Origin of the sequence: Nocardia amikacinitolerans NBRC 108937, assembly GCF_001612615.1 — a bacterium.
Lineage (GTDB): Bacteria > Actinomycetota > Actinomycetes > Mycobacteriales > Mycobacteriaceae > Nocardia > Nocardia amikacinitolerans.
In genome coordinates, this window is record NZ_BDAU01000013.1 from 169609 (window position 1) to 225798 (window position 56190).

A 56190-nucleotide genomic window follows, 5' to 3' on the forward strand; every position below is an offset into this window, starting at 1 on the left:
ACGGCACCGGGGCCGGTCGCCGCCAGCGCGCGAACGGCCGCGGTCTCCACGACGTGTCTGGCGTGCGCGACATGCGCGGCTTCGTCGGGCGGGATCGGTACCACCAGCGCGCCGCGCTTGGGGTAGAGCCGCATCCACCCTTCGGTCTCCAGCCGGAGAAACGCCTCGCGTACCGGCGTGCGCGAGGTGCCGAGCGCGGCGGCGATCTCGCCCTCGCTGATCAGCTCGCCACCGGGCAGCGCACCCGACAGGATGCGCTCTTTCACCTCGCGATAGGCGTGCTCGGCCGATGAATACGTCTTAGACACAAGTTGTATCTTAGGCAGGCACGCGGCGCGCCTGATCGGCCGGCCCAGCTCAGATCAGCGACACGATTATCGCGATAGCGACCACGGCGAAGACGGCCACCAGGGCGATCGTGACCGCCATCGCGGCCACACCCGTTCCGGGGAACCGGTGCCTGGTGCGCGGTTCCGGTGCGGAGAGGCCGGACGTCTGTGCCGTTTCCGGTGGGGTCGAGCCGGGTGCGACGCCGCCGCCGGGTTCCAGATCGGGGGTGCGCGCGGGATCGGGGTCCATTGCCGACATGGGAATCACTTCCCGTCGTTGCCGGGTGTTTCCGGCGACTCGGGTTGCCGTCCGGACATCTTGCGATAAAGGACCACCGCGCCGACGAGCACGGCGATCCCGATGATCACCAGTAGCTCCATGTCCGCCGGTTACCCGCGATCGGGTCCGCCAATCACGTTGTGGGATCTCCAAGGCGGCGCGCGCCGCACTGGTGATTTCCCCAGCGATCGCCGAACGCGTTGCCGGTGCCCGACTCGCGCAAGGAACATCGAAAGGGATCGCGGTGTGGCGGGACGATGTCGCCGCCTCGCGATCGATTCCACAAGCCTGCCGACCCGTGGAAGGTGGATGGCGACGATGACATTGCGGCAGACCTTCGTGACCTATCGGGAGATGTACCGATTCCCCGTCGCGATCATGGGCACCCAGGTGGTCCTTCGGGTGGGCGTTGTGGGGGTCGTGGCGATGCCCGAGCCGCTAGGCGCGCGCCTGCAGACCTTGCTACAGCCCGCGCAGCACGCCGGGCCCGTATTCGTCGACCCGGACACCGGCCGGTGGGTCTTCCTCACGGCGGGCATCCCCGCCGGCGAGCCGTCGCACCGGCCCCTGTTCTCCGAGGCCGACGTGCGGATCGCGGAGTGGGGTGAACAGGTCGCGCTGCCGTTGCTCAGCGAATCGAGCCGGCCCACCTCGGACGAGCGCCGCTGGCTGTGGCCGCCGGGTTACGAGCTGCCGCAGCCTGCGCCGTTCGTCAACGAATTGGTCGGCGCTGTACCGAGATTCGGCCACCACGGGGATATGCGGGGTCGCGCGTTAGCCGGTTGAGTTGTCGCGCGGGCAGTTTCGGCGGGACAGGGCTGGGCACCCAGCTGGCGACACTACCGATCCGCTGAACGAGGTGGTCGCATCATGGCATCCGACGGAGCGTGGGAGATTCCCCCGCTCGACGACGCACCGGATATCGCCCGCACGGCCGAACCGCAACCCGGGGAGACGATAGGCGACGCCAGGAACTGGGCAGGCTTCGTGCTGGTCGGGATCGGGTTGTCCGCCGTGGTCCTCACCATCGCCATCGCGGCGCTCGGCGCGGACGGAGGGGCGTTGTTCGCGGCCGTCGTCGCGAGCGCCGCGTTGCTGACGGGTACGGGGTTGCTGTTGTTCGAGCGGCGGAATCGGCGTGCGCGACAGCAAGATTCGAGCAACGAGCAGCAGCCCGCGGCGTGGTGAGGGGCCGTTCCGCTCGCTCGAGCCGCTTTGGCTAGGCGCCGAGATCCCGCCGTCGCGGACATACACCCTCTCCGGAACGGATCGGTCGGCCCGAGGGAGTGGTTCGGCTCGACGGATCAGTGGGCTCGGCAGACCTCGCGCGCGGCGTTCTTGGTCTCGTTGAACTGGTCGATGGCGTCGTTGAGCGTGTCGACGTCGACGCGGCGTTCGAGCAGATCGGCGAGGTTGTTGGTGTCGTCGCGGTAGGAGCGCAGGCTGCTCGCGACGTCCGGGGGAACATCCCTGGTCAGCTTCTGGTCAACGTTGCGCGCGTTGGTGCGCAACGTGTTCACGGCGTCGCTGGCCTTGGCGTCGGCGTCGGGCGCGTTGTTGTTGCTCGCGTCGATGTAGGCGTTGAACGAGTCCACCGAGCTCTCGTTCGCTGCGGCGAAGGCGTCGCACGCCGCCCCTGCCGCGCGGGCGACGGCGGCGGCCCGCGACGAGGACGCCGCGGCCGAGGAGGCGGCGACTTCGGAGGTGTACGCGGCCAACTCGGTCTGGTTGACCTGGGGGTTGCCGGTGACCTGCGTGGAGCAGGCGCCGATGAAGATGATGCCCGTCGCGGTCGCCGCCGCCGCGGCGGCCAGGCCCCCGCGTTCCAGTCGTCGCATGTCCGTTCGCCTTTCCCCTCGGTGCGTCCAGCCGCGGACGAGACCGGACCCTACGACGTTACTGTGCGCGACCGGTCCAATCGCTCGGCGGGCCGATATCGATGGCCAACCGATATCGCGGGGCCTGGACCGGCCCGACCGGTCCGGATCGAACGCCGGTCGACGGGTCCGCATCAGCAAACGTGCTGGTCGGTCGGCATGGACGCATAGGCCGTCTTCGCGGAGCTGCTCGGTGTGGACCAGCTGGTGGGCGCGATCGAAGGGTATCTGCTGCAAGGCGCTGACCCGGTCGGTTCGCGGGCACCGGTCCGCATCGCAGTCTGATGCGATGCGGACCGGTCGCGCGGTCAGTTCTGGCCGAGCATGCCGCGCATGGTGGTGATCTCCGCTTCCTGCGCGGCGATCACCGCGCGGGCCAGCGCCTGCGCGTCGGGATTGACGCCGTCGGCCAGTTCGGTCTTCGCCATATCGATGGCGCCGGTGTGGTGTTCGATCATCATCTCCAGCCACATCTCGTCGAACGCGGGTCCGGAAGCGGCCTGTAGCGCGGTCATCTGCTCGGCCGACATCATGCCCGGCATGCCGTGACCCTCATGGCCGCCGCCCGCGGTCGGCGCGGGCTTGCCGAAGCTCTGCAGCAGGGTGCTGATCTGCTCCATCTCCGGCGCCTGCGCCTTCTCGACCTCCGCGGCCAAGGCGCGCAGCTGCGGGTTCTCGGTGTGGCTCGGCACCAGCTTCGCCATCTCGACCGCCTGCGCGTGATGCGGGTACATCATCTGCAGGAACGTCACGTCGGCGTTGTTGAAATCGGTCCGCGCGGCGGAGGTGGCCGCCGCGGTGGTGCTCGACGACGCGCCGTGGTCCATGCCGGACATCGAATCGGAATCGTCGCCACATCCGGCGGCGAACAGCAGGGCGCCCGACGCGAGTGCGGCGATCGTGAGGCGGGTACGGGTGATGAACATGGTTGAACTCCTTGGGAATTGCGAAAAGCACGGTTGATGAGGGCAGGACGGAACCACGCCGTGATCGAGCACGGACGCGGTCGACCTGTCAGATCCGCAGAATCGACAATTCGGCCAGGGACAACACGGTCCAAGGCGGTGGACGTTCACGTCTGGGCCGCCGGTGCCGCAGCTTCGGACCACCGCCGAGGTGGTCGCCCGCGATCCGGTACAGCAGAACGAGCAGGACCGCCATGGCGAGCGCGGTCAGGATGAAGACGCAGGCATGCAGACCGGCGTGGCCGTCGCTGCAGTCGGCGCACCCGTGCTGAGCAGAGGTGCCCGCCGAGGATTCGCGGTGCGCGACCGCGCGGTCGACCCGATCGTCGAACCCGTGACGGTGGCCGCTGTCGGATATACGTGCGGCGTCTTCGGTCGGCGACGCGCTGCCCGAGCTCATCGCCAGGTCGGTGGATGAATGGTCCGCGGTGGTGGCGGTCGCGTGGTGAGCGGCCGTCGCGGGGATGGTGAAGATGCCGACGTGCATGGCCGCGATTCCGGCGATCAGGGCGACCATGCCCAGCAGCCGGGTGAACCCGGATGCATGCTGCGAGGCGGTCGGCGCGGTCACGTCAACCAGGGTATCGGGTCCGCGTATAAGTACCCGTACCCCCTGTATGTATCGGTGTTGCGCAGCTGCCCACCCTCTGTGTTGCCTACTCGACGGTGCTGCCGACTCGGCGGTGCTGCCGACTCGGCGGTGCTGCCGACTCGGCGGTGCTGCCGACTCGGCGGTGCTGCCCACTCGGCGGTGCTGCCTACCCGGCGGTGCTGCCCACTCGGCGGTGCTGTCTACTCGACGGTGCTGCCCACTCGGCGGTGTTGCCCACCCCACTGTGCTGCCCACTCGACGGTGCTGCCTACCCGACGGTGCTGCCTACCCGGCGGTGCTGCCCACTCGGCGGTGCTGCCTACCCGGCGGTGCTGCCCACTCGGCGGTGCTGCCTACCCGGCGGTGCTGCCCACTCGGCGGTGCTGCCCACCCACGGCGCTGCCCACACCCACGGTTCTGCCCACCCCCAGCGTGTGCCCCGGCGGATGGCTTCCCACACACTTTGCATACGCCTCACATAGGCACCGGCTGTGTGAGGCGTATACGAAGTGTGTGGGACCGGCGGGCATCCGCTTCCGCTTCGCTCGGGGTGCGCTGGTTGGCGGCTTCGCGCGGCCGCTTTGTGAGGGTGTACCTGCGCAGCGCGCGGATGGTACTGCGGAGGTTGTGCACGCCTCGCTGAGGTCTCGTACCACTCGCTGACGCTGTCTTCGCGCTGCGATGCGTGCGGAAGATCCGCGTCAGGACGTGGCGATGTCGATCACCAGGCGGGTCGGGTTGGACAGCGTGGTGACCGAGAAGGCGGGGCGGTCGGCGTTGACGCCGATGAAGGACTGGGTGGTGCCCTCGAAGACGGTGGTGCGGTAGACGCCCGCGATGCCGGGGGCGCTCGGGTCGGTGGCTGGATCGGGGCCGGAGTAGGGGGTGACGCCGCTGTCGAAGGGGTAGGCCGAGCCGGTGATCTGGACTTCGAGCACGGACTGTCCGGCCACCTCGATGACATTGCCGCTGCCGTCCTGGACCGCCCGATCGGTGTACTGCACGATCCACCCGGGTGTTCCGGTGCCGCCGAGGTCGTAGACGACGCGATCGAAGCCGGAATGGTGGCCGATGCGCAGATCGGTGACGGTGAGCGCGGCGTCGCTGGACGGGGTGCCGCGCTTGGGCCCCGCGTCGCCCGGCGGCTGGACGGGCGCCTCGACGAGCGAGCCCGTCGTCGTCGGCGGAGCCGAGGTGGCCGAGACCGATTCGCCGTCGTCACAGCCCGCGATCAGAGCCGCCGCGACCGCCACCGCCAACACCATCCTGTTGCGCATGGGGCTGATGGTACTCAGCGGCTGCACGTCAGCGGGCGACAATGACGGACCCGGCGTGTGCCGTCGGCGTGCCGCACGAATCGCGTCGCCACCACGGCCGATCGACGGCCGGTAGCCAAGTGTTTCGGCAGACGCTCGATGATCGCGGCCCGGGCGCCCGGTGGCGGTCCCGTCGCAGAACCCGAGGCTGCCTCGGTATCCGATTGCCGTGCGGTCCGCTGGGACGCCCACTCGCGGCGGACTCGTCGTTGCCCGCTCGTCGACGTAGCGGGTTCGATGGACGTCGACGACCTCGATCAGCACCACCCATGCCGGATTGCCCGCCGCCTCCAAGTCGAGCAGCCCGAACGACACCAGGCACGCGACGTCGCCTGCGCGGCTGCGGCCAGCGAGAAGGCGGCCCCGTAGCCGCCGCAAGTACTCTCGGCGCGTCCCTAGGCTGGCGACGCCCACGCGTGGCGGGCCGGTTCGCTACGGCCACGCTCGGTGGCCGGTCGGGAGAGTCGCCGGGAAGGTTCAGCGGGTGTCGCAGCCACATGGCAAGTGATCGGTTGCTGGGCAGTAGTTTTGAAGCGCTGATCTGGCTCGACATCGAACCTCCTGGTACGCACCCGGTAAAGCCCCCTTTCTGAAGTAGCGGCCTTCCCATTCGGGTTCGCCCCGAAAGACCGAGAGGTCCGTCGCGCTGTCCTGACCGTCGTCGGAATCCGAGATGCCCTACGCCCGAAACTCAATCGGCGCCCGACCCTGCCCCGGCCCACGGAAGGGGCGCGGCGCCGACACGCAGCCGAGACCCGAGTCGCACTGCCGAGCCCGCGCGAGTTCCCTTGTGACAGTGAGCTTCACGCCGACCTGCTAGCCACGATGGCCGACCGGAACCCCCATTTGCCGGGCCGGGCGCGACTATTCGGCAACGATCTAGCACACTTGACGTGTGGACGATGTCGAGGACGTGTTTAGCCGACTGCGGCGGTATCCGGATGTGGAGGCGCTGAACCTCTATGCCGTCGATGCCGCCGATCGGCTGATCCTCGACGCGGCCGCCGACGCGATCGAGAAAGCCGGTAGCGGGAAGATTGCCGTTATCGGTGACAACTACGGCGCGCTGACGCTCGGCGCGATCGTCCGGCACGACCTGCGCGAGGTCCGTGTGCACCAGGATCTGCTCACCGGCGAGCTGGCGCTGGCCAACAACGCCCGCACGCTCGGCCTGGCCGACCGCTACACCGCGCACGCGCTCACCGAGGAACTGCTGAGCGGCGTCGAAGTGGTGTTGCTCCGGCTGTCCCGCGTCCTGGCGGGTCTCGCGGAAGTGGCCGACGCGATCGCGCGGTACGCCGACCCCGGGGTCAGCGTGATCGCGGGCGGGCGCGACAAGTATCTGACGAAGTCGATGAACGACGTACTCGCCGAGTCGTTTTCGACGGTTCTCGCGAGCCGGGGCAGGCAGAAGTCGCGCACGCTCTTCGTCGAGGGCCCGAAACCCGTTGGCGACCCGCGGTTTCCGGTGCGCGAATGTCTCGACGAGGTCGGCATCGAAGTCGTCGCCCACGGGGCGGCGTTCTCGGGTCCGCGCCTCGACATCGGAACCAGATTCCTGCTCCAGCATCTGAAGTGGATGAAGCCGGACGCTCGCGACGCCATCGACCTCGGCTGTGGCACCGGCATCCTGGCGGTGGCGCTGGCCAAGGCGCGCCCGGCGCTGCGGGTGGTCGGCACGGATCAATCGGCCGCCGCGGTGGCCTCGGCGCGGGCGACGGCCTCGGCCAACGATGTCGCCGATCGGGTGACGGTGGTGCGCGACGACGCGATGTCCTCGGCCGCCGACAACAGCGCCGACCTCGTGCTGTGCAACCCGCCGTTCCACGTCGGCGCCGCGGTGCACACCGGCTCGGCCATCAAGATGTTCGCCGAAACCGGTCGCGTGCTGCGCCCCGGCGGTGAACTGTGGACGGTGTACAACACCCATCTCAACTATCGCGGTGTGGTCGAGCGGATGGTCGGGCACACCGAGGTGATCGGCCGCAACCGGAAGTTCACGGTGACACGGTCGGTGCGTGGCCTGCACGACGTCCGGCAACGGTAGAGTCCGAATTGTCCGCCTCGGCGAACGTCTCGGGAACTCGACGCGAGTGCCGAACGTTGGACCAGGCAGTTGGATATCGAGCGAACAGCTCGGCAGACAGCGGCAACGACTCCCAGAAAGGCACTCACGGTGCGCACCACAAGCAATCCGGTCTTCAAAAATTTGCCCAAGCAAGAGGGCGGCGGCTACGCCAACTTCGGTTCGGGTGTAGCGGGTGCCGGGCAGTTCGGACAGCAGTTCGGTAACCAGTACCCCAACCAGTACCAGCAGCAGCCTTATCAGCAGGCCCCGCCCACCCACCGGGCGATGACCATCGATGACGTGGTGACCAAGACCGGCATCACGCTGGGTGTGCTCGCCCTTTCGGCGATCATCGCCTACGGCCTCACCTCGGCCAACACCGGCCTCGCGCCGCTGTTCGTCATCGTCGGCGGCCTGACCGGCCTGGTCCTGGTGCTGATCGCCAGCTTCGCCAACAAGATGGACAACCCGGCGATCGTGCTCAGCTACGCGGTCGCGGAGGGCCTGTTCCTCGGCGCACTGTCGTTCATGTTCACCGACATCACCTTCGGTGGCGCCGGCGGTAGCGCGCTGATCGCGCAGGCGGTGCTCGGCACCTTCGGTGTGTTCGCGGGCATGTTGGTCGTCTACAAGACGGGCGCCATCCGCGTGACGCCGCGGTTCACCCGCATGATCGTCGGCGCGCTCATCGGCGTCGTCGTGCTGATGCTCGGCAACCTGATCGCGAGCTTCTTCATCGACGGCGGCCTCGGCCTGCGCGACGGTGGCCCGCTCGCCATCGTGTTCAGCCTGGTCTGCATCGCGATCGCCGCGTTCAGCTTCCTGCTCGACTTCGACGCCGCCGATCAGCTGATCCGCGCGCAGGCGCCGGAGAAGGCGGCCTGGGGCGTGGCGCTCGGCCTGACCGTCACCCTGGTCTGGCTCTACGTCGAGATCCTGCGACTGCTGAGCTACTTCCAGAACGACTAGCGACCGGTCGGCGGGCGATCGACTGAACGAAGTCCCGCCTGACAGCCGCGGTCGAAAAGCGGACAAAGGGCGGCCACCAGGAAACCTGGTGGCCGCCCTTGTTGTCGGCGCCCTTATCGTCGGCGTCCCGCAACCTGTCGGACCGCGCAGGACGGCGCGTCGCTGGTGTGCGCAGCGGTCGAAACCGCCCCGAACGACGGAGCAGCCCCCGATCCGGTGAGGATCGAGGGCTGCTCGGCGAAACGAACTATCAGCTCAGCCGCTCGATGACCATCGCCATGCCCTGGCCGCCACCGACGCACATGGTCTCCACACCGAACTGCTTGTCGTAGGTCTGGAGGTTGTTGATGAGCGTGGTGGTGATGCGGGCGCCGGTCATGCCGAACGGGTGGCCGAGGGCGATGGCGCCGCCGGAGACGTTCAGCTTGTCCTCGTCGATCTTCAGCTCACGAGCCGAGCCGAGCACCTGCACGGCGAAGGCCTCGTTGATCTCGAACAGGTCGATGTCGTCGACGGTCTTGCCCGCCAGCGCCAGCGCGCGCTTGACGGCCTCGATCGGGCCGAGACCCATGATCTCCGGCGACAGGCCCGAGACGCCGGTGGACACGATGCGCGCCAGCGGGGTCAGGCCCAGTTCCTTGGCCTTGGTGTCGCTCATGATGACCAGCGCGGCGGCGCCGTCGTTGAGCGGGCAGCAGTTGCCGGCGGTGATGGTGCCGTCGGGACGGAAGACCGGCTTCAGCTGGGAGACGGCCTCGTAGGTGACGCCGGCGCGCGGGCCGTCGTCGGTGGAGACCACGGTGCCGTCCGGCAGGGTGATCGGAGTGATCTCGCGCTCGAAGAAGCCGTTCTTGATGGCCTCCTCCGCGCGGTTCTGCGAGCGCACGCCCCAGCGGTCCTGGTCCTCACGGGTGATGCCGGTGGAGCTGGCGACGTTCTCGGCGGTCTGGCCCATCGCGATGTAGGCGTCCGGGATCAGGCCGTCCTCGCGCGGGTCGTGCCACACGCCCGCGCCGCCCTGGGCGGTCTTCGCGGTCCGCGCCTGGGCCTCGTCGAACAGCGGGTTCTGGGTGTTCGGCCAGCTGTCGGCCGAGCCGCTGACGTAGCGCGAGACGGTCTCGACGCCCGCGGAGATGAACACGTCGCCCTCGCCCGCCTTGATGGCGTGGAAGGCCATCCGGGTCGACTGCAGCGAAGACGCGCAGTAGCGGTGCACGGTGGTGCCGGGGAGGGTGTCGAATCCCAGCTGCACCGCGACGATGCGAGCGATGTTGAAGCCCTGCTCACCGCCCGGGGAGCCGCAGCCCAGGATCAGGTCGTCGATCTGGGTCGGGTCGAGCGCAGGAACCTTGTCGAGCGCCGCGCGCACGATCTGGGTGGTCAGGTCGTCGGGCCGCATGTCGACCAGCGAACCCTTGCGGGCCCGGCCGATGGGGGAGCGGGCGGTCGAAACGATAACTGCCTCTGGCATGAGGGCTCCTTCGTACTTGCTGCTCAGTTTTGTACTGGCACCTCTATGTGTACCGAACCTGTCGAGCGCCGGGAACGTCGCCCCGGCCATTGCGCGCTTCGGCGTCGTCCGCTGCGACCGCGCCGGATTTCTGAGCAACCAGCCCGCGCAGCCGGGCCGCGAGTCCGCGGCGCAGGCCGTGCGCGCCGCGGTCGGTGTTCAGTCCCCGCTGCTCCAGGGCCGCGAGCAGCGCGGGAAGCACCCGCGCCGCGGCGAGTTCGTAACCCGCCGCCGAGGGATGGAAGCCATCGGCGGAGAACATCTGCTCGGGTGCGGTGCGGAATTCCCGGCCGAGTTCGCCGAGCGCTACCGGGTGTCCGCCCGCGGCGGCGGTGACCGCGAACTGCGCCCTGGCCAGTCGCACGCTCCAGTTCCGCACGATGGTGCGCAGCGGCTGCGGAATCGCGGACACCGTCCCCAGATCGGGGCAGGTGCCGACAACGACGACGCTGCCCGACAGGTGCAGCCGGGCCACCGCGGCGCCGAGCCTGCGCGCCGAGGCGCCGATGGAGTGCTTCTTGGTGATGTCGTTGGCGCCGATGAAGATCACCGCGGCGTCCGGCGGCGGTCCCGCGACGAACATGGCGTCCACCTGACCGGCCAGACCCTTGGAGGTGGCGCCGGAGATCGCCTTGGTGCTCAACCGGATTCGCTTCCCGCTGGCCTCGGCGAGTGCGCGGGCGATGCGCACGCCGGGCACACCGTCGGCGGTCAGACAGCCGACACCGGCCGCGGTGGAGTCGCCGAAGATCATCAAATGCAGGTCGGCGTGCTTGCCGGTGCGCCACGGCTCGGGCGCGACGCAGCCCGCGGTGTAGATGCCGTCCGCCTCCGGCGGCTTCGAGGTGTCGCGGCCGATCACGCCGCGCGCGACACCGGCCTGCGCCATGAGCAGGCGATACGCGGCCCACGATGCGGTGCCCGCACCGGAACCCGCGAGCAACGTCGCAGCACCGGTGACGGCGGCCGTTCGCCGGCTGATCCGAGGTGCTCCCACGCTCCGAAATTTTACGGGCTCGGGCCGACCGCCTCAGAAGACGTCGAACGTGCCGCGCGCCGGAATGCTCAGCGCGTCGGTGGTGACGGTGACCTCGATGCGGCCAGGCCCGGTGTCCTGGAACAGCGCGTACTGGATGCTGCCGTAGATGCCGGTGACCACCGTGTTCTCGTAGGCGCCTGTCGCGCCGGTGTTCAGGTTCCGCCACGCCACGGTGGTGCGCACCTCGCACAGCGGCGCGAGCGGGTACTGGCCGGGACCGATGCCCGCCACCGGCAGCGCGCGGACGTTCAGAATCGCCCGGCCCGGATACTCGGGGCTGGTGTCCGCCCAGGTCTGAATGGCGGTCCAGCAGAGTCCGCCGTGCGCCATGGTCGGCACGGTGGGGAACGACACCGTGCCTGCGTTCGCCTGCGCACCGGTCCCGATCAGCGCGGCCGTCGCCGTCGCGGCGAGGACGGTTGCGGCGCGAGCGATAGTGGGCTGCCTCATGTTTCCCGATCTTAAGGGCGCTCGGCCGACCGTGTGGCGTGTCGCCGAGGGGGCGCTCCGAGCCGTGGTGGGCGAACTCACAGTGTTCGGCTCCGTCGCATTCCCCGGCCCCCGCGCTGTCACGTGGCGCGACCGCCCTCCGGGACCGTCGCACATGCCGTGACGGGCCTTCTGCAACGATAGGGCTATGCGCATCGCGGATCACGTCGTGGACCTCATCGGCAACACGCCCCTGGTCCGGTTGAACAATGTCGTCGGCCCGACCGACGGGCTCGTCGCGGCCAAGATCGAATACCTGAACCCGGGCGGCAGCGCCAAGGACCGCATCGCGGTGAAGATGATCGACGCCGCCGAGCAGGCCGGGCTGCTGAAGCCGGGCGGCACCATTGTCGAGCCAACCTCCGGCAACACCGGCGTCGGTCTGGCGCTCGTCGCGCAGCAGCGCGGCTACAAGTGCGTGTTCGTCTGCCCGGACAAGGTCTCCGAGGACAAGCGCAACGTGCTGCGTGCCTACGGCGCCGAGGTCGTTGTCTGCCCGACCGCCGTGCCGCCGGACCACCCGGACAGCTACTACAGCGTCTCCGACCGTCTGGTCCGCGAGATCGACGGCGCGTGGAAGCCGGATCAGTACTCCAACCCCGGCGGGCCCGCGAGCCACTACGAGACCACCGGTCCGGAGATCTGGCGCGACACCGAAGGCAAGGTCACCCACTTCGTCGCTGGCGTCGGCACCGGCGGCACCATCACCGGCGCAGGCCGCTACCTCAAGGAGGTGTCGGGCGGCAAGGTCAAGGTCATCGGCGCCGACCCGGAGGGTTCGGTCTACTCCGGCGGCACCGGCCGTCCGTATCTGGTGGAGGGCGTCGGCGAGGACTTCTGGCCGTCCGCGTACGACCCCGCCGTGCCGGACGAGATCATCGCGGTCTCCGACGCCGATTCCTTCGACATGACCCGCAGGCTGGCCCGCGAGGAGGGCCTGCTGGTCGGCGGTTCCTGCGGCATGGCCGTCGTCGCCGCCATCGAGGTGGCGCGGCGCGACCCGGACGCGGTCGTCGTCGTGCTGCTGCCGGACGGCGGTCGCGGCTACCTCTCCAAGATCTTCAACGACCGCTGGATGAGCTCCTACGGCTTCCTGCGCACCCGCCTCGACGGCAGCCCCGAGCCGCTGGTCGGCGACGTGCTGCGCGGCAAGTCCGGCGAGCTGCCCGACCTGGTGCACACCCACCCCTCGGAGACGGTGCGCGACGCCATCGAGATCCTGCGCGAGTACGGCGTCTCCCAGATGCCGGTCGTCGGCGCCGAGCCGCCGGTGATGGCCGGTGAGGTCGCGGGCAGCGTCACCGAACGCGACCTGCTCTCCGCGGTCTTCGAAGGACGCGCGCAGCTCACCGATTCGGTGGCCGAGCACATGAGCCCGTCCTTCCCGCTGATCGGTTCCGGCGAGCTCATCTCCGCCGCGACCAAGGCGCTGTCGGACACCGACGCGCTGATGGTGGTCGAGGACGGCAAGCCGGTCGGCGTCATCACTCGCCACGACCTGCTCGGCTTCCTGAGCACCGGCCGCATCGGCCACTGAGCCGCACCGCGTCCGCCCAGCCGGGGGCTCCACCGCGCGTGGGCGGGCCGCTCGGTTGCGTCCGAGTCGGTGCCGTGGCTGCGGCCGCGGCAGTCCTCAACGGCGCGGCGGGTCGGCCCGCCGACACGCGAGACAGCTTGCAGGACAGCCCATTCCGTGCCGTCGGTGCGCTGTCGAGTCGTCGGCGGCGAATTCTGCCGCGGCGTCAGCGAGGTGGAGGTCCTGCCGCGGCGGCCTCGAGGCGGGGGTCCTGGGTGGCGGCCTCGAGGCGGGGGCCCTGCCGCGGCGTCCTCGGGGCGGGGGTCCTGGGTGGCGGCCGCATAACCGCGGGGTGATCCATCAACTGTCGCCTGCTGTCGCCGCCCGGGTGCTGGTCGACGAGTCCGCCGACGCTCGCCCTTCGGCTCCCGACGCCGACGCGGTCGGTGACTCCGACGTCCGCGAGGCGATCCAGCGACATCCGCGGCACCCACTCGGCAGCGGGCCCAGTGCCCTGCCCCAAAGGTTGGACAAGCACGGCCGACCGAAGGTCACCATTGATCGTCCCACCATGCTGAAGGCCACCCTCGGTCGGTTCACCGGCGCACGCAGGTCGGGTGAATGAAGGTGACGTCCAGTCGGTCTGGCGGGGTGGCGGTGGCCTTCGGTCGGGTACCGCGCCGACCATTCCGGACGCGGCGCCAGCTCGGTGGGACGGCTCGGAGTCGGCGGCGTCCGCTGAAGGCGGGAAACCTCTTCGGCCCCGCCGATTCTCGGCCCACCGGGGGCGCTCACGGGGAGCTTCGGACTGTGTCCGCCGACGAATTCGACCGGGCGTGTCGATAGGGGCAAATTCTTCGCAAATTGGGGATTTCGGTGGATTCCCGGGGGTATAACCGGCCTGGGAAGTCGCCTCGGCAATCGCCCTGGCGTAATCGGATAGCGAAGGGAAGGGCGCGGTGTACACCTCCAGTTTGGCTATCGATTTCCAGCAAGGGTTTTCGGACGCGTGGAGTTCTATCGCGACGTTCGTGCCCAAGCTCGCCGGCTTCCTCGTCATCCTGCTGATCGGCTGGATCGTCGCGAAGGCGGTGGCGACGATCGTCGACAAAGTGCTCGAGCGGGTCGGCTTCGATCGACTCGTCGAGCGCGGCGGGGTCAAGAGGATGCTCGAACGCAGTAAATACGACGCGTCGGACCTGCTCGCCAAGCTGGCCTACTACGCGATCCTGCTGATCGCGCTGCAACTCGGCTTCGGCGTGTTCGGGCCGAACCCGGTCAGCGACCTGCTCGACGGCATCGTGTCCTGGCTGCCGAAGGCCGCGGTCGCGATCGTCATCATCGTCGTCGCGGGTGCCATCGCGCACGCGGTTCGCGAACTGGTCACCAACGCCCTCGGCGGCCTGTCCTACGGCCGCATGCTCGGCACGTTGGCCTCGGTGTTCGTCTGGGGTGTCGGCATCATCGCGGCGCTGAACCAGATCGGCGTCGCCACCACGGTCACCACCCCCATCCTCATCGCGGTGCTCGCCACCATCGGCGGCATCCTGGTGGTCGGCGTCGGTGGCGGTCTCGTCCGGCCGATGCAGCGGCGCTGGGACAGCTGGCTGCGCAACCTCGAGCAGGAAGTGCCCGCGATGCGCGGCCATGCGGAGGCGTATCAGCGTGGCCGCGAGGACGCGTCCCGTGAGCAGCAGTGGGCGGCTCAGCCCGCGCGCGCTCAGCAGTTGGAGCCGGAGGAGGCCATGGCGGGCGGGCGCCAGCAGGGTTACCCGCAGCAGCAAGGCGGTTATGTCGAGGGCCAGGGCGCGGGGTACGGCCAGGGGCCCGGCGGTGGCTACCCGCAGGGCGGTCAGGGCGGCGCCTATCCGCAGGGCGGCCAGCGCGGCGGTTACCCGGAGGGCGGCGGTTACCCCGAGGGTGGCGGCAGGCACGGCTACCGGGAAGGCGGACAAGGTGGCGCCTACCCGCAGCAGGGCGGCCAAAGCTACCCGCAGGGTGGTCAGGGCGGCGCCTACCCGCAGCAGGGCGGCCAAGGCGGCGGCGCCTATCCGCAGGGTGGTCAGAGCGGCTACCCGCAGGGCGGCAGTGAATACACCGAATACGGCGGTGAATCGCCCGAAACGCGGTAGTGCTGGAAATCGAGACGTCCGCCCTGGGTGCGCCCGGGGCGGACGTTTCGGGTCGTGTCGGACCGTCAGCCGCGGATGACGGCTGGCACCGAGGCCGCGCCGAGTCCTCGGCGGATCGCGGTGGTCGCTCGCCGAACCTCTTGCCTATCGATGCCCGAGTGGCGGGAGATGGGTCAGGTGTCGAAGGGGCGGGCTTGCGCGATGTCGGCGGTAGCGCTGCGTCCGGTCGCGTATCGCGTCGACCGTCGTGCGGAGCGCCGAGGCGCGGTCTGGCGACCTGCGAGATGACGGCTCGTCAAGCGGAGTGCCGAGGCGCGGTGTGGCGACGTGCGACGGTGACGGCTCGTCAGGCGGGCTGGTTGCCCGCGTACTGGCAGACGCCCGCGAGTCGCATCTGCAACCAGTCCGCCTGGACCCAGCCGAGCGCGTCCGCGGGCGCCTCGCTCGTCATGGGCGCGGCGTCCGGCTCACCGACGTGGTCGAGCAACCCGCGGACGTATCCGGCGAGCAGCACCTCGGCGGGCACCGAGGAAGCGCCATCGATGCCGAAGTCGAGGATGTCGCGGACGGCGGCGGCGTGCTGATCGAGCGCCGCGGAGACCGCGGGGAATTCCGCGGCGGCGGTACGTGCCGGCACCCCGTGCGTCGTGTGCAGGCGGTTCAGCATTCGGCGCGCCGACACTTCGAGCAACGCGGGGCCAAGCAAAAACACTCGGAAATGCTAGCAATCAGTGGGCGTATATCAAAATGTGATGTTCGACCAATTGTGGAGAGCCGTCCCGTAATTCAGCCAGCAAATCACGCGCGTGTAATTCAGCGGAACGCGTTGGCGTCGGTGAGCGCCTTGCCGAGCACCAGCTGGTGCACCTCTGCGGTCCCCTCGTAGGTGAGCACCGACTCGAGGTTGTTGGCGTGCCGCAGGACCGGGTAGTCGAGGGTGATGCCGTTGGCGCCGAGGATGGTGCGGCACTCGCGAGCGATGGCGATGGCCTCCCGCGTGCTGTTCAGCTTGCCCGCGCTGATCTGCTCGGCGCTGATCTCGCCGCGATCCTTGAGCCTGCCGAGGTGCACCGCGAGCAGCTGGCCCTTGCCGAGCTCCAGCGCCATGTCGGCGAGCTTGCCCTGGGTGAGCTGGTACGCGGCCAGCGGCTTGTCGAAGACCTCGCGGGACCTGGCGTACTCGATGGCGGCGCCGAGGCAGTCGCGGGCCGCGCCCAGGGCGCCGAAGATGATGCCGAAGCGGGCCTCGCTCAGGCAGGCAAGCGGCGAGCTCAGTCCGCGCGATTCCGGAAGCACCGCGTCGGCGGGCAGCCGCACGTCGTCGAAGTCGAGTTCGGCGGTGATCGACGCGCGCAGCGAGAGCTTGCGGTGCATCTCACGCGAAGCGAACCCGGGCGCGTCCGATGGCACCAGGAAACCGCGCACCACGGGCTTGGCGTCGCCGTCCTCGGCGTAGGCCCAGACCACCGCGACATCGGCCACCGAGCCGTTGGTGATCCACATCTTCGACCCGTTGAGCACCCAGTCGTCGCCGTCGCGCTTGGCCCTGGTGCGCATGCCGCCGGGGTTGGAGCCGAAGTCCGGTTCGGTCAATCCGAAACAACCGAGCGCGGCGCCCGCCGCCATGTCCGGCAGCCACCGCTGCTTCTGCTCCTCGGAGCCGAACTTGTGGATCGCGGTCATCGCCAGCGAGCCCTGCACCGACACCATGCTGCGCACGCCGGAATCGACCGCCTCCAGTTCCTGGCAGGCAAGCCCGTAGGCCGTCGCCGACATCCCGGCGCAGCCGTAGCCGTCCAGGTGCATGCCGAGCAGTCCGAGTTTGCCAAGCTCCGGGGCGATTTCGCGAGCCGGGAAGGTGCCCGCCTCGAACCAGTCGGCGATGTGCGGACGCAGCCGTTGCGCCGCGAAGGTCGCGACGGTATCCCGGATTTCGCGCTCCTCGGCGGAGAGCAGTGCATCGATCGCGAACAGTTCTTCGACAGTCACCATGGTCTCAGCGTAATTGGCCGCCGTCGCGGTGAGACCCGCGTCACCGCACGCCCCGGGCGGATGGTCCGTGCGCGGCTTATCTACGCTGTCCCCATGAGTGAGCTGGGATTCTCCACACGCGCCGTGCACGCCGGATTCGATCCCGATCCCCAGACCGGCGCGGTCAACGTGCCCATCTACGCGAGCTCGACCTTCGCCCAGGACGGTGTGGGCGGGCTGCGCGGCGGCTACGAGTACGCCCGCACCGGCAACCCCACGCGCACCGCGCTGGAGGAGAACCTCGCCGCGCTCGAATCAGGCCGCTATGGAAGGGCTTTCGCGTCCGGCATGGCCGCGACCGACTGCGCGCTTCGCGCGACGCTGCGCCCCGGCGACCACATCGTCATCCCGGACGACGCCTACGGCGGCACCTTCCGGCTGATCGACAAGGTGTTCAGCCAGTGGGGGATCGAGCACTCGCCCGCGCACGTGTTCAACACCGACGAGATGCGCGCGGCGATCCGCCCGAACACCAAGCTCATCTGGGTCGAGACCCCGACCAACCCGCTGCTCAGCATCGGCGACATCCCCGCGCTGGCCGACATCGCGCACGCCGCGGGCGCGAAGCTGGTGGTGGACAACACCTTCGCCACCCCGTACCTGCAGCAGCCGCTGCTGCTCGGCGCCGACATCGTGGTGCACTCGACCACCAAGTACCTCGGCGGCCACTCCGACGTGGTCGGCGGCGCGCTGATCACCAACGACAAGGAACTCGACGCGGCCTTCGCCTTCCTGCAGAACGGCGCGGGCGCGGTGCCAGGCCCGTTCGACGCGTTCCTCACCATGCGCGGCACCAAGACGCTCGCGCTGCGGATGGAGCGGCACTGCGACAACGCCGAGACCATCGCCGACTTCCTCACCAAGCACCCGGCCATCTCCCAGGTCATCTACCCCGGCCTGCCCGACCATCCCGGTCACGTGGTGGCCGACAAGCAGATGCGCCGGTTCGGCGGCATGATCTCGGTTCGCCTGCACGGCGGCAAGGAAGCGGCGCACGACTTCTGCTCGCGCACCAAGATTTTCACCCTCGCCGAGTCGCTCGGCGGCGTGGAATCGCTGATCGAGCACCCCGGTGCCATGACGCACGCGTCCACCGAGGGTTCGCTGCTGGAGGTGCCCGCCGATCTGGTGCGGCTCTCGGTCGGCATCGAGGACATCAGCGACCTGCTGGCCGACGTCGAGCAGGCGCTCGGGAAGTAAGGACAGAGACGGGGATGGAGACGACGAAGCGGCCGCACTCGGGATCGAGTGCGGCCGCTCGCGTATCTGTCGGGTTTTCTCGTGGCGGATCCGGTCGGCGACCGGGCCGGTGCCTGCGCGCCGACGAGGAGCGCGCGGCGCGATCAGCCGTGGTACGGCTCGGCGCTGACCAGCGTCACCTTCATGGTGTTGCCGTTCGGCAGCGTGTACTCGCGGGTCTCGCCGACCTTCGCGTCGATGAGCGCGCCACCGAGCGGGGAGTTCGGCGAGTAGGTCTCCAGGTTGGAGTTGCCGCGCAGGCCCTCTTCGCGGGTGGCGATGAGGAAGGTCTCGGTGTCGGACTCGTCGCCGTCGTAGTAGACCTTCACGACCGAGCCCGGCAACGCGACGCCGGACTTGGTCGGCGCGACGCCGACCTTGGCGGTGTTCAGCAACTCCTGGAGCTGGCGAATGCGGGCTTCCTGCTGGCCCTGCTCCTCGCGCGCGGCGTGGTATCCGCCGTTCTCCTTGAGGTCGCCCTCTTCCCGACGTTCGTTGATCTCCGCGGCGATGACCGGACGGTTGGCGATGAGCGCGTCGAGTTCGCCCTTGAGCCTGTCGTGCGACTCCTGGGTCAGCCAGGTCACGTTCGTCTCAGTCATCTCGATCACTCCCTAGTAGTTGTTCCCGGCGGGCCGGGATTCCCTGATGCACTGCTGCATTACCCACCGTGGGGAGGGCATGCACCAGCCGACGGCTAGAGCGATCCCCGGGGGTTGGTTCCACGGACCCCAACAGGACGTTCCGGGCAAACCCGAAAACCCGGAACGCGCAGCGCTGGCCGCCAATGCAGCAAACACGGCTCCGGGGTGCGGAACCGTGTATCACGCCATTTTAGCATGAATCACAAACATGCAGGTCGGAGTTTGTTTTGTCGGCGTCGCACCGCCGATTCGCTTCCGAATGGTCCGATCTGGGCGGGCGATCAGCCCGCGCGGAGGTATTCGGGAACGTGCTCGCTGCACCCGTAGACGCTGCCCGCCGCGGGGCGCGCGGACGAGCGGACGGTGGTGGTGAGTTCGACGGTCCCGCTCGGCGACGGCGCGATCAGCACCTCGCGGCGGCCTACTTCGGACTGGTCCCTGTCCATCGCGCGCACGAAGCAGACCACGGGTTTGCCCGGCTCGGCGCGGGTGACCTTGATCCGGACGGTGATGGTCGAGTCGTCGACGACCGTGTAGCCGAGCTGCTCGGCCTCGATGTCCTTCGGGCCGAACTTCTGGAACCCGAGGAAGGCGACGCCCAGGCCTGCCGCCACCACGACGACGCCCAGCACCAGCGCCAGTTTGCGGCGCGGCGTCCGGGGTTTGGTCCCGTAGCGGTCGGCGTGTCGCGCCGCCTGGTCGGCGGCCGAGTCGCCGCTGCTCGCGGGCGTCGGATCGCTCGTCACTTGTCGCTCCCGGGGGGTACGTCGGAACAAAAGTCGGTCGAATGGAACTATAGGGAACGAAGACCCGACACCCGCGACCGAGAGCGATGGTGAACGAGACGTGAGTGGCCTTCGCCTCATGGCGGTGCACGCCCACCCAGACGACGAATCCAGCAAGGGTGCCGCGACGACCGCCCGATACGCCGACGAGGGCCACGAGGTCCTTGTCGTGACGTTGACCGGCGGCGAACGCGGCAGCATCCTCAACCCCGCGATGGACACCCCCGGGGTGCTGGAGCGCATCGATGAGATCCGTCGCGAGGAGATGGCGGCCGCGGCCCGCGCGCTCGGCGTGCGGCAGACCTGGCTCGGTTTCGTCGACTCCGGCCTGCCGGAGGGCGACCCGCTGCCGCCGCTGCCCGAGGGCTGCTTCGCGCTCGTTCCGCTGGAGGAGGCGACCGAGGCGCTGGTCCGGGTGGTGCGCGAGTTCCGCCCGCACGTGATCACCACCTACGACGAGACCGGCGGCTACCCGCACCCCGACCACATCCGCTGCCACCAGGTGTCGGTCGCCGCGTTCGAGGCGGCGGGCGATCCGGAGCGCTTCCCCGACGCGGGCGAGCCGTGGACGCCGCTCAAGCTCTACTACGACCACGGGTTCAGCATGAAGCGGCTGGAGCTGTTCGCCGCCGAATACGAGCGAATGGGCGAGCCCTTCCCGTTGCAGGAGTGGCTGGACCGCATTCGCGCCTACGCGGTGGAGCGCGGTGACGTGATGTCCAGGGTCACCACCCAGATCGAGTGCGGCAAGTACTTCCCGCAGCGGGACGACGCGCTGCGCGCGCACGCCACCCAGATCGATCCGAACGGCGCGTTCTTCGCGATCCCGCTGGAGATGCAGCAGCGGCTGTGGCCGACCGAGGAGTTCGAGCTGGCCAAGACCCGCGTGCGCACCGCCATTCCGGAGAACGACCTGTTCGCGGGCATCGAGGACGCGACCCGGTGATGTTGGTACTACTCGCGCAAACCCCGAACACTCCGACGGGCCCCGAATTCGGCAAGGCCTCGCCGCTGGGTCTCGCCATCATCCTGCTGCTGCTCGCGGGCACGTTCCTGCTGGTGCGTTCGATGAACCGGCACTTGAAGAATCTGCCGCCGACCTTCGAGCCCGAGCATCCGGAACCGGATCAGGAGGCCGACGAGGGGACCGACCACGGCGCCGTGCGCGCCGACGGGCCCGACGACGCGGGGGCCGAGGGGCGACCGCAAACCGGCTGAGCGCCGTCGTCGCGTCAGCGCGAATGCGCTTACCGGCCGGGGACTTCGAGTTTCCGGTGGTCTTGTGTCGAGTGGGCTGACGTTCGGCGTGAGTGCCGAGTTCGTCACAGCTCGTGCCTGAACCTGTTCCAGATCAGCCCTTTCGACGGTTGCCGTTGCGATCGCCAATTCTTTTGGCGCGCAACGCTTTAACCAGCACTGGCGGATGTTGTCGGTGCTGCGGATTCGCGATTGTCCGCCGGGCGCAAGCGTTTTCGGGGTGACGTGGGTCGAGCGCGTGGCCTGCTGCGTTGGCCGACACGTGTCAGCCGGTCGTGCTATCAATGCTCCAACTCCGCTCGACCGAAGGATGCCCATGGACACTCTGATCGGCCACATCGACCGCGCTCTCGACATGACCGGCGCCATCGTCGCCGCAGTCGACGACGACCTGCTCGCCGCGCCGACGCCGTGCAGCGACTGGGATGTGCGGGCGGTGCTGAACCACACGGTGGGTGGGATGCACACTTTCGCGGCCGCGCTGAGTGGGAACGATCCGCGCGGCGCGCGCGGCGACGACTGGCTCGGCGGTGACCCGCAGGGCGCCTACGCGGCCGCGGCGGAAGTGGATCGCGCCGCGTGGCGCAGACCCGACGTGCCGACCGCCACGGTGCAGCTCGGCCTCGGCCCGACGCCGGGACCGGCCGCCGCCATGATCCACCTCACCGAGGTGGTGGTGCACGGCGTGGACATCGCCTTGGCGATCGACCGCCCCGATCTGGCCGATGACGCGCTGTGCGCCGAAATGCTCGCGACGATGCACAGCATGGGCGGCATCGACGTCTACCGCACGCCGGGCATCTACGACGCCGAGGTGCCGATCCCGGACGACGCACCCCCGCACCGCAAACTGCTGGCCTACACCGGCCGCAAGTGGTGAGGCGACGATCCGCTCGGTGAGCGGGGGGCGAACGCGTCATCTCGTGCGCCGCACCGGATGCCGCAGGATCGTCCTCTTGCGCTCGCCCGGGCTTCTTGCGCGGGCCGGTCAGCTAGATCTCGTGATGGCGGCCGCTCCCTGCAGCGGCGGCTCGTCGGACTCCCCCCACCACAGCCTCACGAGCTTCGGCACCACGAAATCCCACCCTCCGCCTCGGCGACCTTCTTGGCCCGGTAGACGACCCGATAGAGCAGCCCGACGGCCTCGGGTCTCCAGCGGCGGGAGAGTCGAGCGGGTCGCGTCCTCGGTGGGTTTCAGAAGACGAAGCCGCGCAGGGCGAGGAAGCGGATGCCGCCGACTGCGGCCATGATGGTGAGCACGGCGGTGGCCTGCGCGAACTCGCCGAGGGCGGGTGCCGCGGACTCGAGGCAGGCCAGTGCCGCGGTGGAGATCAGCAGGCCGATCAGGGCGAGCCCGCCGCCTTCCCACTGCGCGGTGAACCAGCCGACTCGATCCGCCGCGTGGAAGGTGAGGTGTCGGTGTAGTTCGTTCGCGATGGCCGTGCTGACGATCGAGCCCGCGATATTGGCGACCAGCGGGCCGAAGCCGTTCGCGGCCATGAACAGCAGGACGTAGGCGATATTGCTGGAGCCGCCGACCATGGCGAAGCGGATCAGTTGGGCGAAGACGTGATCACCGCGCAGAAACCGGGTGGCGCGGGTGAGCCAGAGCCCGGAAGCCGCAACTGCTGTGCTGTTCACGGAAACACTGTCGCGAGAACGGCTGATACCGACCTGACACCCGACTGACACGCCACCTGACACGGTGTTCGGCCTGGTCACGGGCTCGCGCACCAGCCGTTCGGTGAGCTGACGCGCGCGGCCGAAGAGCCGCACGGATGCGGCGGTTCCCGGAGGAGCACGTCCCGAGACCTGTCGGCCGGGTCGGTGGCGTTGGCGAGTCGATCGGTCAGGACTCGGCGATTTCGAGCGCCCCGGACGGGCAGGCGTCGAAGGCCTCCCGCACCGCGGAGTGACCGCCCCGCGGGCTCGGGTCGAGCAACCGCACCCTGCCGTCGGCGTCGTCCTGGTCGAACACCGCGGGCGCGAGGAGAGCGCACATCCCCGCGCCGATGCAGCGCTCCCTGTTCGCTGAGATTCGCACTTTTGTCATCTCCTTTCTTGTCCGACGGCTGCTATGCCCTGTCTCGAAGTCCCATGCGGCGCCTCCGCGATAGCCACGAATGCATCCGGCCGGACTTCGAGGTAGGGCCTAGGCCGTCCAGGTGACCGGCAGCTCGTGGACGCCATAGATGTTCATGTCGGTCCGGAGCTTCACCTCGTCGGCGGGGACGGCGAGCTCGAGCGTCGGGAAGCGACGCAACAGTCCGGCGAAACCGGCGCGCATCTCGATGCGGGCGAGTTGCTGTCCGAGGCAGGTGTGGATGCCGTGGCCGAAGGCCAGGCGACCGCGGGCCTCGCGGCGGATATCCAGTGCGTCGGGGTTGTCGAAGCGCTCGGGATCACGGTTGGCGGCAAGCAGCGAGACGACGACGGTCGATCCCTTGGTGATCGTTTCGCCGCAGACCTCGATGTCGTCGGTGGCGTAGCGATAGAAGATGTCGGCGACCGACAGGAAGCGCAGCAGTTCCTCGACGGCATCGGGCAGCAGATCCGGGTTGGCGCGCAGCTCGGCAAGCTGCTCGGGGTGCTCGAGCAGCGCGAAGGTGCCGAGCCCCAGCATGTTGGCGGTGGTCTCGTGGCCGGCGAGCAGCAGCAGGAAGGCGATGCCGGTCAGTTCCTCGACGCTGAGTTCGTCGTCGCGCGCCAGGTCGGACAGGATGTCGTCGCCGGGTTCGGCCCGCTTGCGCACGACGAGTTCGGCGAGGTAGGTGGTCATCGCGCCGTACGCGGCCATCTTCTCCTCGAGCGTCTGGTCCTTGACCAGGAACTTGGCGGAGTTGACCTGGAAGGTCGCCCGGTCCGCGTAGGGGACGCCGAGCATTTCGCAGATCACCAGGGACGGCACCGGCAGCGCGAACTCCTTGACCAGGTCGACAGGAGGTGTCATCCGCGCCATCTCGTCCAGTTGCCGCTCGGCGACGTCGATGATGTGCTCTTCGAGCTGCTTCATGCGTTTGACGGTGAAAGCGCCGGTCAGCATGCGCCGCAGCCGGGTGTGGTCCGGCGGGTCCATGGCGATGAACAAGCCGGGAATCTGCGGGGACGGTTCGGTGGCGACGGGCATGCCGGGCGTCTCGTACGGCACGTGCACGACGCCGATGTCCTGGCGCGAGCTGAACCGTGTATCGGCCATGACCTGGCGGACCGCGTCGTACCCGGTGACGAGCCAGCCCTCGTGCCCGTCGGGGAACACCAGCGGACAGACCGGGCGAGCGTCGCGCAGCCGGGTGATCTCGCTGGGCGGGGCGAAGGGGCCCGCATCGCGTTCCATGGGGAGGCCGTGCGGGATGGGAACAGTTCCACTCATCGGAATGCCTTTCGAATCGGTTGATGCGACCACGGTCGCCGACCGGCCTGTCACGCGACTGACACGGCTCTGACACCGAAGCGGCCCGACCGAACGCCGCCCGAATCCCGCGGTGACAAGGCGAAATTCGACGGCATCGCGGCCCGCTGCGACGCATCGGCGGCGGGACGTCCGCCGCCGGCCCATGGCAAGATCGGCCGGGTGCAGATCGGGATTCTTGGACCATTCGAGGTGCGCACGGACGACGGTGTTCTCGCCGACGTGCCGGGCGCGCGGCTGCGCGGGCTGTTGATCGCGCTCGCGCTCGAACCGGGTCGCGCGGTCCCGAAAGCGACGCTCATCGACTGGATCTGGGGCGAGAACCCGCCCGCCGACGCGGCGAATGCCTTGCAGCGCTTGGTCTCCCGGCTGCGGAAGGCGCTGCCGGACGGGGCGATCGATGGCAGGCCGGACGGCTACCTGCTACGGGTGGAACCCGAAGCCGTCGACGCGGTGCGGTTCGAACGCCTCGTCGCCCAAGCCCGCAACGACGAGGATCCGCGCCGGCTGCGCGAGGCCCTCGCACTGTGGCGCGGCGCTGCCATGCAGGACGTCGGTTTGCGGGAGAGCGCGGCGTTCGACGCGGCGGTCACCCGGCTCGAGGGGCTGCGCCTGACCGCCATGGAGGACCGGTTCGATGCGGAGATCGACCTCGGCAACGGCGCGGAGCTGGTGACCGAGCTGACCGACCTGGTGGCCGCCCATCCGGTCCGCGAACGGCTCGTCGCCGCGTTGATGCGTGCCCTCGTCGCGTCCGGTCGCGACACCGAGGCGCTGCTCGTGTACGAGCGCACGAGAGAGACCCTGGCCGACGAGCTGGGCGTCGACCCCGCACCGGAGCTGTCCGCGCTGCACGTCGCGCTGCTGCGTGGCGAGCTGGGACGGCGGGAGGACAACCGGAAGACCAACTTGCGCGCCGAGCTGACCAGTTTCGTCGGCAAGGACGCCGATGTCGCCGCCGTCCGCGAACTCAACGCCGAGCACCGGCTCACCACTCTGATCGGGCCTGGCGGCTCGGGGAAGACAAGGCTGGCCACCGAAACCGCGCGCACGCTCCTGGGTGACCTGCCGGACGGTGTCTGGCTCGTCGAGCTCGCGGCCATCGGCGCCGACGGTGACGCGGGCAGCGGAAACAACGTCGCGCTTGCGACCCTCGCCGCGCTGAAACTGCGGGACGCGCTGTACGGCGAGGCGCAGGACGCGGAGCCGACGGACCGGGTCGTCGCGGCGATCCGCGAGCGGGCGATGGTGCTGATCCTGGACAACTGCGAGCACGTGATCGAGTCGGCGGCGGCTTTCGCCCATCGCGTGCTCGGGGAATGCAGGCGGCTGCGGATCCTCACGACGAGCAGGGAACCGCTCGGCATCACCGGTGAGGCGCTGTGGCCGGTCGTGCCGTTGGCCCTGCCTGCCGAGGACGCCGCACCCGACGAGATCGCGTCCGCTCCGGCCATCCGGCTGCTGCTGGACCGGGCGGGTGCGGTGAACAAGGACCTCGCGACCGACGCGGGCACATTGTCGACCGCGGCGCGCGTCTGCCGGGCGCTGGACGGGATGCCGCTGGCCATCGAACTCGCCGCTGCCAGGTTGCGCACCATGTCGCTCGATCAGCTCGCCCATCGGCTCGACGACCGGTTCCGCCTGCTGACCGGTGGCAGCCGCACCGCGCTGCCGCGGCACAAGACGCTGCGCGCGGTGGTCGACTGGAGCTGGGAGCTGCTCAGCGACGCCGAACGGATGGTCCTGCGCAGGCTCTCGGTGTTCTCCGGCGGCGCGAGTCTCGAAGCGGCCGAGCGGGTTTGCGCCGACGACGCGGTCGACACGGGTGAGGTGCTCGAGTTGCTGACCGCCCTGACCGAGAAATCGCTGGTGCTCACCGTGGGCGACCGGGCGCCGCGCTACCGGATGCTCGGCACGATCAAGGAGTACGCCGAGCAGCGTCTCGCGGAGGCGGGAGAATCGGATCGGACGCGACGCGCGCATCTCGCCTATTTCACCGAACTCGCCGAGACCGCGGATCCACATCTGCGCCGCACCGAACAGCTGACCTGGCTGGCCACGCTCGACGCCGAGCACGACAACATCACCGCCGCGATGCGCGGTGCGCTCGCCGCGGGGGAAGCGGACGGTGCCATGCGGCTCGCCGCCGCCGCGGGCTGGTACTGGTGGCTCGGCGGGCACAAGGCCGAGGCCAACGAACTGATCATGGCGGCAACGGCCGTGCCGGGCGAGGTAGCGGACGAGATCAGGGCGATGGTGTACGCGTTCGTCGTGCAGTTCGTGACCTCCGGGCCGCAGAGCGACCAGTACCAGGCCGAGGAGTGGATCCGCAAAGGGTACGAACTGAGCAAACGGGTTCGGACCCATCACCCGGTGCTCAGATTGCTCACCCCACTGGAACGCCTGTTGCACGGGCCGGACGCCTTCTTGCCCGCGTGGGAAGCGCTGCTGGACGACGAGGACCCGTGGGTGCGCGCCCTCGGCAGGCTTCAGCTCGGCAAGATGCGTATTCAGCTGGGGCAGGGCGGCACGGAAGCGGACACCTGTCTCGAGATGGCGCTCACCGAGTTTCGCGCACTCGGCGAACGGTGGGGGATTTCGTTCGCCCAGACCGAGCTGGCCAATCGCATCGCGGTGCGCGGCGAGTTCGCCGCCGCGTGCGAGCACTACGAGCAGGCGATCGCGGTCGTCGCCGAGATCGGCGCCGTCGAGGATGTGGTGCCGATGCGTTCGCGGCAGGCCCAGTTGTATTGGCTGGCAGGCGATGTGGAGTCGAGCGCGGCGGCGATGGCGGAGGCGCAGCGGTCGGCGGAGCGCGTCTCCTGGCCTATCGTGCTGGCCGAGCTTGCGCTGTCGAAGGCGGAGCTCGCGCGCTGGCGCGGCGACGCCGAGCAGGTACGCCGGGAGCTCGACGCCGCGTTGAAGCTGATGGGCGACGACGCAGAACGACCGAACATCCGCGCGATGAAACACGACCTGCTCGGCTACCTCGCCGAGGATCTCGACGAGACCCGTGCGCATCGCAACGCGGCTTTCCGAGCGGCATCCGAGACGGCGTATCCGCTTCTGATCGCCCAGGTGCTCGTCGGTATCGCGGATCTGGCGCTGCGTGTCGAACAGTACGAGCAGGCCGCGCGGCTGCTCGCGGCGAGCGCCGACCTGCGCGGCCTGCCGGATCGTTCCCACCCGGACGTGGACCGGATCGAGCAAGCAACGCGAAACCGCCTCGGCGACAAGGGGTTCGCCGAGGCGGTTCGGGAGGGTTCGGAGACCAGCTGGACCGAGCTTGTCGAGGTCACGCTCGCTTCTTGAACGTCGCGGACGCCCACAGGTAGCCGACCACGGCGATCCCGACGCACCAGGCGACGGCGGTGAGCGCGTCGCCGGTGTCCGGCGCGCCCGCGAGCAGCCCGCGCATGGTTTCGATGATCGGCGTGAAGGGCTGGTACTCCGCGAACTGCCGCAGGCCCGGCCCCATCTTCTCGGCGGGCACGATCGCGCTGCTGAAGAACGGCAGCATGACCAGCGGCACGGCGGCCATACCCGCCGTTTCCGGCGACTTCGCCGCCAAGCCGAGGGCGACCGTGAACCAGCCCGCCGCGAAACCGAGCAGCACGACCATGCCGACCACGCCGAGCCAGTCGAGGGCATCCGCCGCCGGGCTGAAGCCGAGCAGGAAGGCCACCCCGAGGAGGGCGGCGATGGCGATCAGGTTGGTCAGCACGGTGGCGATGACGTGGCCGGTCAGCACCGCGCCTCGGGAGACGTCCATGACCTTGAACCGGTTGATGATGCCCGTCGTCATGTCGGAGTTCACCGCCGTCGCGGTGGCACCCAGCCCGTAGCAGACGGCCAGCAGGATGAGTCCCGGCGTCGCGTAGTCGATGTAGTCGACGCCGACGTCGAAGGCGTCGCCGAACATGTACACGAACATCAACATGATGATGATCGGCATCAGGACCGCGTTGAACACCGAAGTCGGGTTCCGGGCGATGTGTTTGAAGTTGCGGCGCAACATGACCATCGAGTGGGACTTGGCGCTCATTTCGCTGCTACCTCCGTGGTGCGGCCGGTCAGGGTGAGGAAGACGTCGTCGAGGTCGGGTGTGTGCACGGAGAACTCTTCTGCGCTGAGTGAGTACTCGTCGAGGCGGTCCAGCAGGGCGCGGAGCGATCTCGTCCCGCCGTCGCTGGGAACACGCAGGGTCAGCGCGTCGTCGTCCCGGGTGGCGTCGGAGAAGAGACGCGCGGTCGCGTCGAGTTGGGCGACGTCGGTGAATCGGAGCCGGACGTGCGTCCCCGGGATCTGGCGCTTGAGTTCGTCGGGAGTGCCCTCGGCGACCAGGCGGCCGTTGTCGAGCACCGCGATTCGGTCGGCGAGCTGATCCGCCTCCTCCAGGTACTGGGTGGTGAGGAAGATGGTCACCCCGTCGGCCACCAGGTCACGGATGATCGACCACATGGTGCGGCGGCTGCGCGGGTCGAGTCCCGTCGTCGGCTCGTCGAGGAAGATGATCCGCGGGTTGCCGACGAGCGTCATCGCCAGGTCGAGCTTGCGGCGCATACCGCCGGAGTAGGTCGACGCGGGCTTCTGTGCCGCCTCCGTCAGCTCGAAGCGTTCCAACAGTTCGCCGACGATCCGCTTGCTCTCTTTGCCGGAGACCCCGGTGAGATCCACCATCAGTTGCAGGTTCTCCTGCCCCGTCAGCAGCTCGTCCACCGCCGCGAACTGACCGGTGACCCCGATCGCCGCGCGCACCGCCTTGGCCTCGGTCCCGACGTCGTGGCCCGCGACGCGTACCGACCCGCCGTCGGCCGCTATCAACGTGCTCAGCACGTTCACCGTCGTCGTCTTACCCGCACCGTTCGGTCCGAGCAGGGAAAAGATCGTGCCCGCACGGACATTCAGGTCGATGCCGTCGAGCACCACCTTGTCCCCGTAGGCCTTTCGCAGTCCGGAAACCGCAATCGCTGAATTCGTCATGCGAGAACCATCGGCGCCCGACCTGACACCCACCTGTCACGCCGCTGTCACGGCCCCTGACACGATGATCTAGCTGCCATCGGGTCCACACCCGGTCGAGCATCGGATCGGCAGAGTCGAGCGGGACGCGTCCTTGCCGTCGGCCGACTCGACCCGAAGCGACGCGTTCTCAACGTCATTTGCTGGGGGTGACTGCCTGCGCGGGGTCTTTGCAGTAGTCGGTGTCGGGCGGACAGGGGGCGAGGATGGTGGAGAAGTATTGGATCGCGGAGAACAGTGTGATGGGTCCGCCTGCGACGACAAGTCCGGCCATGGTGCCGACAGCGCCGATGGTGGCGGCGCCGAGTACGCAGCCTGCGATGGTGGCGCCGACGAAGGGTACGAGCAGAACGATGAGTGGGCTGGAGATCGCGGCGCCGGCGGCTGCTCCGACGAGACAGCCGGCGCCTGCGCCCAGGACGGCGCCCAGGACGGCGCTGACGGCGGCTCCGATGGCGGCGCGTTGGGCGAAGACGCCGAGGGCTTGGGCATCGCGGGGGGTGAAGGATTCGGCGATCTGGGTGGCGGCTTGACCGGTAGTGACGATCTGGTCCGTGGTGACGGCCTGTTGCACGGGCTGGCCGTCGTTTTTGGCGGGGGTGAGTGTTGCTGTGGTTCCGTCGATTCGGGCGTTGATGGGATAGGCGGTGTTGTCGATGCGGTAGGTGAGCGGGATTGTGGCGACCAGTCGCTCGTCGCGGTTGGTGAGGACGAGTTGATCATCGGCGAGTTGCAGTTCGCCGCCGCTGATGGTCAGTAGTGCACTGTCTCCTTGTCTGGTGACTTCGTAGTGCACGGCGGTGTTGTCGTCGTTGGGTGCCGGGGTGGCGTTGGCTGTCGCGGTGGTGAGCGCGATGGCTGTCGCGGCGAGCAGGGTGGTGGTGGTTTTCCTCATCGTTTGTTTCCTCGGTTCATCGGTGTATTGCGTTGATGGGAAGTGGTGTGGGCGAAGTCAGTTCGGCGACCAGTTGTTGTGCTCGCGGCCATGGTCCGTATCCGGAGGCTGGGTCGAGGTGCCCGACCGGGCCGAGGTCGACGGGGCGACTGCCCCAGGCTTCGGCCATGCCTGCGACTCGTCGGCTGGTGGCGAACGGGTCGTTGGTGCTGGTGGCGAGGACGGTCGGGAACGGCAGTGGGCTGCGCGGGACGGGGCACCAGGCGTGTGCCAGTCCGATTCGCCCGAGCTGTGGATCGTCGGCGGGCGGGTTTTCGAAGTCCGGTGGCGTGACCAGCAATGCCGCGCGGATCGGCCGGTTGGTCCGCTGCGCCCAGTGCACGACGGTGAGAACGCCTGCGCTATGCGCGACCAGGACGATCTCGCCGGAAACAGTCGACGCGACGGCCTCCAGGTTCGCCACCCAGGCATGCATATCGAGGTCAGCGCCTGCGGGTGGTCGCGGCACGGTGCGGGTAGGGGAACGGGTGGCCGCCAGTTGGTTCAGCCAGTGGTCCGGGGGCCGGTCACCGAGTCCGGGAACGATGACGACAGCGAGCTCGGTGGAGCGGTTCATGGGTGCGCAGGTCAAATCACGGCCCCGCCGTTCGGACTGATGATCTGTCCGGTGAGGTAGTGATCGTCGCCGGCGAGGTAGACGGCCAGGGAGGCGTATTCCTCGGGTGTTCCCAGTCGTCCGACGGGGATTTGCTGGTAGAAGCTGCGCTTCTGTTCGTCGGTGGCTGTGCTGAGGTATGCCTGGAACGGTGGGGTGGCGACGGCGCCGCAGGCGATGGCGTTGACCAGGATCCCGGCTCCGGCGACGTCGAGTGCGACGGTTTTGGTGAGGTTGGCGACCGCGGCTTTGGCGGCCGAGTAGCCGGGGCTGTGCGCGCTCGCTGCTGAAATCCCGGCGATGGAGCTGATATTGATGATCCGGCCGTGGCGCCGCGGCTCCATATGTCGCAAGGCCGCGCGGGTACACCAGAACACACCGTGCACGTTGACGTCCCACCATTTCAGCCAGTCGTCGTCGGTGAGACTTGTTGTGATGCCCAGAGATCGGCGCTCGACGGGTGTGGTCAGGTAGGCGTAGTGCCGGTTGCGCCGGGATGTCTCCGCCGGTGAGTCAGGTATCAAGGCGGCGTTGTTTACCAGGATGTCGATGGCGCCGAATCGGCCGGCGGCCCCGTCGAACATGTGGTCGACTGCGGCTCGGTCGGAGACGTCGACTCGGGCAGGTAGGCAGTGGCGGCCTAACGCTTCGATCTCGGCGGTGACGGCCGTGAGGGTGTCGGGCCGGATGTCGCAGGCGACGATGTCGGCGCCGGCGCGGGCCATCGCCATCGCGATCGCCTTGCCGAGTCCCTGGCCCGCGCCGGTAACGACAGCGGTCCTGTTGGAGAGTGGCGGCATGGTGTTCTCGCTTTCGGTTCACTCCCGCATTAGGCGGTGAAGAGGTTGTGGTTCAGGCGTTTTCAGCGCTGGGTGCGGAGTTCGCGTTTGAGGATCTTGCCGGTGGAGGTCATCGGAAGAGCGGCCACGAATTCGATGTGGCGGGGGTATTTGTAGGCGGCCATGCGCTGTTTGGCCCAGTCGATCAGCGAGTCCTCGGACGGTGCCGTTCCGGGCGCGGCGATGATGTAAGCCTTGACCTCTTCGCCGTGGCTGTGATGTGGGATTCCGACGACCGCGGCGAGTGACACCGCTTCATGGGTCATCAGGACTTCTTCGATCTCGCGCGGATAGACGTTGAGCCCGCCGCGCACGATCATGTCCTTGGCGCGGTCGACGATGTAGTAGTAGCCCTCGGCGTCGCGCCGGGCCAGATCGCCGGTGCGGAACCAGCCATCGCGCATGACCTCGGCTGTCGCGCCGGGTTTGCGGTGATAGCCCTTCATCACGTTGTGGCCGCGGATGGCGATCTCGCCGATGGCGTCGTCGCCGGTGATCGTGTGCCAGTCGTCGTCGACCAGACGCACCTCGACACCCCATACCGGTCGGCCGATCGATCCGGGCCGCGGCTCGTCGGCCAAGTCCGCGAACAGCGCCAGCGGGGAGGTCTCCGAGAGTCCGTAGCCCTCGGCGATGCTCACCCCGAACCGCTGCCGGAATCGGGTGTGTATCTCGACGGGGAGCGCGGCCCCGCCGGAGACGGCGAGCCGCAGATGTTCGGCGACGTCGCCTGCGCTGTCGGTGCTGCCGAGGGCTTCGAGCAGCGCCCAGTACATGGTCGGCACACCGGCGAACAGTGTGATCTGTTCGGTGCGCAACAGATCCAGAGTCGTGGCGGCCTCGAAACGCGGTTGCAGGACGAGGGTTGCGGCGACCGAGAACCCGGCATTCATGGTGATCGTCTGCCCGAAGGAGTGGAACAGGGGCAGCACCACCAGACGCCGATCGTGCCGAGCGGGATCATTGCCGAACTGTCTGTTGGCGGTGAATGCGTTGAGCAGCATGTTCGCGTGGGTCAGTTCGGCGCCCTTGGGCGCGCCGGTGGTGCCGGAGGTGTAGAGGATGACCGCCGTGTCGTCCGGATTCCTTGTCCGCGTATCGAATTCGGTGGGATATGCCAGGATTGCCGTAGTCAGCTCGCCGGGATCCTCGATATCCAGCGGGGCCGGGGAATCGATGAGGAACAAGTGACGGCAGTTCGGAGCCTGCCCGAACCCGCCGCGGCCGAACTCGCCCGTCGGGAGCTCCGGGGTGCCTTCGTAGCAGAAGAACGCCTTGGCATCGGAATCGTTTAGGTGATAGGCGATCTCGCGGTCCTTGAGCAGCGTGTTCAGCGGAACCACCGCTGCCCCCGCCTTGAGGATGCCGTAGTAGGCGATCGGGAACCACGCCAGGTTGGGGCAGGACAGCGCGACCTTGTCGCCCGGCTGGATGTCGTGTGCGACGAGCAGATGGGCGATCCGGTTGGCGGCGGCGTCGACCTCGGCATAGGTCAGTCGTTGATCACCGGCGACAACGGCATCGCGGTCCGGTCTGCGTCGGGATGTATCATCAAGCAGCACAGCGAGATTGAGCATGAAATACCTCTGGAGTGATGGGCCGGAGTGGTCCCGGCCGGACGGTGGAACGTGACCTCGTGGTCATGCGGCGGGTCGCGGCGATTCCAAGCGGGCGAGGCGCCGTAGTCCGGCCGGGTAGGCGGACCGGCCGAGGGCGAGGACCGCGATGGCCCCGAGGTAGGCGAGAGGCACCAACCGCAGAGCGGCGGCGAGCCCGTATCGGTCGGCGAGCACGCCCACGACCAGCGGCCCGAGCGCGAGTCCGAAGACGTTGTTGGCCAGGGTGACCGTGGCGAGTGCGGTCGCCCGCAAGCCGGCAGGGGCGAGGCTGACTACCATCGAGGCCGTGGCGCCCGCCGACCCGGCCGCGGTCAACGCTCCCAGCGCCAGAACAGTCAACTGAACCGGGCCGGTGTCGAGACTGAAGGCTGCCGTCAGCAGAATCAGCGAGACCGTGCAATACAGCAGTGCGCTGCTCCACTGCCGGACCGGATGCCGACGGCCGATGCGGTCGGTGAGAATGCCGCATACGACCATTCCGGTTCCGATGAGCAGCACGTACGCCGAGGCCACTAGTCCAGCGCGGTCGGTGGGCATGGAATAGCTGCGCTGGAAGAAGCTCGGCAGCCAGGCCATCAGCACCGCCGCGACGAACAATTGCAGGCCACCGCCGATGTAGGCGCACCACAACGACACCGAAGAGAACAAGCTGGACAACGGCGCCCGCACCGCGCTGCTCGCGACGACGGTGGATTCTTCGTTCGCCGGAGATTCGGCGAAAGTGTGACGGCGCAAAGACGATTCGGTCACCAGGATGCGGAACGCGCCGACCAGCAACAGTCCCAGCCCGGCCATGACGGCGAAGGTCCAGCGCCAGCCGACGTGTTCGGCGATGATCGCGCCCAGCGCGACACCCACGACCGACCCGAACGACCCACCGGCCAGAAAGGCCCCGCTCAACGAGGCCCGCAGGCGCGGGGCGAACACGGACAGCATCACCGCGGCGCCGACACTGCCGTACGCGGCCTCACCGACTCCGACCAGGAAGCGCGCACCGAGCATCTGACCGTAGCTTGTGGCGAGTGCGCACAGCAGGGTGGCCAGACTCCATACCGTCGCCATGACGAGCATGCTGCGCACGCGCCCCCATCGGTCCGCCACCAGCGACAGCGGGAACGCCAGTAGCCCAACCATCAGGGCCACGATGCTGGTCAACGCTCCCAACTGTGAATCCGACAGTCCCCATTCGGATTTCAGCAACGGAAATACCGCCGAGAGTGCTTGGCGGGACATGTAGTCCGACAGCAGCAATCCGAAGGTCAGCCCGAACACGACCCAGGGAAAGATCCGCGAGCGGGTTGCCGATGGGGCGGTGACCGGTGGGTCGGTCAGGTTGGTGGAGATGTCCATGGCGCTTCCTCGAGCCTGGTGGAATCGACGGGTCCGCATCGCGCGGCCGGAACCCGTCGGCGGCGGAAAGTGCGTGGGGCGCCGACCGCTCCGCGCGCGGTCGGCGCACCTATCTGCGAAAGATCAAGCGTGGTGCAGGAATCCGACCTGACCGGGCTTCCGGTTGGGCGGGAATCCGATCTTGGCCAACGCGTCGTCGGTGTCGGTGTAGACCTCGTCGAACAGATAGATCTCGCGTGCCTCCTTGCAGGAGGCCACATCGCGGCCGAGCTCGCCGGCGATTCGCACCATCTGCTCGACCTGTTCGACCGAGGTGCGTCGTTCGCCCTTGCGTCCCCACAGGTTGTCCTCGATGCCGACCCGAACGTGCTGGCCAAGGGCGATCGCGATGGTGCACATCGGGGTGACATTGCGCATGATGGTCTCGATCGTCAGCACCGCGCCGTCCGGGGTCCGGCGAATGAACTCCATCAGGTCCGCCGGATGTGTGCCCGCCGCCCCGCCGCCGATCGCGACAAGGTTCAGTACCAGCGGGCCGGTGTAGACGCCGCGGCGGATCAGCCGCTCCACTGTCTCGAGCTGATGTACGTGGCCCAACATGAAATGCGGCTGGATACCGGCGTCGGTCAACCGACGCAGGTGCTCGATGTAGAACTCCGGGCCGGCTTCCAGGACCATGTCGCGATATGCCTTGTACAGGACCGGATCCTGCAGAGAGGTGCCTGCGATGTCGTCATCGCTGAGCAGCTCCATGATGTTCATCTGGCTGGTGTTGATAGCGATGGTGACCTGATCCGGTTTCGGGTCGAGCTCGGCCAGCAGGTGCCGGGTGTCGTAGTCCAGCCACTTCGCCTGGTCGGCGCCTTCCGGCGGCGCGAACGAAATCGACCCGCCGACTTGGAGAATCATCTCCGGCGCCGCCTCACGCAGGCGGCCCAGCATCTCGTTGAACAGTTCGAGCCGCTTCGATCCACGCCCATCGGCCTCGCGGACGTGCACATGCAGCACCTGTGCGCCCGCGTTGTAGCAGTCCACCGCCTTCTGGATCTGCTCGTCCATCGTCACCGGAATGTCGTCGGAATCGCCGGGCAGGAACTCCGGGCCGTACGGGGCCACCTGGATAACCAACTTCTCCTGGTTCTCCGGTAGCAGCGAATCATCGAGATAGCGCATGATCTTCCTTCCTGATTCTTCTTGGTTGTTGCGCTGCGGAGCGGAACTACCGCTGCTCCGCACTGCGACGCTCGAATGCGTCGAGTTCTTCGGCGAGCACGGGGACGCCGATGTTGCAGGCATGAATGCCGAGCACGCTGGTCAGCTCGAGAACGGCGAGGATCTCCTCGGGAGAAACGCCCAGCTCCAGCGCCGCGCGAATGTGGCGGCGCACACCCGGCGAGTACATGTGCGTGCATGCGGCATCGACCGCGATGCTCAACAACTCCACGGTCTGCGGCGACAGCACGCCACGGCGGATCGGCAACGAGCCCATGGACATGAACTGCTCCGTCCACTCCGGGTCCCAGTCGTACAGCTTGTCCCACAACGGGTTCCACGTGCCCTGCGCGCGCATCGCGTCGACGACGGGAGTGGGTTCGGGCTCGATGGTCACCTGCGGCTCCTGACTGCGTTGAACGTGATTGCCGTCACGGTATTCGGCAGCGATACATCACGCTTGACAGAATGGGACTGAATATTTGACAATATGGGACACTGCTGAGGGAGTTTCTGATGGCTTCGATGGTCCGGAGCGCCGTTCTGTCCGGCTACGTCGAGCTGACGTTGTCGCTAGGCGTCGATCCGATGCTGCTGTTGCGGTCGGTCGGCATCGGCGCAGCGGCGCTCGCCGCCAGCGATACGTGGCTGCCCGCCGACGCGGTCGACCTGCTGATGGAACGCACTGCGTACGAAGCGAACTGCGAAGCGTTCGGTCTGCACTTGGCCGCGCGCCGGGGTCTTTCCAACCTCGGGCCGGTCGCGCTCGTGGCCCGTGAGGAGCCCGATATTCGCAGCGCACTGCACGTCGCGCTGCGTCACATCGCCCTGCACAACGAAGCGCTGCGCACCCAGCTCACCGAGACCGGCAGCCTTACCGCTCTGCGTATCCAGACCGCACCTGGAGCAACGCTCGGCCGGCAGTCCACCGAGCTCGCCGTCGGCGCCACTTGTCGTATCCTGCGGGAGTTCCTCGGCCGGGACTGGCATCCGCTGTCGGTCTGCTTCACCCACAGTGCGCCGGCGCAATGCGGCGATGCCTATCGAATCCTCGGCCCCTCAATCGAATTCGATCAGAGCTTCGACGGAATCGTGTGCTATACCCACGACCTCGACACCGCCAACCCGCTCGCCGACCCCATGCTTCGCCCCTACGCTCGCGAGTACTTGCGATCGCTGGCGCCGTCCGGCGAATCCACTCTCGAGCGGGTACGAGCAATCATCGAAACGCTGCTCCCCACCCAGCAGTGTTCGGCCGCCACCGTCGCCGACCACCTCGGGATGGACCGCCGCACCCTGCACCGGCACCTGACGCGCAGCGGAGAAACCTTCACAACCCTGCTCGACACCACCCGCCTTGACCTCGCCCATCGCTACCTCACCCACCAAGACCGCACCCTCAGTGACATCGCCGCAGAACTCGGCTTCTCCGAACTCAGCGCCTTCTCACGATGGTTCCGCCACCACACCGGCCACAGCCCCTCTCGGATCCGCACTCGCTGATCACCGGACGTGGCAGAGGGGCTGTCTGGCGCACCGTTGATCCGAAACTCTCACGTGATGTGGAGTGGTCGCTGGCAACAACAAACAGATGGTCCGTTATGCCAAGCACGCCCAGTCGGCCGCGACGGCGGCAACTCTCGAAACGGCAAGCGGACCAAGATGATCGAGACCGAGGCTGGACGTCACCGCCGCGAACTGACCGGTGACCCCGATCGCCGCGCGCACCGCCTTGGCCTCGGTCCCGACGTCGTGGCCCGCGACGCGTACCGACCCGCCGTCGGCCGCGATCAACGTGCTCAGCACGTTCACCGTCGTCGTCTTACCCGCACCGTTCGGTCCGAGCAGGGAAAAGATCGTGCCCGCACGGACATTCAGGTCGATGCCGTCGAGCACCACCTTGTCCCCGTAGGCCTTTCGCAGTCCGGAAACCGCAATCGCTGAATTCGTCATGCGAGAACCATCGGCGCCCGACCTGACACCCACCTGTCACGAGACCCACGCGCTTTCGGACTAGTGTGGTGCGGCCCAGACCAATCCAGCAGCCTCCGCCGCCTCGCCAAGACGTTTGTCGTAGGCGACGAGCGCGGTCAGGTCTGCGGCCAATTCGAGGGCGGTGGCCAGGTGGATCGCGTCCAGACTGCGCACAGTTGCCGGTGATACCGCGGCGGCGTTCGCCCGGACGATGCCATCGATTTCCACCATATCCACTCGTGCCAGCACGGTGGGAACGTGCACGAGATCTGCGGGTTCGGCGACCCGCACGGCACGGACCAGTTCGACTTCTACGAGCGCCGACGCGACCCAGGGGAGGTCTGAGTGCTCTTGGAGCCAGCGCACGAGCGCAGCGGTCTCGGCTTCCGGGTGAACCAGCTTGACCAGTGCGCTGGTGTCGAGGTACAGCATCAATACCGCTCGTCGTCGCGCAGGTCCTGCAACGCCGCACCGGCGCGGCCCGCATTGTCTACTGGTGCTTGCTCGATCCGACGGCGAAGGTCGGCGAGCAAGTCGGCGCGACCCCTCGATGCCGGCCGCATCCGGCCTTCGGCCGTCAGGCGAGCCCGCACATCGCGGGTCGGGTCCACCGGAACGATTCGGCCGATGACGGTGCCACGCTCGGTGATATCGACTGTCTCGCCTGCCTTGACCAGCGCCAATGTCCGTGCGGTGTGATGGGACAGCTCACGGATCGGAATGGCAGTCATGCCGCGATTGTGTCACAAAAATGTGTTACAAGTCGAGCATCGGAGCTTAGGCGGGGAGTCGAGCGGGGACGTGTTCGTGTCGCGGGGACGGGTGCGAGGGGCCGGAATTGTGAGACCGTGGAAGATATGAACCGGCTCGGGAAAGCAACCTCACCGTATCTGCGTCAGCACGCGGACAACCCGGTGCACTGGTGGGAGTGGGATGCCGAGGCGCTCGCGGAGGCTCGCAGGCGCGATGTGCCGATCCTGCTCTCCATCGGTTACGCCTCCTGTCACTGGTGCCACGTGATGGCGCACGAGTCGTTCGAGGACGAGGCGACCGCGGCGCTGATGAACGACCACTTCGTGTGCGTGAAGGTGGACCGCGAGGAGCGCCCTGACCTCGACGCGATCTACATGAACGCCACTGTCGCCATGACGGGTCAGGGCGGCTGGCCGATGACCAGCTTCCTGACCCCGGACGGCGAGCCGTTCTACTGCGGCACCTACTTCCCGAAGCATCCACGCGGCGGGATGCCCTCGTTCGGTCAGCTGCTCACCGCCGTCAGCGACACCTGGCGCAACCGGCGCGAGGAGGTCGACAAGGCGTCGGCCCAGGTCGTCGAGGCCCTGCGGGCGCAGGCCGCCGGTCTGCCCGATGCCGACCTGAGCGTCTCGCCCGAACTGCTCGATCACGCGGTCGCCGCGGTGCTGCGCGACGAGGACGCCGAGCACGGCGGGTTCGGCCGTGCGCCGAAGTTCCCGCCGTCCGCCCTGATGGAGGGGCTGCTACGCAGTTGGGAGCGCACCGGCGACACGGCAGTCCGCGATGTCGTGCACCGCGCGGCCGACGCGATGGCGCGCGGCGGCATCTACGACCAGTTGCGCGGCGGCTTCGCCCGCTACTCGGTCGACAACCGTTGGCTGATACCGCATTTCGAGAAGATGCTGTACGACAACGCGCAATTGCTGCGCGCCTACGCGCATCTGGCGCGGCGCACACCGCACGCGCAGGATTCGCTCGCGCTGCGCGTCACCTGCGAGACCGCGCACTTCGTCCTCGACGATCTCGGCTCTGCGCACGGCGGCTTCGCCTCCGCGCTGGACGCCGACACCCATCTCGAACCGGGCGGCCCCGGCGTGGAGGGCGCGACCTACGTGTGGACGCCCGCCGAACTCATCGGCGCCCTCGGCCCCATCGAAGGAGCTTGGGCCGCAGACTTTTTCGGCGTGACGACGGCGGGCAACTTCGAGCAGGGCACCTCGGTCCTCACCCGCTATCGCGATCCGCGGGACGCGGCCGAACAGGAGCGGTTCGATCGGGCGCGGGAGGCGCTGCGCGACGAGCGCGACAAGCGCCCGCAGCCCGCCCGCGACGACAAGGTGGTCACCGCGTGGAACGGCATGGCGATCACCGCGCTCACCGAGGCGGGTTCGGCGCTCGGGCGGCCCGATTGGGTCGCGGCCGCGGATCGCTGCGCGCGGTTCCTGCTGTCCGAGCACGTGGTCGACGGTCGGGTGCGCCGCGCCTCGCTGGGCGGCGTGGTCGGCGCCTCGGCCGGCGTGCTCGAGGATTACGCCTGGCTGGTCACCGGCCTGCTCGCGCTGTACCAGGCCACCGGCGACCCGGAAAGGCTGGAACAGGCGCAGCGGCTGCTGGACACCGCCGTCGAGCGCTTCGCCGATCCCGAGGCGTCCGGCAGCTGGTTCGACACCGCCGACGACGCCGAAACGCTGGTCGCCCGTCCGCGCGACCCCATCGACGGCGCGACTCCCGCGGGTGCGTCCGCGCTTGCCGAGGCGCTGCTCACCGCCGCGGCGGTCAGCGACGTCGAACGCGCGGTGCGCTACCGGGAACTCGCCGAAGCGACGCTGCGCCGGGGCGCGGTCGTGCTCGCCCGCGCTCCCCGCTCGGCGGGTCAGTGGCTCACGGTCGCGGAGGCGGCGCTGCGCGGCCCACTGCAGATCGCGATCGCGTCGTCGGCCGAGAACGCCGACACCGCAACGGAATTGCTCGCCGTCGCACGAGAACTCGCGCCGGGCGGCTCGGTGATCCTCGCGGGAGCCCCGGATTCGGCTCCGCTACTCGTCGACCGTCCGCTTGTGTCGGCCGCCGCCGCGGCCTACGTCTGCCGCGGATCGGTCTGCGACCTGCCGGTGACCACAGCACAAGACCTCCGGCACTCCTTGAGCCAAAACTGAAGCCCCCACCTAGGCTGACCTACCCGCTGCCACACAGCTTTCATACGCCTCACATAGTCGGTGGCTATGTGAACCGTATGGAAGTTGTGTGGGAACGCGGCGTCGGCCGAGGGGGCGGCCCCTCTTTGCGGGGGGCGATCGGCATCGGGTTGACACCAACCCGAGCCCGATGTGAATATTCGGGCCAGTCAATGCATGAATCGAACTCGGTCGCGGAGTGGGGTGTCGGTGTCGGCAGACAAAAGCGGCTCGGCCCGCTCGTCGCCGCCGACCGACCGCGTCGTCGCGCTGATGGAACGACTCGCCGCGCTCGAATCACCGGCTACCGCAGCGGATTTGGCTGACAGTCTCGGGCTGAGCCGCTCGACGGCCGGCGCCATTCTCGGCTCGTTGGACGGGCACGGCTGGGTGAGCCGGTTGCCGGATCTTCGGTATGTGCTCGGTCCGGGGTTCCTGGCCATGGCCGAGCGGGCACGCGCCGCGCTCGAAGGTGCCGCGGCTGTGCCGAGCCTGCTCGACGGTTTGGCAGCCCGTGTCGGCTGCGGCGCGGCACTGAGCGTGGTCGGATCGGGTCAGCTCGTCTTCATCGCCGTCACGCGCGGCGTCGGCCATATCCCCGCCGGAGTCGAGGTCGGACTCCGGCTTCCCCTGCAAGCTCCCGCCGGCGCGGCCGTCGTCGCGTTCGCCGACCCTGCCGTCCAACGGAACTGGATCGCCGGCGGCCCGGCCGAGCGCAGGACCGAGTGGCAGCGCGGACTCCGGCAGATCGCCGACCGCGGCTTCGCCGCATGGGGAGCAGACGTCGCCGACCTGCATCGCATCGACGTTCTGGGGCGAGTCATCGCGCATCTGTCCGCCAATGCGTCGAATCCGCAACTGCGCGACGAGGTTCAGGCACTCGTGGCCGAGGCCGGTGGACGCCTGCACACCGCCGCCGCACTCGATGCCGACGAACCGTTGCCGATCAGCTATCTGGCCGCGCCGGTTTTCGATCGGGGCGGAAACGCGCTGTGGGAGTTGCAGATCGGTCCACTTCGACTGTCCGTGTCGCGACCCGAGCGGCAGCACTACATTCGAGAGCTCACCGCGGCCGCCCGCGCGCTCGGGGCCGTCATGGCCGACAGCTCCCGCTGATTCGAGAGCGTCGCACCCGTGCCTTCGGGAGCTCTCGAAACTCTTGCCAACTCCCGCCGACCCTTCTAGCGTGTAGCGCCATGCGAATACTCAGACAAGACAATTCGAGTATTCGCACTGGGCGGGTTTTCGGCCTGGTCGACGCCCCGCACCCACTAGTCAGGGAGAAGCCCGTGTTCGAGAGACTGGGTCGCGCCGTCGCGACCGTCGCGCTGGGGACGACAGTGTTGCTGACCTTCACCACCGGATCGGCGACCGCAGCGTTTTCCCTACCTCCGGCCAATCCGCACCTGGGGCCATTGGGCACCGCGACCATGCACGGCGATGCCGAATCCTCCGATGCCACACCGTTCGCCGGCCCTGGCGGCGGTGACGTGGACAGCGATTTCCGCGAACTCGCCGCCGCGTGCCCGACCATCCTGCAGGGTGCGGACGGTATGCCGCAGGCGCTGTGCACCAAGATCCTCGACCGCGCGCCGAAGGTGTTCCTGCTCGATCCGCGCAACGGCCACCCTCTCGCCTCGCTCGACCTGACCAAGGGCAGTCTGCTCGGCGGCGTCTACGCCTATCTCGACAACCAGGACCGCATGGTCACCGTCGACGGCAGCGGTGAGCTGCTGCGGATCGGCCACCGGCGCGCGGGCGACGACTGGCAGGTGTTCGTCGAGTCGAGAACCGATATCTCGCAAGCGGTTACGGGTCATTGCGGCGGCGGAGACTGTGACGCGGTCAGTTCGGTGATGGCCGACTTCGACGGTCGCGTGTGGTTCGCCACCGACAACGCGGCCGCCGGGTTCTTCGATCCGGCCACCGGAGCCACCCGCTCGATCGTGCTCGGCCCCGGCGAGAAGGTGGCCAACAGCATCTCCACCGCTCCCGAAGGCGTCGCGATCGCCACCACGCACGCGCTCTACCTGGTCACCGTGGACGGTTCCGGCAATCCGCAGGTGAACTGGCGGTATGCCTACGATCGCGGCCCCGCCCGCAAACCCGGTCAGCTCAGCTGGGGCACGGGCGCGACTCCCACCTTCTTCGGTCCCGGCGCGGGCACCGAGTATCTCGCCATCACCGACAACGCGGTGCCCAAGGAGAACCTGCTGGTCTTCGACACCGCCACCGGAAACCTCGTCTGTTCGGTGCCCACCGTCGACGGCACCGAGAACTCGCCGATCGGCTCCGGCAACAGCCTCTTCGTCGCCAGCACCTACGGATACCCGTATCCGGCCGTCCCGGAGGGCGCAGGACCCAGCGAACCGGCCGGCGCCAAGTTCACCGGCGGCATGGTGCGAGTCGACGTCACCGGCTCCGGCTGCCAGGTGAAGTGGACCAATGACGCACTGTCCGCGGCTGTTCCGCGCCTGTCGGTGGCCGACGGCAAGATCTACACCGTCACCCGGCACACCATCATTCCGACCGGCAGCGTCGGCGTGACCGACAACTTCCGCTACACCGTCATCGACGCCGCCACCGGTCGCATCGAGAAAGAGAAGCTGATCGGCGCCACCGCGGTGCACAACACCCTGCAGATGGTCGGCACCATTTCCCCCGACCGCACGCTCTACCAGGGCACGATGAGCGGCTTGTTCCGCATCGCACCACGGTAGCGGCGCGTCCAGTGGTCGGCGCGGTAACCGACTGAAGGTCACCCCCATCCCTTCGGACCGACTGGAGGTGACCTTCTTTCACCCGACCTGCGTGCCCAGGGTGGACCGACCGAGGGTGACCTTCATCGCGATGGGCCGACTGACAGTGGCCTTTGGTCGGATTGTGCGTCCAACCTTTCTGGACGGGGCACTAGCGGCGGCTGCTGGAGGACGGGTCGACGGGCGCGCGTCGCTCGTGCCGGGCAGGCGGGGTCGGCAGGCAGGCCGTGTCGGCTAGTCTGATTCCGCTGCGGTGCTGCGTATTTCGGTGATGGCGCTGACGGGTGACTGGTCGGCGGTGGTGTCGACCGGGTCCGTGGCGCCGGATGGCAGCGTGCGGCCGTCGGTTGCTTCGGCGGCCGCGTTCGGATTGCCATTTGGCAGCGCGCGGTCGTCGGCGCCATCGACAGCCGGATCGTCCTGGGGCGCAGCCGGTTCGGTGTCGGTCCAGCAGGCTGTCGGTTCCTGCATGCCGCGCAGCAGAATGTTGTCGTAGAGCGTCCACTGCGCGCGCTCGTGCGGCGCCGCGGCCTCGATCACCGCGCCGCTCACCAGGATTCGGCGGGGCACGTCCTTGGCCTCGGTGGTCAGTCGGGCGGCCTCGTTGACGGCGTCGCCGATGACGGTGAACTCCAGGCGCGTATCGGTGCCGACGTCCCCGGCGAAGACCTGTCCGCGCGCGACACCGATGCCGATGTCGAGCTCGCCGACGGCCGTCACCTCGTCGCGGATTCGGCGGGCCGCGCGCAGCGCCGGAGTCGCGTTGTCCCGCAGCGCGATCGGCGCGCCGAAGATGCACAGCGCCGCGTCGCCCTCGAACTTGTTGACCAGCCCGTCGTTCTCCTCGGTCGCCGCGACGACGATCGAGAGCAGGCGGTTCAGCTTGGCGACGAACTCCTGCGGCGGCAGGCCGGTGGACAGCGCGACCGAGCCCGTCACGTCGACGAACAACGCGGAGACGACGCGCACGTCACCGGTCAGGTCCATGCCGCCGGTGAGCGCCCGCTCGGCCACCTGCGCGCCGACGTGCCTGCCGAATACGTCGCGCATCCGTTCGCGTTCGCGCAGATTCGCGGCCAGCTCGTTGACCGAGTGTTCGAGCCGCCCGATCTCGCTGCTGCTGCCGACCGGCACCCGGACGTTCGTCTCGCCCCTGCTGATCAGATCCAGCGCCAGCCGCAGCGTCCGCATCGGGGTGGCCACCGCGCGGGCCAGGATGGCGGTGGCAAGCGCGCCGACGCCGATGCCCACCGCGGACAGATAGATGGCGGTGCGGATGCGGTCCGAAGCGGCCGCGGCGGGATCGGCGAGCACCACGATCAGCATGGCGAGCGGCATGGCGCCCGCGACACCCCAGGTGACGACGACCCGCACCAGCACCGACGAACTCCAGTGCATGGTGCCGCCGAGCACCGCCGACACCACCGGAACGGTCGGCCGGATCAGCCGGTCCACGATCAGGAAGGTCACCGCCGCCGACTGCAACGCGCCGAGGGTGAACAGCGACGCCGTCACACCTGGGGTATCGATTTCGGTCAGGTGGGTGAACGTGGCGGTCACGATGATCACGCCAGGTATCCACAGCGCCAGCGCCCGGACGGTGATCGCGATCGGCAGCCGCAACAGTCTGCGCGCCTCCGCCACCGTCGGCTTGCGCTTCTGATCCAGCCAGCCGAAGTACCTGCCGCGGTCGCGCATGGCCAGGCCGACGCCCGCGAGCAGCCCGACCGCCGGGTAGATCGCGACAAGGCCCATGGTGCGCATCCAGTCCTCGCCGAGTCGGCCGAAGAACCCGCTGAGCCACAGCCCGGTGACGATGACCGCGAGACCGCTCAAGTTCGCGGTGATGATCACGGCCGACAGACCCCAGTGGGCCTTGAGCGCCCAGACGACGAGCTTGGCGATCACGACGCGCGACCACCCGCCGGAGAAGGTGACCGCCGGTGCGAGCGGGGACGGGTGGCGACGAGTGACACGAAAAAGCAGCTTATCCGGCTCGATCGGGCCGAGAGGCGGCAACGGATATCTCGTTGGTCGGCCGCTCGGCACGGTAGTCGCCGAGACCATCCGCGGGTTGCCGAGGGACCCGGTGTGGCCGCCGACGAACCCGGGCGCGGCTGCCGCTCGGCGCAGGTGGCGAGAGTTCAGTGTGGCTGTCGACGGCTCGGCGCAGTTCGAATCTCGGCGCTGTCGGGCCGAGGTTCGGTTTGGATGTCGGGCACCGAGTGCGGTGGGGGCGATGAACTCGGCGCGGGTGGCGAGAGTTCGGTGTGGCTGCTCGGCGCGGCTGGAACCTCGGCGCTGCCGGGCCGAAGTTCGGCGCGGACGCCAAGCCTCGAGTTCGGGTGCCGTTGACGACTATGCGCGGTGACCGAACTCAGCGCAGCACGACCAACCAGATCGCGATGTAGTGACTCAGCGCCGCGAGCACCGTCGCGGCGTGGAAGAACTCGTGGTGCCCGAACACCGTCGGCCACGGGTTGGGCCACTTGGTGGCGTAGAGGATCGCGCCGCCGCTGTAGATCAGCCCGCCGATCAGCAGCAGGATCAGCGGCGCGATACCGATCTGATTGTTCAACTGCCCGGCCACCGGCACGATCGCCCAGCCGAGCAACAGATACAGCGGAACGCCGACCCACCGTGGCGCGGTCGGCCACAGCAGTTTGAGTGCGACACCGGCGAGAGCGCCCGCCCACACCACCGCGAGCAGCGTCTGCCCGGTGCGGCCCGGCAGGCCGAGTAGCGCGAATGGGGTGTAGCTGCCCGCGATGAACAGGAAGATCATCGAATGGTCCGCGCGCTTCATCCGGATGCGGGTGCGCGTGGTCTCCCAGGTGACGCGGTGGTAGACGGCGCTGATGCCGAACAACCCGCAGACGGTGAGCCCGTAGATCAGGGTCGACCAGCCGGCCGTCGCGGACACGGTGGCCGCCTCAACGACAAGCGCGATCACCGCGAGCGCGGCGATGCCGACCGCCCAGGTGTGGATCCAGCCGCGCATCCTTGGTTTGACCAGCGCGGCGAGTGCCTCGGCGGGGGAGGCGCCGACCAGCTCCGCGTCGGCCGCGCCGACAGATTCGGACACGAGTGTGACCTCCTAGTTAACCAATGAGTAACCTACGCCACCGTAGGTTCGCGCCGGATGCCACTGTACCGGGGAATCGCGGCCGATGCCGGAATCGCGCCACCGAGGCGTACTGTTGGACGCCGTGGAGCTTCGGAGTCGGGTGCGTGGTCTGCCATACCGCATCTACGAGGCCCGGCTGTCCAAGCAGCTGGCCGATAAACAACACCCACGCCACGTCGCGGTCATGTGCGACGGCAATCGCCGGTGGGCCAGGGAGAACGGGTTCACCGATGTGAGCCACGGCCACCGGGTCGGCGCGCTGAAGATCGCCGAGCTGGTCGGCTGGTGTTCGGACGAGGGCATCGAGATGGTCACCGTCTACCTGCTCTCGACCGAGAATCTGCAGCGCGATCCCGACGAGCTGGAGACGCTGTTCGAAGTGATCACCGACGTCGTAGAGGAGCTCTCCGCGCCGGAACGAGACTGGAGCGTGCGCATCGTCGGTTCGCTGGACGGGTTCCCCGAGCTGATCGCCAAGCGGTTGCGCACCGCGGCGGAGCGCACCGAGGGGCGTCAGGGCGTGCACGTCAACGTGGCGGTCGGGTACGGCGGGCGTCAGGAGATCACCGACGCGGTGCGCTCGCTGGTGCGCCAGGAGATGGCCGCGGGGGAGACCGGCGAGGATCTGGTGCAGTCGATCACCGTCAACGCCATCGGCCAGCATCTCTACACCTCGGGTCAGCCGGATCCGGACCTGGTCATCCGCACGTCGGGTGAGCAGCGACTTTCGGGCTTCCTGCTGTGGCAGAGCGCATACTCGGAAATATGGTTCACCGAGGTCTACTGGCCGGAGTTCCGCAGGGTGGATTTCCTCCGCGCCTTACGCGATTACGCGGCCCGACATCGCCGTTTCGGGGTCTGAAAAGTCCACATTCCAGTACCGTCCGGTCTGTGCAAGTTCTGACGCAGACCCCGCCGACGTCCGCTCCCGCCGCGCGCGGTGACGGGCCGGGTCGGCCCCTCAGCTACGAGGAGTTCGGCCGCCGCTTCCTCGAATACGCCGTATCCGAAGAGCGCGTCGCCGCCGCGTTCGGCGAACTGACCGGAGCGGCCTTCGACATCGGCCCTATCCGAGTCGGGCCCGCTCGGCTGGCCAAGGTCGTCGCCCATGTGCGCCTTGGTATTCCGCGCGTGCACCGCCACCTCGACGAGGTCATCTCATTCGAACTGGTCCTGCCGCTGCGCGTCGGCATGCTCGTCGACCTCGGCATCGACCGGCACCGCTTCGAGGTGGACGGCACGGTCCACCTGCACCTCACCGCTCGCACCGCCGAACCGCTCCGGGTGCTCATCGAGATCGCCGAACCCCGCCGGCGCGATGTCCGCGTCAACGTGGCGGCGGGCACCAAGCGCGCCCAACTCCTGCGCGTCCTCGTCGGCGTCGACCACGAGATCCGCCGCTTCGTCGCCCGCTACATAGCCACCGAAATCCGCAAACCCCACATCGCCTCGGTACTCGACATCGACGTGGCGGCGCGCTTGGACCAAGCGTGGCGGCTGTAGGGGTTCACAGGCCTCCGAAGATACTGGCGAAGAACGCGGTCCATGCCCAGACACCCGCCATGAACGCGACTGCTTCGCCGCGAGCGCGTGGAAACGCGCACCACACGACAGTCGAAATCAGCGGGGCCGCAAGCGCCACCGTGCGCCAGTTCCACGGATAGGGGATCAGCTCGTGATCCGGGTGGACACCGATGTACACGCCCATGAACGGATATGCCGCAGCGAAGGCGGCCGGAATCGTCAAGAACCGCCACCACGTCAAAGATCCCACTGGCTCCCCCCCCAGTTATGTCCCCGCCTTTGATCGGCTCAGATGATAGTCGACTGGTTGCGGGCCGGGAAGCTGTGGGCGGCAAAGGCTTAGGCGAGGGCTGGACCGCGTCGCGAGCCGTGTGTTGTGCCGTACGCACGCCTTCGGTGCTGCATCCCGTTGCGGGGCAATGGATTACAACTTCCGGAGTCGGAGGCGGTTGATGCTGTGGTCGGCGTCCTTGCGGAGGACGAGGGTGGCGCGGGGGCGGGTGGGGAGGATGTTCTCGACGAGGTTGGGGCGGTTGGTGGAGTTCCAGATCTCCTTGGCGGTGGCGGTCGCCTGCTCGTCGGTGAAGCCCGCGTAGTGGTGGAAGTGGGCGGCGGGGTCGGCGAAGGCGGTCTCGCGCAAGGTGAGAAACCTTTGCACGTACCAGTTTTCGATGTCCTCGATGCGCGCGTCGACGTAGATGGAGAAATCGAACAGATCCGAAACCATAAGGCGCGGACCGGTTTGCAGCACATTCAGTCCCTCGACGATGAGGATGTCGGGCTGGCGCACGCAGTGCAATTTGCCGGGCACGATGTCGTAGGAATTGTGCGAATACACCGGCGCGCACACCTCGGCCGCGCCGGATTTCACCTCGGTGACGAAGCGCAGCAGTTTGCGCCGGTCGTAGCTCTCCGGAAAACCCTTGCGGTGCATGATGCCGCGGCGGGTGAGTTCGGCCGTGGGATAAAGGAACCCGTCGGTTGTGACCAAATCCACACGCGGATGGTGATCCCAGCGGGCCAGCAATGCCTGCAGCACACGCGCGGTGGTCGATTTTCCGACCGCGACGCTGCCCGCGACACCGATCACGAACGGCACCTGCTGGTCCGGATGCGTCTCGCCGAGGAAGGTCGCGGTGGCGGCGAACAGGCGCTGACGCGCGGCGACTTGGAGGTGGATGAGACGAGCGAGCGGCAGATAGACCTCCGCGACTTCCTCGAGGTCGATCTGTTCGCCGAGACCACGCAGCCCGATCAGTTCTTCCTCGGTGAGCACCAGTGGAGTCGATTTGCGCAGCGTTCGCCACTGCTTACGGTCGAATTCCACGTAGGGGCTCGGCTCGCTCATTCGTGCCACTTACCCGACGCTCCATTTCGGCAAACACGCACTCGAGCCGGGTCGGCTCTGTGAGATTCGATCTAGCTCTCGCCGCATGGTCGAATTCTCCTCTGCACCGGCGCTGTGTGAAACGGGGGGTACCGCTACCGGCTGGTAACTACCTCGATACCTTGGCCGGTTGCCGCTACTGTCGGCTGGCATGGAAGCGCATCCCCTCGTCACCGAGTACCTGCGACTCGGCCTGGCTTTCGACCGGCTCGAGGAAGGTTTCGTCGACGCGTACACCGGCGACCCGCAGCTGCGCCGGGAGGTGCAGAACGCCCCCGCGCCGCAGCCACGTGATCTCGCGCGCCGCGCCGCCGAACTGCGCGCGGAACTGCCCGAGGCGGGCCTGTCCTCGGAGCGCGTGGAGTTCCTCGACGTGCACCTGCGCGCGCTGGAGTGCTCGGGCCGCAAGTTCGCGGGCGACGACATCGGCTTCGTCGACGAGGTGCGCGCCTATTTCGACGTCGACATCGCCTCGGGCGACGTCGAGGACTATCGCGACGCGCACCGCCAGATGGACGAGGTGCTCGCGGGCGACGGACCGCTCGCCGAACGGGTCGCCGCGCACCGCAAGGCGGACGAGATCCCACCGGAACGGTTGAGCGTCTGCGTCGAGGCGTTCTCCGGCGCGCTGCGCGAACTGGTGCGCGAGCGGTACCCGCTGCCCGACCACGAGCACGTCACCTACGAGGTGGTCGGCGACAAGCCGTGGTCCGGATTCAACTACTACCTGGGCAACTACCACTCCAAGGTCGCGATCAATTCCGATCTGCGACAGCACATGTCGAACCTGCCGCAGTTGATCGCGCACGAGTCCTACCCCGGCCACCACACCGAGCACTGCCGCAAGGAGGCCGGTCTGGTGGCGGCTGGTCAGGCGGAACAGACGCTGTTTCTGGTCAACACGCCGCAGTGCCTGATGGCCGAGGGTCTCGCCGATCTGGCGTTGCGCTCGATAGTCGGGCCGGGCTGGGGGAAGTGGGCGCAGGAGATCTACGCCGATCTCGGCCTGCGTTTCGACGGCGACCGCGCCGAGCGCCTGTCCACGGCCTCGGCGAAACTGCTCGCCGTGCGCCAGGACGCGGCCCTGCTGCTGCACGATCGCCGTCGCGACGAGACCGAGGTCGCGGAGTTCCTGCAGCAGTGGAATCTGACGACCCCGGAGCGGGCGCGGCAATCGCTGCGGTTCCTCTCCTCGCCGCTGTGGCGCGCCTACATCAGCACCTACGTCGAGGGATACCGCCTGCTCGGCGGCTGGCTGGACCGCGCCGCCGACGCCGACGAGCGCGCCGACCGTTTCCGGCGCCTGCTGGACGAGCCGCTCACCCCTGGCGCGCTGCGCGCGATGTGAACCACGCGCCGCGCCGGGGGTAAGCCCCTCACTCCCAGGCGTGCTGCGAACGATGGGGATACCGTGCCGCGCCTGTGCGGGCTGCTCGCTCCGGGCGCGCTGCGCGATGTGGACCGCATGCCGCGTGTGCTGGGTGGGCTGCTCGCCCGGGCGCGCTGCGCGATGTGGACCGCATGCCGTGTGTGCTGGGTGGGCTGCTCGCTCCGGGCGCGCTGCGCGATGTGGACCGCATGCCGCGTCTGCCGGGTGGGCCGCTCACTCGCCGCGCACGATGTGAAGCTTCTGCCGCGGCTGCTAGATGAGCCCGCTCCCCTCGAGAGCGTTTGCGAGCGATGTGAACCGCGAGGTGACGAAAGCGCGCCCGCCACCACTTCGGGCGGGCGCGGTCTTCGTCATTGGATGACCGCGCACCCTTCCCCGGAGGACAGCGAGCACATCAGCAGCGAGAGCGTCCGAAGAAGCGCTTCGATCGGGCTGTTGGGGACCGAGACGAGATTCAGCATGGCGACTTCCTGAGTGGTTTCGACGGGAACAACGTCACCTGTGAAACCGGTCCGCGCCACCCACATCGTTACGGTCCGTGCAGCCCCCAAAACCAGTGGGTTCGCACGCCGCGGAGCCGGACCGAGCGACCAGGCCGCCGACGAGTCGGCTCGGACCTCAGGCTGCCGAGAAGGTGACGCGCACCGAGATCGGTTCGGTCTCCAACGCCTTGATCGTCCACGCGAGCACCGGCCGCGCGATCCTCCCGGTGGCGAAGCTGCGCGCCCTGGCGACGACGTCGTCGTCGGGGACGAACTCCGCGGTGCCGGTGTACCAGCGGTCGCCGCGGCGCAGCCGGACCCGCGGGTCGGCGGTGATGTTGCGCGCCCAGCCCGCGCGGGGACCGTGCTGGCAGATGATCCAGGCGCCCTCGTCGTCGAACGACGCGGTCACCGGAACTCGCCGGGGGAGACCGGTTTTCGCGCCGGTCGTCTCCAGCTCGGAGACCAATGCGGTGCGGATGCCGAGCCGATCCAGCGCCGCCACCGTCGGATTCGCGACGTAGCGGCCGATCATCCGCTCTCGCTTGAACTTTCGCAGGGTGTTGCGTTCGGTCACGGTTGTGCTCCTCAGCGGAAGATGACGCAGGTGGTGGTGGCGTGGGCGACCAGACGACCCTGGTCGTCGACGACGCGGCCCTCGGCCGTCGCGGTGGTGCGCCCGACGTGGATGGTGGTTCCGGTGGCGGTGAGCTTGCGCCCGTCGGTGGGCACCGAGCGGATGTAGTTGATCTTCAGCTCCAGCGTGGTGTAGCCGACGCCTGCTTCCAGGGTGGTGTGCACCGCGCAGCCAAGCACCGAGTCGAGCAGCGTCGCGCAGATGCCGCCGTGCGTGCTGCCGAGCGGGTTGGCGAACTCCGGGCGGGTCCGCAGGCTGAACACCACCTTGCCGTGTTCGAGCGTCTCGGCCTCGATGCCGAGCAGGTCGCCGATGAACGGCGGGCGGTCCTCGAGCGACATCGCGGTCTTCAGCAATTCGAGGCCCGAAAGCTGTGTCGGATCGAGCTGCGCGGGCGAACTCATGGATTTCCATCCTTTCGATGAACCGATCGGTCCACATCTGTCATGATTGGAGCATGGACCGATCGGTTCACGCAAGGTGTCGGAGAGAGGGACGGCCATGACGCAGGGCCCACGCGCCCGGTTGATCGAGGGCGCCATCGAGCTGGTGCGCGAGCACGGCGTGCACGGCGCCGGGCTCGCCGCCCTGCTGGACCGGAGCAATGCCTCGCGCAACTCGCTCTACCAGCACTTTCCGGCGGGCAAGAGCGAGCTGGTCGCCGCGGCGACCGAGGTGGCAGGTCGCAGGATGTCGGCCGTCATCGAGACGGTGACCCGCTCGGGAGAGCCCGCGGACTGGGTCGGCGCGCTCGTCGGGTGGTGGAAACAAGCCCTGGAGAGCAGCGCCTACACCGCCGGATGCCCGATCGTCGGCGCCGCGCTCGCCGAGTCCGAGCCGAACGTGCAGGCCGCCGCGGGGAGCGCTTTCGCCGACTGGACCGAGTTGCTGGCCGCCGGGCTGACCGGTCGCGGTGTGGACGCGGCGCGGGCCCGGTCGCTGGCGAGCTTCGTGATCAGCGCGGTCGAGGGCGCCATCGTCCAGGCGCGCGCGACGAAATCGACCCGTCCGCTCGACGACGTCCAGGACAACCTCGCGACCTTGCTGCGAATCCGCTGACCGGCCCCCTGCCGGAAGCTCGACCCTGCCCCAATAGACTGAGGCCCGTGACGCAGACGACCGCCTCTGTCAATACTCAGTCCCTCGGTGAGCTCGATCCCGAGCTCGCTGCCGCGATGGCAGGCGAGCTCGCCCGCGAGCGCGACACCCTGGAAATGATCGCCTCGGAGAACTTCGTGCCGCGCGCGGTGCTGCAGGCGCAGGGCAGCGTGCTGACCAACAAGTACGCCGAGGGCTACCCGGGCCGTCGCTACTACGGCGGCTGCGAGCACGTCGACGTCGTCGAGACCCTCGCCCGCGACCGCGCCAAGGAACTGTTCGGCGCCGAATTCGCCAACGTGCAGCCGCATTCCGGCGCGCAGGCCAACGCGGCGGTGCTGATGGCGCTGATGAACCCTGGCGAGAAGCTGCTCGGCCTCGACCTCGCGCACGGCGGTCACCTGACCCACGGCATGCGGCTGAACTTCTCCGGCAAGCTCTACGAGGTGCACTCGTACGGGGTGAGCAAGGAAGACCACCGCATCGACATGGACGAGGTGCGCAAGATCGCGAAGGAGGCGCAGCCGAAGGTCATCGTGGCAGGCTGGTCGGCCTACCCGCGGCACCAGGACTTCGCCGCGTTCCGCGAGATCGCCGACGAGGTGGGCGCCTACCTGTGGGTGGACATGGCGCACTTCGCCGGTCTGGTCGCCGCCGGTCTGCACCCCTCCCCGGTGCCCTACGCCGACGTCGTGTCCTCCACCGTGCACAAGACCCTCGGCGGTCCGCGTTCCGGTCTGATCCTGGCCAAGCAGGAGTTCGCCAAGAAGCTGAACAGCTCGGTGTTCCCCGGCCAGCAGGGCGGTCCGCTCATGCACGCCATCGCCGCCAAGGCCGCCGCGTTCAAGATCGCCGCGACCGACGAGTTCCGTGACCGCCAGCAGCGCACCCTCTCCGGCGCCAAGATCCTGGCCGAGCGCCTCAACGGCGCCGACGTCAGCGGCAAGGGCATCAGCGTGCTCACCGGCGGCACCGACGTGCACCTGGTGCTCGTCGACCTGCGCAACTCCGCGATCGACGGCCAGCAGGGCGAGGACCTGCTGCACGAGATCGGTATCACGGTGAACCGCAACGCCGTTCCGTTCGACCCGCGCCCGCCGATGGTGACCTCGGGTCTGCGCATCGGCACCGCCGCCCTGGCCACCCGCGGCTTCGGCGACGCCGAGTTCACCGAGGTCGCCGACATCATCGCCACCGCACTGGTCGGCGGCTCGGATGTGGAGACCCTGCGCGGCCGCGTCACCAAGCTGGCCCAGAGCGTGCCGCTCTACCAGGGTCTGGAGGACTGGCGCCTGCTCGGCTGAGTCGTAGTTGTCGCGAACGCCCCCGGGATGTCCGGGGGCGTTTCGTTTTTCGGCATCCCGGCCGTCTGCTGACCGTGACCGTGGGCGGATGAGGACCGGGCCGCGGCTAGCCCGCCGACAGATCGATGCCCTTGGCCGCGGCGAGTTGCGTGAGCTTCTCCACCTCGTCGATCGGCACCGCGACGTAGGTGTGCAGGGTCTCGTCGTCGCGCCGCAGCAGGTACTCGTAGTCGCCGTCGGTGAGCAGATCGTCGTTCTCGTCGTAGAAGTGCCAGCGGACCCGGACCCGCGTGATGAGCGGCGTCAGGTCGACGTGCTCGAGCAGGGTGTGGCCGACCCTGGCGAGCCCGAGGCGCTGATAGAACGGATACGACTGCGCGAGCCCCTGCGCCATCTCGGCGTTGCTCGACAGCGAACCCACGAAACCGTCGCTGAGAATGCTGCCCGGCGTGCCCCACATGGCGGCCGACCGTTCGGCGTCGAATGCGCTCAACGCGGCCTGATACTCGTCGAGAAACGACTCGATTTCATCCCGTGTTGTCATCCCTCCAACCTAGGCGTACCTCCGCCTTCACTGCGGCCATGCGCGGGTTTCGGACGGACTGTCGTCCGGCGGCGCCTGTCGTGCGTACCCCGCCTTCGCTCCGTGCGCGGCTGCACCCGGCGTTGCCGACTTGCTGCCGCGGGCGCAGGTGAGGACCGTGGTGCGACACGAAGGCATGTGATGCACATCACAGGTACCTGCGATGAATCTCAGAGCGCGCCATCGTCTCAATCGGTGAGCGGTGCCGGACAGCGCCGTTGAATCTGGTTTGCGGAGAAGGACATTGAACGTGGAGACCATCACCACGCCCGGGGGCGTCGAGCTGGCATTCGATCGCACCGTCGGCGGTGAAGCCGGAACGGTGATCCTGATCGGCGGAGCATTCAGTTACCGGGCATTTCCGAAAATGGTCGAGCTGGCCCGGAAATTGAGCCAGGAGTATGGGCTCACGGTCGTGAACTACGACCGGCGCGGTCGCGGTGACAGCACCGATTCGCCCGGTGTGTACGACGTCGAGAACGAGATCGACGACCTCGCCGCGCTGATCGAGGCGGTCGGCGGCGAGGCGGCGGTCTTCGGCTGGTCCTCAGGTGCGGGATTGGCGCTGCTCGCCGCGGCCTCGGGTCGGGTACCCGGCATCACGAAGGTGGTGGCCTTCGAGCCGCCGTTCGTCACCGACCATGAGAACTTCGTTCCCCCAGCGGATCTGGCGGTGAAACTGCACGAGCTGATCGCCGCGGATCGGCGCGCCGAGGTGGTGAGGTACTTCATGACCAAGGGCATGGGTACGCCGCGCTTGTTCGCCGCGATCATGCGCTTCACACCCTTCTGGAAAAGTCTGCTGGCCACCGCGCCTAGCACCGCCCACGATTGGGCGATCATGGGTCCGTACATGCGCGGTTCGGCACTGAGTCCGGCCGACTGGGCGGGCGTAAAGGTTCCCACGCTGGTCGTTTCCGGCGGCAAGAGCGGAGCCCTGCTGCGGTCCGCCGCAC

At 68.4% G+C, this 56190-nt stretch carries 56 protein-coding genes and 1 pseudogene (2 of these 57 cut by a window edge); 22 read left to right on the forward strand and 35 right to left on the reverse strand.

Annotated elements, in window-relative coordinates; all coding sequences use genetic code 11:
- Together NAM01S_RS13515 and NAM01S_RS13520 are read right to left on the reverse strand one after the other, a co-directional pair.
- Nucleotides 1–308 carry the 5' end (the start) of a GntR family transcriptional regulator gene (locus tag NAM01S_RS13515; RefSeq protein ID WP_067784579.1) on the reverse strand. It extends 334 nt beyond the left edge of the window, so only the first 308 of its 642 coding nucleotides appear in the window; the start codon lies at nucleotides 306–308; the stop codon falls past the left edge of the window.
- Nucleotides 309–357: 49 nt separating this feature from the next.
- Nucleotides 358–588 (reverse strand): DUF6480 family protein, encoded by a 231-nt coding sequence (locus NAM01S_RS13520; RefSeq protein WP_067784582.1) that lies wholly within the window; start codon nucleotides 586–588, stop codon nucleotides 358–360.
- Nucleotides 589–927: 339 nt separating this feature from the next.
- On the opposite strand from NAM01S_RS13520, the gene NAM01S_RS13525 reads away from it, so the two are divergent.
- Both NAM01S_RS13525 and NAM01S_RS13530 read left to right on the forward strand, forming a co-directional pair.
- Nucleotides 928–1395, forward strand: a complete 468-nt coding sequence (locus NAM01S_RS13525; RefSeq protein WP_157107728.1) for a hypothetical protein — start codon at nucleotides 928–930, stop codon at nucleotides 1393–1395.
- A gap of 84 nt (nucleotides 1396–1479) precedes the next feature.
- Complete coding sequence (locus tag NAM01S_RS13530; protein WP_067784588.1) at nucleotides 1480–1797, forward strand: hypothetical protein; 318 nt, start codon at nucleotides 1480–1482, stop codon at nucleotides 1795–1797.
- Nucleotides 1798–1913: 116 nt separating this feature from the next.
- Here the strand turns inward: NAM01S_RS13530 and NAM01S_RS13535 are convergent, their stop codons facing one another.
- From NAM01S_RS13535 to NAM01S_RS13550, 4 genes are all read right to left on the reverse strand, one after another.
- On the reverse strand, nucleotides 1914–2447 hold the full coding sequence (locus NAM01S_RS13535) for an Rv2240c family protein (protein ID WP_067784590.1): 534 nt from the start codon (nucleotides 2445–2447) through the stop codon (nucleotides 1914–1916).
- A 347-nt stretch (nucleotides 2448–2794) separates the two neighbouring features.
- Nucleotides 2795–3412, reverse strand: coding sequence for a DUF305 domain-containing protein (locus NAM01S_RS13540; protein WP_067784593.1), 618 nt, complete (start codon nucleotides 3410–3412; stop codon nucleotides 2795–2797).
- A gap of 88 nt (nucleotides 3413–3500) precedes the next feature.
- The gene (locus tag NAM01S_RS13545; protein ID WP_067784597.1) at nucleotides 3501–4022 is read right to left on the reverse strand and encodes a DUF6153 family protein; all 522 of its coding nucleotides are present in this window, start codon (nucleotides 4020–4022) and stop codon (nucleotides 3501–3503) included.
- Between the two features lie 722 nt (nucleotides 4023–4744).
- On the reverse strand, nucleotides 4745–5320 hold the full coding sequence (locus tag NAM01S_RS13550; RefSeq protein WP_067784840.1) for an AMIN-like domain-containing (lipo)protein: 576 nt from the start codon (nucleotides 5318–5320) through the stop codon (nucleotides 4745–4747).
- 934 nt (nucleotides 5321–6254) lie between these two features.
- On the opposite strand from NAM01S_RS13550, the gene NAM01S_RS13555 reads away from it, so the two are divergent.
- Nucleotides 6255–7406, forward strand: a complete 1152-nt coding sequence (locus NAM01S_RS13555; protein ID WP_067784601.1) for a class I SAM-dependent methyltransferase — start codon at nucleotides 6255–6257, stop codon at nucleotides 7404–7406.
- Nucleotides 7407–7535: 129 nt separating this feature from the next.
- Nucleotides 7536–8396, forward strand: a complete 861-nt coding sequence (locus NAM01S_RS13560; RefSeq protein WP_067784604.1) for a Bax inhibitor-1/YccA family protein — start codon at nucleotides 7536–7538, stop codon at nucleotides 8394–8396.
- Nucleotides 8397–8646: 250 nt separating this feature from the next.
- Here NAM01S_RS13560 and NAM01S_RS13565 read toward each other — a convergent pair whose 3' ends face one another.
- The 3 genes from NAM01S_RS13565 to NAM01S_RS13575 are packed head-to-tail and all read right to left on the reverse strand — an operon-like array spanning nucleotide 8647 to nucleotide 11395.
- Nucleotides 8647–9867: an acetyl-CoA C-acetyltransferase gene (locus NAM01S_RS13565; protein WP_067784607.1), complete on the reverse strand. Its 1221-nt coding sequence runs from the start codon at nucleotides 9865–9867 to the stop codon at nucleotides 8647–8649.
- 43 nt (nucleotides 9868–9910) lie between these two features.
- Nucleotides 9911–10903 carry an SGNH/GDSL hydrolase family protein gene (locus NAM01S_RS13570; protein WP_067784611.1) on the reverse strand — a complete coding sequence of 331 codons (993 nt, stop codon included), beginning with the start codon at nucleotides 10901–10903 and terminating at the stop codon, nucleotides 9911–9913.
- A 33-nt stretch (nucleotides 10904–10936) separates the two neighbouring features.
- Nucleotides 10937–11395: a hypothetical protein gene (locus NAM01S_RS13575; protein WP_067784613.1), complete on the reverse strand. Its 459-nt coding sequence runs from the start codon at nucleotides 11393–11395 to the stop codon at nucleotides 10937–10939.
- A gap of 187 nt (nucleotides 11396–11582) precedes the next feature.
- On the opposite strand from NAM01S_RS13575, the gene NAM01S_RS13580 reads away from it, so the two are divergent.
- The 3 genes from NAM01S_RS13580 (at nucleotide 11583) to NAM01S_RS36025 (ending at nucleotide 15082) form a co-directional block, all read left to right on the forward strand.
- Nucleotides 11583–12971 (forward strand): cystathionine beta-synthase, encoded by a 1389-nt coding sequence (locus NAM01S_RS13580; RefSeq protein WP_067784616.1) that lies wholly within the window; start codon nucleotides 11583–11585, stop codon nucleotides 12969–12971.
- Between the two features lie 331 nt (nucleotides 12972–13302).
- The gene (locus NAM01S_RS13585) at nucleotides 13303–13575 is read left to right on the forward strand and encodes a hypothetical protein (protein WP_157107729.1); all 273 of its coding nucleotides are present in this window, start codon (nucleotides 13303–13305) and stop codon (nucleotides 13573–13575) included.
- Nucleotides 13576–13981: 406 nt separating this feature from the next.
- Nucleotides 13982–15082 carry a mechanosensitive ion channel family protein gene (locus tag NAM01S_RS36025; protein WP_253798412.1) on the forward strand — a complete coding sequence of 367 codons (1101 nt, stop codon included), beginning with the start codon at nucleotides 13982–13984 and terminating at the stop codon, nucleotides 15080–15082.
- A gap of 346 nt (nucleotides 15083–15428) precedes the next feature.
- Here NAM01S_RS36025 and NAM01S_RS13595 read toward each other — a convergent pair whose 3' ends face one another.
- Both NAM01S_RS13595 and NAM01S_RS13600 read right to left on the reverse strand, forming a co-directional pair.
- A complete protein-coding gene (locus tag NAM01S_RS13595) occupies nucleotides 15429–15794 on the reverse strand; it encodes a DUF6401 family natural product biosynthesis protein (protein ID WP_174554801.1) in 366 nt (121 codons plus the stop codon).
- A gap of 101 nt (nucleotides 15795–15895) precedes the next feature.
- Nucleotides 15896–17074, reverse strand: a complete 1179-nt coding sequence (locus NAM01S_RS13600) for an acyl-CoA dehydrogenase family protein (protein ID WP_067784625.1) — start codon at nucleotides 17072–17074, stop codon at nucleotides 15896–15898.
- A 93-nt stretch (nucleotides 17075–17167) separates the two neighbouring features.
- Here NAM01S_RS13600 and NAM01S_RS13605 point away from each other — a divergent pair, with 93 nt between their 5' ends.
- Entirely contained in the window at nucleotides 17168–18313 is a 1146-nt protein-coding gene (locus NAM01S_RS13605; protein ID WP_067784628.1) for a cystathionine gamma-synthase, read from the forward strand.
- Between the two features lie 143 nt (nucleotides 18314–18456).
- On the opposite strand, the gene greA is transcribed toward NAM01S_RS13605, so the two are convergent.
- Together greA and NAM01S_RS13615 are read right to left on the reverse strand one after the other, a co-directional pair.
- Nucleotides 18457–18954, reverse strand: a complete 498-nt coding sequence (gene greA / locus NAM01S_RS13610) for a transcription elongation factor GreA (RefSeq protein WP_067784632.1) — start codon at nucleotides 18952–18954, stop codon at nucleotides 18457–18459.
- Between the two features lie 323 nt (nucleotides 18955–19277).
- The gene (locus tag NAM01S_RS13615) at nucleotides 19278–19742 is read right to left on the reverse strand and encodes a DUF4307 domain-containing protein (protein WP_067784636.1); all 465 of its coding nucleotides are present in this window, start codon (nucleotides 19740–19742) and stop codon (nucleotides 19278–19280) included.
- Between the two features lie 118 nt (nucleotides 19743–19860).
- Here NAM01S_RS13615 and mca point away from each other — a divergent pair, with 118 nt between their 5' ends.
- The 3 genes from mca (at nucleotide 19861) to NAM01S_RS13630 (ending at nucleotide 21918) form a co-directional block, all read left to right on the forward strand.
- A complete protein-coding gene (gene mca / locus NAM01S_RS13620; protein ID WP_097245006.1) occupies nucleotides 19861–20727 on the forward strand; it encodes a mycothiol conjugate amidase Mca in 867 nt (288 codons plus the stop codon).
- Nucleotides 20727–20999 carry a hypothetical protein gene (locus NAM01S_RS13625; RefSeq protein ID WP_067784641.1) on the forward strand — a complete coding sequence of 91 codons (273 nt, stop codon included), beginning with the start codon at nucleotides 20727–20729 and terminating at the stop codon, nucleotides 20997–20999. Before mca ends, NAM01S_RS13625 begins: the two co-directional genes overlap by 1 nt.
- 355 nt (nucleotides 21000–21354) lie before the next feature.
- Nucleotides 21355–21918 (forward strand): TIGR03086 family metal-binding protein, encoded by a 564-nt coding sequence (locus tag NAM01S_RS13630; RefSeq protein ID WP_067784644.1) that lies wholly within the window; start codon nucleotides 21355–21357, stop codon nucleotides 21916–21918.
- A gap of 314 nt (nucleotides 21919–22232) precedes the next feature.
- Here NAM01S_RS13630 and NAM01S_RS13635 read toward each other — a convergent pair whose 3' ends face one another.
- The 3 genes from NAM01S_RS13635 to NAM01S_RS13645 form a co-directional block, all read right to left on the reverse strand.
- Entirely contained in the window at nucleotides 22233–22679 is a 447-nt protein-coding gene (locus tag NAM01S_RS13635) for a GtrA family protein (protein WP_067784843.1), read from the reverse strand.
- A gap of 208 nt (nucleotides 22680–22887) precedes the next feature.
- Nucleotides 22888–23082, reverse strand: coding sequence for a ferredoxin (locus NAM01S_RS13640; RefSeq protein ID WP_067784846.1), 195 nt, complete (start codon nucleotides 23080–23082; stop codon nucleotides 22888–22890).
- A gap of 108 nt (nucleotides 23083–23190) precedes the next feature.
- Nucleotides 23191–24408 (reverse strand): cytochrome P450, encoded by a 1218-nt coding sequence (locus tag NAM01S_RS13645; protein ID WP_067784646.1) that lies wholly within the window; start codon nucleotides 24406–24408, stop codon nucleotides 23191–23193.
- Nucleotides 24409–24609: 201 nt separating this feature from the next.
- Here NAM01S_RS13645 and NAM01S_RS13650 point away from each other — a divergent pair, with 201 nt between their 5' ends.
- Nucleotides 24610–27759, forward strand: a complete 3150-nt coding sequence (locus NAM01S_RS13650) for an ATP-binding protein (protein ID WP_067784649.1) — start codon at nucleotides 24610–24612, stop codon at nucleotides 27757–27759.
- Here the strand turns inward: NAM01S_RS13650 and NAM01S_RS13655 are convergent.
- From NAM01S_RS13655 to NAM01S_RS13695, 9 genes are all read right to left on the reverse strand, one after another.
- The gene (locus NAM01S_RS13655) at nucleotides 27743–28492 is read right to left on the reverse strand and encodes an ABC transporter permease (RefSeq protein ID WP_067784652.1); all 750 of its coding nucleotides are present in this window, start codon (nucleotides 28490–28492) and stop codon (nucleotides 27743–27745) included. The genes NAM01S_RS13650 and NAM01S_RS13655 overlap by 17 nt on opposite strands.
- Complete coding sequence (locus tag NAM01S_RS13660) at nucleotides 28489–29430, reverse strand: ATP-binding cassette domain-containing protein (RefSeq protein ID WP_067784655.1); 942 nt, start codon at nucleotides 29428–29430, stop codon at nucleotides 28489–28491. The genes NAM01S_RS13655 and NAM01S_RS13660 overlap by 4 nt, the downstream gene beginning before the upstream one ends.
- Before the next feature lie 175 nt (nucleotides 29431–29605).
- Nucleotides 29606–30364, reverse strand: a complete 759-nt coding sequence (locus NAM01S_RS13665; protein ID WP_067784658.1) for a DUF8020 domain-containing protein — start codon at nucleotides 30362–30364, stop codon at nucleotides 29606–29608.
- Between the two features lie 16 nt (nucleotides 30365–30380).
- Nucleotides 30381–30980 (reverse strand): RBBP9/YdeN family alpha/beta hydrolase, encoded by a 600-nt coding sequence (locus NAM01S_RS13670; RefSeq protein WP_067784661.1) that lies wholly within the window; start codon nucleotides 30978–30980, stop codon nucleotides 30381–30383.
- An 11-nt stretch (nucleotides 30981–30991) separates the two neighbouring features.
- On the reverse strand, nucleotides 30992–31819 hold the full coding sequence (locus tag NAM01S_RS13675) for an SDR family NAD(P)-dependent oxidoreductase (RefSeq protein ID WP_067784664.1): 828 nt from the start codon (nucleotides 31817–31819) through the stop codon (nucleotides 30992–30994).
- A gap of 62 nt (nucleotides 31820–31881) precedes the next feature.
- A complete protein-coding gene (locus tag NAM01S_RS13680; protein ID WP_067784666.1) occupies nucleotides 31882–33435 on the reverse strand; it encodes a long-chain-fatty-acid--CoA ligase in 1554 nt (517 codons plus the stop codon).
- 63 nt (nucleotides 33436–33498) lie between these two features.
- Nucleotides 33499–34827, reverse strand: a complete 1329-nt coding sequence (locus tag NAM01S_RS13685) for an MFS transporter (RefSeq protein WP_067784669.1) — start codon at nucleotides 34825–34827, stop codon at nucleotides 33499–33501.
- A gap of 123 nt (nucleotides 34828–34950) precedes the next feature.
- Nucleotides 34951–36000 (reverse strand): beta-keto acid cleavage family enzyme, encoded by a 1050-nt coding sequence (locus NAM01S_RS13690; RefSeq protein ID WP_067784674.1) that lies wholly within the window; start codon nucleotides 35998–36000, stop codon nucleotides 34951–34953.
- A gap of 46 nt (nucleotides 36001–36046) precedes the next feature.
- The gene (locus NAM01S_RS13695; RefSeq protein WP_067784677.1) at nucleotides 36047–36436 is read right to left on the reverse strand and encodes a carboxymuconolactone decarboxylase family protein; all 390 of its coding nucleotides are present in this window, start codon (nucleotides 36434–36436) and stop codon (nucleotides 36047–36049) included.
- Nucleotides 36437–36555: 119 nt separating this feature from the next.
- Between NAM01S_RS13695 and NAM01S_RS13700 the strand changes: the two genes are divergently transcribed.
- On the forward strand, nucleotides 36556–37542 hold the full coding sequence (locus tag NAM01S_RS13700; RefSeq protein WP_067784680.1) for an AraC family transcriptional regulator: 987 nt from the start codon (nucleotides 36556–36558) through the stop codon (nucleotides 37540–37542).
- Nucleotides 37543–37713: 171 nt separating this feature from the next.
- Here NAM01S_RS13700 and NAM01S_RS13705 read toward each other — a convergent pair.
- From NAM01S_RS13705 to NAM01S_RS13715, 3 genes and pseudogenes are all read right to left on the reverse strand, one after another.
- A pseudogene (locus NAM01S_RS13705) lies at nucleotides 37714–37992 on the reverse strand (ATP-binding cassette domain-containing protein); the annotation flags it as partial.
- Nucleotides 37993–38052: 60 nt separating this feature from the next.
- On the reverse strand, nucleotides 38053–38445 hold the full coding sequence (locus NAM01S_RS13710; RefSeq protein WP_067784683.1) for a type II toxin-antitoxin system VapC family toxin: 393 nt from the start codon (nucleotides 38443–38445) through the stop codon (nucleotides 38053–38055).
- Nucleotides 38445–38744: a type II toxin-antitoxin system Phd/YefM family antitoxin gene (locus NAM01S_RS13715; protein WP_218018394.1), complete on the reverse strand. Its 300-nt coding sequence runs from the start codon at nucleotides 38742–38744 to the stop codon at nucleotides 38445–38447. The genes NAM01S_RS13710 and NAM01S_RS13715 overlap by 1 nt, the downstream gene beginning before the upstream one ends.
- 126 nt (nucleotides 38745–38870) lie before the next feature.
- Here NAM01S_RS13715 and NAM01S_RS13720 point away from each other — a divergent pair, with 126 nt between their 5' ends.
- The 3 genes from NAM01S_RS13720 (at nucleotide 38871) to NAM01S_RS13730 (ending at nucleotide 43663) form a co-directional block, all read left to right on the forward strand.
- Entirely contained in the window at nucleotides 38871–40925 is a 2055-nt protein-coding gene (locus tag NAM01S_RS13720; protein ID WP_067784686.1) for a thioredoxin domain-containing protein, read from the forward strand.
- Between the two features lie 228 nt (nucleotides 40926–41153).
- Nucleotides 41154–42059 carry a helix-turn-helix domain-containing protein gene (locus NAM01S_RS13725; protein WP_253798409.1) on the forward strand — a complete coding sequence of 302 codons (906 nt, stop codon included), beginning with the start codon at nucleotides 41154–41156 and terminating at the stop codon, nucleotides 42057–42059.
- Between the two features lie 173 nt (nucleotides 42060–42232).
- Nucleotides 42233–43663 carry a hypothetical protein gene (locus NAM01S_RS13730; RefSeq protein WP_253798406.1) on the forward strand — a complete coding sequence of 477 codons (1431 nt, stop codon included), beginning with the start codon at nucleotides 42233–42235 and terminating at the stop codon, nucleotides 43661–43663.
- A gap of 273 nt (nucleotides 43664–43936) precedes the next feature.
- Here the strand turns inward: NAM01S_RS13730 and NAM01S_RS13735 are convergent, their stop codons facing one another.
- Complete coding sequence (locus NAM01S_RS13735) at nucleotides 43937–45610, reverse strand: adenylate/guanylate cyclase domain-containing protein (RefSeq protein WP_253798403.1); 1674 nt, start codon at nucleotides 45608–45610, stop codon at nucleotides 43937–43939.
- A 469-nt stretch (nucleotides 45611–46079) separates the two neighbouring features.
- On the reverse strand, nucleotides 46080–46754 hold the full coding sequence (gene trhA / locus NAM01S_RS13740; RefSeq protein WP_372511629.1) for a PAQR family membrane homeostasis protein TrhA: 675 nt from the start codon (nucleotides 46752–46754) through the stop codon (nucleotides 46080–46082).
- A 118-nt stretch (nucleotides 46755–46872) separates the two neighbouring features.
- On the opposite strand from trhA, the gene NAM01S_RS13745 reads away from it, so the two are divergent.
- Complete coding sequence (locus tag NAM01S_RS13745; RefSeq protein WP_067784692.1) at nucleotides 46873–47691, forward strand: isoprenyl transferase; 819 nt, start codon at nucleotides 46873–46875, stop codon at nucleotides 47689–47691.
- Between the two features lie 29 nt (nucleotides 47692–47720).
- The gene (locus NAM01S_RS13750; RefSeq protein WP_253798400.1) at nucleotides 47721–48332 is read left to right on the forward strand and encodes a hypothetical protein; all 612 of its coding nucleotides are present in this window, start codon (nucleotides 47721–47723) and stop codon (nucleotides 48330–48332) included.
- Nucleotides 48333–48336: 4 nt separating this feature from the next.
- Here NAM01S_RS13750 and NAM01S_RS13755 read toward each other — a convergent pair whose 3' ends face one another.
- Together NAM01S_RS13755 and coaA are read right to left on the reverse strand one after the other, a co-directional pair.
- Nucleotides 48337–48576: a hypothetical protein gene (locus tag NAM01S_RS13755; RefSeq protein WP_157107730.1), complete on the reverse strand. Its 240-nt coding sequence runs from the start codon at nucleotides 48574–48576 to the stop codon at nucleotides 48337–48339.
- Between the two features lie 201 nt (nucleotides 48577–48777).
- The gene (gene coaA / locus NAM01S_RS13760; RefSeq protein WP_067784698.1) at nucleotides 48778–49710 is read right to left on the reverse strand and encodes a type I pantothenate kinase; all 933 of its coding nucleotides are present in this window, start codon (nucleotides 49708–49710) and stop codon (nucleotides 48778–48780) included.
- 181 nt (nucleotides 49711–49891) lie between these two features.
- On the opposite strand from coaA, the gene NAM01S_RS13765 reads away from it, so the two are divergent.
- A complete protein-coding gene (locus NAM01S_RS13765) occupies nucleotides 49892–51088 on the forward strand; it encodes a DUF885 domain-containing protein (protein ID WP_067784701.1) in 1197 nt (398 codons plus the stop codon).
- Between the two features lie 660 nt (nucleotides 51089–51748).
- On the opposite strand, the gene NAM01S_RS13770 is transcribed toward NAM01S_RS13765, so the two are convergent.
- A complete protein-coding gene (locus tag NAM01S_RS13770) occupies nucleotides 51749–52189 on the reverse strand; it encodes a nitroreductase family deazaflavin-dependent oxidoreductase (protein ID WP_067784704.1) in 441 nt (146 codons plus the stop codon).
- A gap of 11 nt (nucleotides 52190–52200) precedes the next feature.
- Entirely contained in the window at nucleotides 52201–52653 is a 453-nt protein-coding gene (locus tag NAM01S_RS13775; protein WP_067784707.1) for a PaaI family thioesterase, read from the reverse strand.
- Nucleotides 52654–52750: 97 nt separating this feature from the next.
- Here NAM01S_RS13775 and NAM01S_RS13780 point away from each other — a divergent pair, with 97 nt between their 5' ends.
- Together NAM01S_RS13780 and glyA are read left to right on the forward strand one after the other, a co-directional pair.
- Complete coding sequence (locus NAM01S_RS13780; protein WP_067784710.1) at nucleotides 52751–53308, forward strand: TetR/AcrR family transcriptional regulator; 558 nt, start codon at nucleotides 52751–52753, stop codon at nucleotides 53306–53308.
- Nucleotides 53309–53355: 47 nt separating this feature from the next.
- Nucleotides 53356–54651, forward strand: coding sequence for a serine hydroxymethyltransferase (glyA, locus tag NAM01S_RS13785; RefSeq protein WP_067784713.1), 1296 nt, complete (start codon nucleotides 53356–53358; stop codon nucleotides 54649–54651).
- A 106-nt stretch (nucleotides 54652–54757) separates the two neighbouring features.
- Here glyA and NAM01S_RS13790 read toward each other — a convergent pair whose 3' ends face one another.
- Nucleotides 54758–55195, reverse strand: coding sequence for a DUF6841 family protein (locus tag NAM01S_RS13790; RefSeq protein ID WP_067784716.1), 438 nt, complete (start codon nucleotides 55193–55195; stop codon nucleotides 54758–54760).
- A gap of 289 nt (nucleotides 55196–55484) precedes the next feature.
- On the opposite strand from NAM01S_RS13790, the gene NAM01S_RS13795 reads away from it, so the two are divergent.
- A protein-coding gene (locus NAM01S_RS13795) for an alpha/beta fold hydrolase (RefSeq protein WP_067784718.1) crosses the window boundary here: on the forward strand, nucleotides 55485–56190 show its 5' portion. It continues 131 nt past the right edge of the window; 706 of the gene's 837 nt are visible here — the first part of the coding sequence; its start codon is at nucleotides 55485–55487; its stop codon lies off the right edge, out of view.

Bases quoted from the DNA above. Each gene is read 5' to 3' on its own strand.
- NAM01S_RS13520 (WP_067784582.1), bottom strand. From the start codon at position 588: ATGTCGGCAATGGACCCCGATCCCGCGCGCACCCCCGATCTGGAACCC.
- NAM01S_RS13525 (WP_157107728.1), top strand. From the start codon at position 928: ATGACATTGCGGCAGACCTTCGTGACCTATCGGGAGATGTACCGATTC.
- NAM01S_RS13530 (WP_067784588.1), top strand. From the start codon at position 1,480: ATGGCATCCGACGGAGCGTGGGAGATTCCCCCGCTCGACGACGCACCG.
- NAM01S_RS13535 (WP_067784590.1), bottom strand. From the start codon at position 2,447: ATGCGACGACTGGAACGCGGGGGCCTGGCCGCCGCGGCGGCGGCGACC.
- NAM01S_RS13540 (WP_067784593.1), bottom strand. From the start codon at position 3,412: ATGTTCATCACCCGTACCCGCCTCACGATCGCCGCACTCGCGTCGGGC.
- NAM01S_RS13550 (WP_067784840.1), bottom strand. From the start codon at position 5,320: ATGCGCAACAGGATGGTGTTGGCGGTGGCGGTCGCGGCGGCTCTGATC.
- NAM01S_RS13565 (WP_067784607.1), bottom strand. From the start codon at position 9,867: ATGCCAGAGGCAGTTATCGTTTCGACCGCCCGCTCCCCCATCGGCCGG.
- NAM01S_RS13575 (WP_067784613.1), bottom strand. From the start codon at position 11,395: ATGAGGCAGCCCACTATCGCTCGCGCCGCAACCGTCCTCGCCGCGACG.
- NAM01S_RS13580 (WP_067784616.1), top strand. From the start codon at position 11,583: ATGCGCATCGCGGATCACGTCGTGGACCTCATCGGCAACACGCCCCTG.
- NAM01S_RS13600 (WP_067784625.1), bottom strand. From the start codon at position 17,074: ATGGTGACTGTCGAAGAACTGTTCGCGATCGATGCACTGCTCTCCGCC.
- NAM01S_RS13605 (WP_067784628.1), top strand. From the start codon at position 17,168: ATGAGTGAGCTGGGATTCTCCACACGCGCCGTGCACGCCGGATTCGAT.
- greA (WP_067784632.1), bottom strand. From the start codon at position 18,954: ATGACTGAGACGAACGTGACCTGGCTGACCCAGGAGTCGCACGACAGG.
- mca (WP_097245006.1), top strand. From the start codon at position 19,861: ATGGCGGTGCACGCCCACCCAGACGACGAATCCAGCAAGGGTGCCGCG.
- NAM01S_RS13625 (WP_067784641.1), top strand. From the start codon at position 20,727: ATGTTGGTACTACTCGCGCAAACCCCGAACACTCCGACGGGCCCCGAA.
- NAM01S_RS13630 (WP_067784644.1), top strand. From the start codon at position 21,355: ATGGACACTCTGATCGGCCACATCGACCGCGCTCTCGACATGACCGGC.
- NAM01S_RS13645 (WP_067784646.1), bottom strand. From the start codon at position 24,408: ATGAGTGGAACTGTTCCCATCCCGCACGGCCTCCCCATGGAACGCGAT.
- NAM01S_RS13655 (WP_067784652.1), bottom strand. From the start codon at position 28,492: ATGAGCGCCAAGTCCCACTCGATGGTCATGTTGCGCCGCAACTTCAAA.
- NAM01S_RS13660 (WP_067784655.1), bottom strand. From the start codon at position 29,430: ATGACGAATTCAGCGATTGCGGTTTCCGGACTGCGAAAGGCCTACGGG.
- NAM01S_RS13665 (WP_067784658.1), bottom strand. From the start codon at position 30,364: ATGAGGAAAACCACCACCACCCTGCTCGCCGCGACAGCCATCGCGCTC.
- NAM01S_RS13670 (WP_067784661.1), bottom strand. From the start codon at position 30,980: ATGAACCGCTCCACCGAGCTCGCTGTCGTCATCGTTCCCGGACTCGGT.
- NAM01S_RS13675 (WP_067784664.1), bottom strand. From the start codon at position 31,819: ATGCCGCCACTCTCCAACAGGACCGCTGTCGTTACCGGCGCGGGCCAG.
- NAM01S_RS13680 (WP_067784666.1), bottom strand. From the start codon at position 33,435: ATGCTCAATCTCGCTGTGCTGCTTGATGATACATCCCGACGCAGACCG.
- NAM01S_RS13685 (WP_067784669.1), bottom strand. From the start codon at position 34,827: ATGGACATCTCCACCAACCTGACCGACCCACCGGTCACCGCCCCATCG.
- NAM01S_RS13690 (WP_067784674.1), bottom strand. From the start codon at position 36,000: ATGCGCTATCTCGATGATTCGCTGCTACCGGAGAACCAGGAGAAGTTG.
- NAM01S_RS13700 (WP_067784680.1), top strand. From the start codon at position 36,556: ATGGCTTCGATGGTCCGGAGCGCCGTTCTGTCCGGCTACGTCGAGCTG.
- NAM01S_RS13710 (WP_067784683.1), bottom strand. From the start codon at position 38,445: ATGCTGTACCTCGACACCAGCGCACTGGTCAAGCTGGTTCACCCGGAA.
- NAM01S_RS13715 (WP_218018394.1), bottom strand. From the start codon at position 38,744: ATGACTGCCATTCCGATCCGTGAGCTGTCCCATCACACCGCACGGACA.
- NAM01S_RS13720 (WP_067784686.1), top strand. From the start codon at position 38,871: ATGAACCGGCTCGGGAAAGCAACCTCACCGTATCTGCGTCAGCACGCG.
- NAM01S_RS13745 (WP_067784692.1), top strand. From the start codon at position 46,873: ATGCCGGAATCGCGCCACCGAGGCGTACTGTTGGACGCCGTGGAGCTT.
- NAM01S_RS13765 (WP_067784701.1), top strand. From the start codon at position 49,892: ATGGAAGCGCATCCCCTCGTCACCGAGTACCTGCGACTCGGCCTGGCT.
- NAM01S_RS13775 (WP_067784707.1), bottom strand. From the start codon at position 52,653: ATGAGTTCGCCCGCGCAGCTCGATCCGACACAGCTTTCGGGCCTCGAA.
- NAM01S_RS13780 (WP_067784710.1), top strand. From the start codon at position 52,751: ATGACGCAGGGCCCACGCGCCCGGTTGATCGAGGGCGCCATCGAGCTG.
- NAM01S_RS13790 (WP_067784716.1), bottom strand. From the start codon at position 55,195: ATGACAACACGGGATGAAATCGAGTCGTTTCTCGACGAGTATCAGGCC.